The organism is Shewanella sp. SM101 (assembly GCF_025654465.1).
Taxonomy (GTDB): domain Bacteria; phylum Pseudomonadota; class Gammaproteobacteria; order Enterobacterales; family Shewanellaceae; genus Shewanella; species Shewanella oncorhynchi.
The window spans coordinates 1-52,166 of sequence record NZ_JAKKRH010000034.1; the positions used below are offsets into that span (position 1 = coordinate 1).

General features: G+C 44.8%; 45 protein-coding genes, 4 tRNA genes and 1 pseudogene. 39 read left to right on the forward strand and 11 right to left on the reverse strand.

What is annotated here, in order from left to right:
* Positions 1 to 235 (forward strand): annotated as a pseudogene (locus tag L5M38_RS17290) (IS4 family transposase); the annotation flags it as partial.
* Positions 236 to 272: 37 nt separating this feature from the next.
* Positions 273 to 1,286 carry a TonB-dependent receptor gene (locus L5M38_RS17295; protein WP_263179805.1) on the forward strand — a complete coding sequence of 338 codons (1,014 nt, stop codon included), beginning with the start codon at positions 273 to 275 and terminating at the stop codon, positions 1,284 to 1,286.
* 173 nt (positions 1,287 to 1,459) lie between these two features.
* Here L5M38_RS17295 and L5M38_RS17300 read toward each other — a convergent pair whose 3' ends face one another.
* Positions 1,460 to 2,383, reverse strand: a complete 924-nt coding sequence (locus L5M38_RS17300) for a hypothetical protein (RefSeq protein ID WP_263166811.1) — start codon at positions 2,381 to 2,383, stop codon at positions 1,460 to 1,462.
* Between the two features lie 452 nt (positions 2,384 to 2,835).
* Here L5M38_RS17300 and L5M38_RS17305 point away from each other — a divergent pair, with 452 nt between their 5' ends.
* From L5M38_RS17305 to L5M38_RS17320, 4 genes are all read left to right on the forward strand, one after another.
* Positions 2,836 to 3,243 (forward strand): DUF1398 domain-containing protein, encoded by a 408-nt coding sequence (locus L5M38_RS17305; RefSeq protein WP_263166812.1) that lies wholly within the window; start codon positions 2,836 to 2,838, stop codon positions 3,241 to 3,243.
* Between the two features lie 288 nt (positions 3,244 to 3,531).
* Entirely contained in the window at positions 3,532 to 4,401 is an 870-nt protein-coding gene (locus tag L5M38_RS17310; protein ID WP_263179808.1) for a hypothetical protein, read from the forward strand.
* Between the two features lie 41 nt (positions 4,402 to 4,442).
* On the forward strand, positions 4,443 to 5,258 hold the full coding sequence (gene rlmA / locus L5M38_RS17315; protein ID WP_168823743.1) for a 23S rRNA (guanine(745)-N(1))-methyltransferase: 816 nt from the start codon (positions 4,443 to 4,445) through the stop codon (positions 5,256 to 5,258).
* A gap of 307 nt (positions 5,259 to 5,565) precedes the next feature.
* Positions 5,566 to 5,775, forward strand: coding sequence for a cold-shock protein (locus L5M38_RS17320; RefSeq protein WP_011789734.1), 210 nt, complete (start codon positions 5,566 to 5,568; stop codon positions 5,773 to 5,775).
* Between the two features lie 1,065 nt (positions 5,776 to 6,840).
* Here L5M38_RS17320 and rne read toward each other — a convergent pair.
* Positions 6,841 to 10,281: a ribonuclease E gene (rne, locus tag L5M38_RS17325; protein WP_263179810.1), complete on the reverse strand. Its 3,441-nt coding sequence runs from the start codon at positions 10,279 to 10,281 to the stop codon at positions 6,841 to 6,843.
* Positions 10,282 to 10,823: 542 nt separating this feature from the next.
* Between rne and rluC the strand changes: the two genes are divergently transcribed.
* Entirely contained in the window at positions 10,824 to 11,783 is a 960-nt protein-coding gene (rluC, locus tag L5M38_RS17330; RefSeq protein WP_014620693.1) for a 23S rRNA pseudouridine(955/2504/2580) synthase RluC, read from the forward strand.
* Positions 11,784 to 11,805: 22 nt separating this feature from the next.
* A complete protein-coding gene (locus L5M38_RS17335) occupies positions 11,806 to 12,522 on the forward strand; it encodes an HAD family hydrolase (RefSeq protein WP_263179812.1) in 717 nt (238 codons plus the stop codon).
* Between the two features lie 194 nt (positions 12,523 to 12,716).
* On the opposite strand, the gene L5M38_RS17340 is transcribed toward L5M38_RS17335, so the two are convergent.
* Positions 12,717 to 13,301, reverse strand: a complete 585-nt coding sequence (locus L5M38_RS17340) for a Maf family protein (RefSeq protein ID WP_263179813.1) — start codon at positions 13,299 to 13,301, stop codon at positions 12,717 to 12,719.
* A gap of 262 nt (positions 13,302 to 13,563) precedes the next feature.
* On the opposite strand from L5M38_RS17340, the gene yceD reads away from it, so the two are divergent.
* The 11 genes from yceD (at position 13,564) to L5M38_RS17395 (ending at position 22,147) form a co-directional block, all read left to right on the forward strand.
* Positions 13,564 to 14,088 carry a 23S rRNA accumulation protein YceD gene (yceD, locus tag L5M38_RS17345; protein ID WP_028760371.1) on the forward strand — a complete coding sequence of 175 codons (525 nt, stop codon included), beginning with the start codon at positions 13,564 to 13,566 and terminating at the stop codon, positions 14,086 to 14,088.
* 16 nt (positions 14,089 to 14,104) lie between these two features.
* Complete coding sequence (gene rpmF / locus L5M38_RS17350) at positions 14,105 to 14,275, forward strand: 50S ribosomal protein L32 (RefSeq protein WP_006081226.1); 171 nt, start codon at positions 14,105 to 14,107, stop codon at positions 14,273 to 14,275.
* 15 nt (positions 14,276 to 14,290) lie between these two features.
* Complete coding sequence (gene plsX / locus L5M38_RS17355) at positions 14,291 to 15,319, forward strand: phosphate acyltransferase PlsX (protein ID WP_028760370.1); 1,029 nt, start codon at positions 14,291 to 14,293, stop codon at positions 15,317 to 15,319.
* A 9-nt stretch (positions 15,320 to 15,328) separates the two neighbouring features.
* On the forward strand, positions 15,329 to 16,288 hold the full coding sequence (locus tag L5M38_RS17360; protein ID WP_131523925.1) for a beta-ketoacyl-ACP synthase III: 960 nt from the start codon (positions 15,329 to 15,331) through the stop codon (positions 16,286 to 16,288).
* Between the two features lie 62 nt (positions 16,289 to 16,350).
* On the forward strand, positions 16,351 to 17,277 hold the full coding sequence (gene fabD, locus L5M38_RS17365; RefSeq protein ID WP_113938794.1) for an ACP S-malonyltransferase: 927 nt from the start codon (positions 16,351 to 16,353) through the stop codon (positions 17,275 to 17,277).
* Between the two features lie 9 nt (positions 17,278 to 17,286).
* Complete coding sequence (gene fabG / locus L5M38_RS17370; protein WP_006081230.1) at positions 17,287 to 18,033, forward strand: 3-oxoacyl-ACP reductase FabG; 747 nt, start codon at positions 17,287 to 17,289, stop codon at positions 18,031 to 18,033.
* Between the two features lie 164 nt (positions 18,034 to 18,197).
* Positions 18,198 to 18,431, forward strand: coding sequence for an acyl carrier protein (gene acpP / locus L5M38_RS17375; RefSeq protein ID WP_006081231.1), 234 nt, complete (start codon positions 18,198 to 18,200; stop codon positions 18,429 to 18,431).
* Between the two features lie 236 nt (positions 18,432 to 18,667).
* Complete coding sequence (gene fabF / locus L5M38_RS17380; protein WP_006087466.1) at positions 18,668 to 19,906, forward strand: beta-ketoacyl-ACP synthase II; 1,239 nt, start codon at positions 18,668 to 18,670, stop codon at positions 19,904 to 19,906.
* Positions 19,907 to 20,138: 232 nt separating this feature from the next.
* Entirely contained in the window at positions 20,139 to 20,507 is a 369-nt protein-coding gene (locus L5M38_RS17385; RefSeq protein WP_028760367.1) for a hypothetical protein, read from the forward strand.
* A gap of 117 nt (positions 20,508 to 20,624) precedes the next feature.
* Positions 20,625 to 21,104: an acyl-CoA thioesterase gene (locus tag L5M38_RS17390; RefSeq protein ID WP_105252855.1), complete on the forward strand. Its 480-nt coding sequence runs from the start codon at positions 20,625 to 20,627 to the stop codon at positions 21,102 to 21,104.
* Between the two features lie 167 nt (positions 21,105 to 21,271).
* The gene (locus L5M38_RS17395) at positions 21,272 to 22,147 is read left to right on the forward strand and encodes an NAD(P)-dependent oxidoreductase (protein WP_263179815.1); all 876 of its coding nucleotides are present in this window, start codon (positions 21,272 to 21,274) and stop codon (positions 22,145 to 22,147) included.
* Between the two features lie 182 nt (positions 22,148 to 22,329).
* Here L5M38_RS17395 and L5M38_RS17400 read toward each other — a convergent pair whose 3' ends face one another.
* On the reverse strand, positions 22,330 to 23,178 hold the full coding sequence (locus L5M38_RS17400) for a D-hexose-6-phosphate mutarotase (RefSeq protein ID WP_263179817.1): 849 nt from the start codon (positions 23,176 to 23,178) through the stop codon (positions 22,330 to 22,332).
* A gap of 247 nt (positions 23,179 to 23,425) precedes the next feature.
* Between L5M38_RS17400 and L5M38_RS17405 the strand changes: the two genes are divergently transcribed.
* The 3 genes from L5M38_RS17405 (at position 23,426) to L5M38_RS17415 (ending at position 29,226) form a co-directional block, all read left to right on the forward strand.
* A complete protein-coding gene (locus tag L5M38_RS17405; protein ID WP_263179819.1) occupies positions 23,426 to 25,216 on the forward strand; it encodes an acyl-CoA dehydrogenase C-terminal domain-containing protein in 1,791 nt (596 codons plus the stop codon).
* A gap of 386 nt (positions 25,217 to 25,602) precedes the next feature.
* Positions 25,603 to 27,849 carry a TonB-dependent siderophore receptor gene (locus L5M38_RS17410; protein ID WP_263179831.1) on the forward strand — a complete coding sequence of 749 codons (2,247 nt, stop codon included), beginning with the start codon at positions 25,603 to 25,605 and terminating at the stop codon, positions 27,847 to 27,849.
* Positions 27,850 to 28,092: 243 nt separating this feature from the next.
* Positions 28,093 to 29,226, forward strand: coding sequence for a patatin family protein (locus L5M38_RS17415; protein WP_263179820.1), 1,134 nt, complete (start codon positions 28,093 to 28,095; stop codon positions 29,224 to 29,226).
* 192 nt (positions 29,227 to 29,418) lie between these two features.
* Here the strand turns inward: L5M38_RS17415 and asnB are convergent, their stop codons facing one another.
* From asnB to purM, 5 genes are all read right to left on the reverse strand, one after another.
* On the reverse strand, positions 29,419 to 31,083 hold the full coding sequence (asnB, locus tag L5M38_RS17420) for an asparagine synthase B (protein WP_263163154.1): 1,665 nt from the start codon (positions 31,081 to 31,083) through the stop codon (positions 29,419 to 29,421).
* A gap of 583 nt (positions 31,084 to 31,666) precedes the next feature.
* Positions 31,667 to 33,343, reverse strand: coding sequence for a M28 family metallopeptidase (locus L5M38_RS17425; RefSeq protein WP_263179821.1), 1,677 nt, complete (start codon positions 33,341 to 33,343; stop codon positions 31,667 to 31,669).
* A gap of 241 nt (positions 33,344 to 33,584) precedes the next feature.
* Positions 33,585 to 34,331, reverse strand: a complete 747-nt coding sequence (locus L5M38_RS17430) for an HAD-IIA family hydrolase (protein WP_028760358.1) — start codon at positions 34,329 to 34,331, stop codon at positions 33,585 to 33,587.
* Positions 34,332 to 34,488: 157 nt separating this feature from the next.
* Entirely contained in the window at positions 34,489 to 35,133 is a 645-nt protein-coding gene (gene purN, locus L5M38_RS17435) for a phosphoribosylglycinamide formyltransferase (protein WP_263179823.1), read from the reverse strand.
* Positions 35,133 to 36,170 carry a phosphoribosylformylglycinamidine cyclo-ligase gene (gene purM, locus L5M38_RS17440; RefSeq protein ID WP_006081244.1) on the reverse strand — a complete coding sequence of 346 codons (1,038 nt, stop codon included), beginning with the start codon at positions 36,168 to 36,170 and terminating at the stop codon, positions 35,133 to 35,135. Before purM ends, purN begins: the two co-directional genes overlap by 1 nt.
* Positions 36,171 to 36,500: 330 nt before the next feature.
* On the opposite strand from purM, the gene upp reads away from it, so the two are divergent.
* The 3 genes from upp to L5M38_RS17455 all read left to right on the forward strand — a co-directional run bounded on the left by upp (position 36,501) and on the right by L5M38_RS17455 (position 38,785).
* Positions 36,501 to 37,127, forward strand: a complete 627-nt coding sequence (upp, locus tag L5M38_RS17445) for a uracil phosphoribosyltransferase (RefSeq protein WP_006081245.1) — start codon at positions 36,501 to 36,503, stop codon at positions 37,125 to 37,127.
* 253 nt (positions 37,128 to 37,380) lie between these two features.
* Positions 37,381 to 38,085 (forward strand): hypothetical protein, encoded by a 705-nt coding sequence (locus L5M38_RS17450; protein WP_263179826.1) that lies wholly within the window; start codon positions 37,381 to 37,383, stop codon positions 38,083 to 38,085.
* Positions 38,054 to 38,785, forward strand: coding sequence for a GGDEF domain-containing protein (locus L5M38_RS17455; protein ID WP_263179827.1), 732 nt, complete (start codon positions 38,054 to 38,056; stop codon positions 38,783 to 38,785). The genes L5M38_RS17450 and L5M38_RS17455 overlap by 32 nt, the downstream gene beginning before the upstream one ends.
* Positions 38,786 to 38,949: 164 nt before the next feature.
* Here the strand turns inward: L5M38_RS17455 and L5M38_RS17460 are convergent, their stop codons facing one another.
* Positions 38,950 to 40,269: a Na+/H+ antiporter family protein gene (locus L5M38_RS17460; RefSeq protein WP_168823896.1), complete on the reverse strand. Its 1,320-nt coding sequence runs from the start codon at positions 40,267 to 40,269 to the stop codon at positions 38,950 to 38,952.
* Positions 40,270 to 40,654: 385 nt separating this feature from the next.
* Between L5M38_RS17460 and L5M38_RS17465 the strand changes: the two genes are divergently transcribed.
* Positions 40,655 to 41,260, forward strand: coding sequence for a peroxiredoxin C (locus L5M38_RS17465; protein ID WP_006081247.1), 606 nt, complete (start codon positions 40,655 to 40,657; stop codon positions 41,258 to 41,260).
* Positions 41,261 to 41,361: 101 nt separating this feature from the next.
* On the opposite strand, the gene rnt is transcribed toward L5M38_RS17465, so the two are convergent.
* Complete coding sequence (gene rnt / locus L5M38_RS17470) at positions 41,362 to 42,033, reverse strand: ribonuclease T (RefSeq protein WP_105252848.1); 672 nt, start codon at positions 42,031 to 42,033, stop codon at positions 41,362 to 41,364.
* A gap of 141 nt (positions 42,034 to 42,174) precedes the next feature.
* Between rnt and motY the strand changes: the two genes are divergently transcribed.
* From motY to L5M38_RS17535, 13 genes are all read left to right on the forward strand, one after another.
* A complete protein-coding gene (motY, locus tag L5M38_RS17475; RefSeq protein ID WP_113938782.1) occupies positions 42,175 to 43,044 on the forward strand; it encodes a flagellar protein MotY in 870 nt (289 codons plus the stop codon).
* Between the two features lie 760 nt (positions 43,045 to 43,804).
* Positions 43,805 to 45,988 carry a prolyl oligopeptidase family serine peptidase gene (locus L5M38_RS17480; protein WP_168823900.1) on the forward strand — a complete coding sequence of 728 codons (2,184 nt, stop codon included), beginning with the start codon at positions 43,805 to 43,807 and terminating at the stop codon, positions 45,986 to 45,988.
* A gap of 171 nt (positions 45,989 to 46,159) precedes the next feature.
* Complete coding sequence (ybgC, locus tag L5M38_RS17485) at positions 46,160 to 46,561, forward strand: tol-pal system-associated acyl-CoA thioesterase (RefSeq protein WP_006081251.1); 402 nt, start codon at positions 46,160 to 46,162, stop codon at positions 46,559 to 46,561.
* Positions 46,551 to 47,237 (forward strand): protein TolQ, encoded by a 687-nt coding sequence (gene tolQ, locus L5M38_RS17490; protein ID WP_028760350.1) that lies wholly within the window; start codon positions 46,551 to 46,553, stop codon positions 47,235 to 47,237. The genes ybgC and tolQ overlap by 11 nt, the downstream gene beginning before the upstream one ends.
* Positions 47,237 to 47,671: a protein TolR gene (gene tolR, locus L5M38_RS17495; protein ID WP_113938780.1), complete on the forward strand. Its 435-nt coding sequence runs from the start codon at positions 47,237 to 47,239 to the stop codon at positions 47,669 to 47,671. The genes tolQ and tolR overlap by 1 nt, the downstream gene beginning before the upstream one ends.
* The gene (gene tolA / locus L5M38_RS17500; protein ID WP_263179829.1) at positions 47,672 to 48,787 is read left to right on the forward strand and encodes a cell envelope integrity protein TolA; all 1,116 of its coding nucleotides are present in this window, start codon (positions 47,672 to 47,674) and stop codon (positions 48,785 to 48,787) included.
* A gap of 9 nt (positions 48,788 to 48,796) precedes the next feature.
* Positions 48,797 to 50,125 (forward strand): Tol-Pal system beta propeller repeat protein TolB, encoded by a 1,329-nt coding sequence (gene tolB / locus L5M38_RS17505; protein WP_028760347.1) that lies wholly within the window; start codon positions 48,797 to 48,799, stop codon positions 50,123 to 50,125.
* A 46-nt stretch (positions 50,126 to 50,171) separates the two neighbouring features.
* Positions 50,172 to 50,705, forward strand: a complete 534-nt coding sequence (gene pal, locus L5M38_RS17510) for a peptidoglycan-associated lipoprotein Pal (protein ID WP_028760346.1) — start codon at positions 50,172 to 50,174, stop codon at positions 50,703 to 50,705.
* Between the two features lie 24 nt (positions 50,706 to 50,729).
* Positions 50,730 to 51,476: a tol-pal system protein YbgF gene (gene ybgF, locus L5M38_RS17515; RefSeq protein ID WP_028760345.1), complete on the forward strand. Its 747-nt coding sequence runs from the start codon at positions 50,730 to 50,732 to the stop codon at positions 51,474 to 51,476.
* Between the two features lie 142 nt (positions 51,477 to 51,618).
* A tRNA-Lys gene (locus L5M38_RS17520) sits at positions 51,619 to 51,694 on the forward strand.
* Between the two features lie 58 nt (positions 51,695 to 51,752).
* A tRNA-Lys gene (locus L5M38_RS17525) sits at positions 51,753 to 51,841 on the forward strand.
* Between the two features lie 37 nt (positions 51,842 to 51,878).
* Positions 51,879 to 51,954: transfer RNA gene (locus tag L5M38_RS17530), tRNA-Lys, on the forward strand.
* A gap of 59 nt (positions 51,955 to 52,013) precedes the next feature.
* Positions 52,014 to 52,089, forward strand: a tRNA-Lys gene (locus L5M38_RS17535).
* Positions 52,090 to 52,166 lie beyond the last annotated feature (77 nt).

Sequence of the window (52,166 nt, forward strand, 5' to 3'; positions counted from 1 at the left end):
CCTGTTAAGCCCATTGGCCTGGAAGTTGTTATGGCTAAAGACGGAAAAAAGCCAACCGCCCGAACAAGTCCCCAGTGTGCATTGGGCTTATCTAAGATTAGGAAAACTCGCGGGCTGGAATGACAGCAAACGAAGCGGAATTGTAGGCTGGGAAAGGTTATGGCAAGGATGGTTTAAACTGCAAACCATCCTTGAAGGTTACCAGCTAGCCTTGTCTCTTGAGCAAAAGATGTGATCAAGAGACAGATAAAGGGGAGGGCTATGACAATTACATGCCTGATGTCGATAGTCAAAACTATGCAGCCTATACGCTACAAACCCTGCACTTTGGTCCGGTTACTTTTGAGTTTGGAGGTCGTTATGATGCGATTAAGTACCAAGTAAACGCAGAGGGTTACAAGGTAGGTCGAGGCTCAGGAGCGAATGTTAAAGATAGAAATTTTTATCTCCAAAGCTACTCAGGATCACTGCAATGGGACATATTGCAAAATTGGTCAACACGAGTCAATTACGTTCATGCCGAGCGTGCTCCTGAAATGAGTGAGCTTTACGCCAGTAACCCACACTATGCTCTGTTAATTGAAGAACAGGGCAGCTCAAATCTTAAAAAGGAAATTAATCACTCCTTTGAAATAAATACCACCGCGAAAATCGCCGATTTACAGCTAATGGCAAGTTGGTATCAAAATCAATTCAATGATTTTATTTATCTTGGTAGTACAGGCCTTGAGCGTAATGGTACTTATGTTCGTGAATGGCGCCAAGCAGATACAAACAATCAAGGGTTAGAGGTACAAGCTATCTATACCTTCCCGTGGCAAAGGTGGGGAGTTTTTGAGCTTAGCACATTTACTGACAGAGTGAGAAATACTCCTAGATATCAATACGATGGTAGTTACGACATCTTTAGTACTCGTCCACCTCTCGCTGGTGAGCGGGACGAATACTTTCGCCGCAGGTTAGAAGGCACTTCAATGCCTCGAACACCACAATCCAAAACAGGCACTGTACTAAATTGGCAGTATGATGCGCTTACTGTGTCCATCGATTATGTTCGCTATCATTCACAAGGTGACGTTAGCAGATTTGAGAGGCCCTCTGAATCTTATGCTTTGCTCGGAGCCAATATCACTTTAGATCAAGTCATTTCGAAAGTGCCGACTCAATTCTACCTAAGCTTAGATAATCTTACCGATGTAGATGCGCGCCCACATAACAGTTTCCTAAGGCATTTATCTCCTATGCCAGGTCGCTCAGCGGCTATTGGTGTCAGAGTGCAATTCTAAAAAGTTTCCTTCAAGGCTAATGGCCTTGAAGGTTTTCATTTGATTTCTTGATACCCAAGGCCAAAAATCTAACCTCCTTCAATTCAAGCCGCGACTTGCTGTTTTTTATCCCATTTTCCGAGAGATGTTTTTAAGTCATGACGGACCCAAAGCGTTTATCTGATGAAGCCTATTCAATGATATTTCTTACATAATATGGAAAAGTCATCCATTGGATTGAGTAAGAAATCTTTACCGACAATGGAAGTCATTTCTGATTCAGATATAAAAGGATTGTCAATTTTAAAAACTAATCGTTGATTCAATTTACTTTTTATCAAAAAATCGCAATGGCGTTGATAAAATAACTGGTCAAATTGACCATTATCGATAATTCTCTGGAGGCCAATTTGTATTCGCTGAGCTAAGCAAGGTTTGTTAGGTGAAACATAATAATATGTCGCTAGCGGAATATGTAGCATGATGCTTTCATCAACAACGAGATCTGGATATTGTTGATTAAACTGCTTAACCTCTTGAAAGACTTCATTCACTCCGCGGCCAAATGTTATAAACCGTCCTTTTGATAACATATTAAATAAACTGTCATATTGATTGCTTTCTATAATCTTAAATCCTGCTTGTTGCATGGCAACTTTAGTTGACCATTGGCTACCTGAACCAGTATCAAGAGCAGTTAACTGCGCTAGAGAGGTGATTTGAGCTAACCTAGGTACATTTTCCTTTTTAATAATAAAAATTCTAAATCCTTGAATGCCTTTTCTAATGGGAATTTTTATTGGAATAAGCTGTTTATTCCACTGTAGGTTAGAGGCTTCTGCAATAACATTGATGGTTTCACCCTCTTGTAATGCTCTGAAGATACGATTTCGACTCATTATTAGATCTGAGACTTGTAGTGATGCTTCACCAAAATCGGCTTTGGTTACATCAATAACTAATTGTAAAAGGTCATAAGTATACTGATATCTGTGATCAAGCTTGGATTCTGACTGATTGATAATGAATTGATCATTAGCAGAAGTGACGGGTATGTTTGCCAAGACCCACTGGGAAAGAATACAAAAAATAATGCCCAGTCGCTGTAAATTATCCATCAATAAACTCATTGCTAGAGGTTGAAATTGATTCGGTGTGCTTATTTTAGCAGTAGCCTAGATGGCTTGCGGGATAAAGAAACAGATGATAAGCGTAAATGATATATTTTTTTAGTTTGGGTTTATGTGAGTTGTAAATCAATTTAGACAGCCCAACGGTGTTGGCACTGGGTGCGAGTGGCTCGCAGAATATTTTAAAGTCCTTATGTTGTTTAGCCATAGTGTTTTTAATATGGCTTTACGTTATATATGCATAAACGTGTTTGTAGTCTGGCAACGATTTTGGGGGAAGTTTGAAGGTCGTGTTTATTGCGTTAATCATTTATGAGAACGTGCTTTGAGCGTTTAACCAGCGCCGGCGCATGCTCCACGTTTTTACAGTGCTATCACTTTGGCTCTACTGCTGATGTTGAACATATAAATTGACCACTCAAGACCCAGAGAGGACATCAATGAACTCGGATAAAATTTTAGAATCTGCACAAGCAACCTTGTCTGGATTAATACCATTTCCTCAAATTGTCGGCAATCTTATTGCTGAAGGTGTCGAGTATTACTATGTAGACTATGCCTTGAAGTTATTTACTTTCTATAGCGCAGCAGGTTCTACAGTGCAATCACCTTTATCATTTGAGGGACTTCCATTAATTGCTGACAATTTTAATGTGATTGAACTCAGAGCCGCCATCTTGGATAGTCAGCAGCATGGGCAAAGATTTCGGCTTTTCTGCCAGCGCGCTATGAATGCAGGAGTTCAAGGTTATTTCGTGTTTTTGCGAGGTAAACGTGTAACCTATTTTGGCCGTCAAGGTGACCAGCATACCGAATGGTTTTCTGGCGCTAAGCCGAGCGATGTCTAACAATGCTGACTAGGCTCGCCACTTTCTGGGCAGGGTGCATCGTGAGTTTTACATTGGGTGAATGGTTACGTGAAGTTCATTGTATACGTCACTTACATCTTCCTGTGCTTAACGTTATAGATCACTGGAGGCATAAATATGCTACCACGCAATGTCACTACTATTTCTCGAATGCCGATTTACGGCATCATGAAGATTAAGTCATATCTTGCGATGGTAATGGTTTACGGGGTGATTTTAATTGGTATTGGACGGTACAATTGCGGTTAAATAGGAGAATAATGTCTTATGTACCATCAATTTCTAAATGAACCTATGGTGCTTGATGTTGCAAAGGCATCAATACTCACATTACGGCTACCCGACGATGTGAGTGATTTTATTGTGTCGCAGGCGATCAATGCTCCTTTACTAGAGATTATCGTCATAGCTGAAGCCGGAATTCAGCAAAATATAGTCATCCGCTTCCAGCCGTTTATGGGTCTTAAGGTCGAATCGTTACCGCAAAGCCCTCAGGCTTTCAATACACCAATAACCCGCAGCCTTGGGCAAGGTTTTAGGCTTTATACACGGATGGGAACTGCTGCGAAATTTTGTGCGGCTGAATTGAGGCGAGGTGTATCTTTTACCTTAGATACGACTCGTCATTTAGGTGCAGATAATGACTTAATAGGTGCAGATAATGACTTAATAGGTGCAGATAGTTACTTAACTTTTGCCTTACAAGCCAATTCAAAGTTTGAGTTAGTACCCTTAGAAGCGGATTTGCGGGTTTTGCATGAGCCCAAAGCGTTAATGGTTGCTAAAGCACTGTTAGCAAGGCACTACGACTATGCCGCATCATCTGAATCTCTTGCAATTTACATGACTGAAATCGAGCAGGTTAGATTAGAATTGCAGGCGTTTATGCGTGGGGAGCTTGGTCAATGTCATGCCAGCCTTGCTGATGAAGTATTAAGGATCGATCCCTTGCTACTGCAAAAACAACAATGGTTATTTAGAACCTATACCCATATGTTTGAGCGACCAAACTACAGCCGCGCTGCTAATGATGTCGATAACACTGATAAGCTATTAAGAAAATTAGAGTGTTATGAATTACTCGCTTCACCGGAATTGATCCTGATGGTAGACCGATTGATGGAAGACGAAACGTAAACTTTTTTTACCCAAATTTAGCTAAATGATAAGAGTCCATTATGCATTATTTATGTCCCCTGTGTGCCGCCCCACTGACGTTAACGGAGCGAACTTGGGGTTGTTCACAGCAACATAAGTTTGATATGGCCAAAGAAGGCTATGTCAACTTATTACCTGTACAGAAGAAAAACTCAAAAGATCCTGGTGATAATAAACAGATGATGTTTGCTCGGCGTGAATTTTTAAACGCGGGTTACTATCAAGGTTTGAGTGATAGAGTGAATGAGCTCGCACTTGAGTTTGGTGCCGAAGCAAAACAAATCCTCGATATAGGCTGTGGGGAAGGATACTACAGTCAACGTTTATTCCATGTGTTGAGCCAGCACCATGATTGCAATTTACAAGGTATAGATATTTCTAAGTCTGCAATTAAATATGCAGCTAAACGTTACCCTAATTTGCAATTTTGTGTCGCAAGTGCCTATGAAATGCCAATCGCATCCCAAAGTGTCGATCTTGCCATTCGTATTTATGCCCCTTCAAAAGTAGAAGAGTTACAACGGATTATGGCTGATGGAGGCTTACTGATAACGGTTTCTCCGGGACCTTTACACCATTTTGCGTTGAAACAACAAATTTATGCTGAGCCAAGATTACATCCCGTTTCCACAGCGCATATTGCTGGATTTGAGTGTCTTCATCAGGAGCGCTTAATCTCCCAGTTAGAACTGGCAAACAGTGAACATATTGCTCATTTTTTAGAAATGACGCCCTATGCTTGGAAGTTTACTCATGCCCAAAAGCAAGCATTTGCGTTGCAAGGATTGAACTGTGAATTGGATTTCCAAATTGAAGTGCATCGGATTTCAAAGTAAGCGATAAGATTAAGCTATTGAAATAAGTTATTTAAAATGCTTAACTGTGCCTGCTAAACAGCATGAACCTAGTGTTCTGCTAGCCGGTTGCAAAACCGTAAAGTAGATTTAGGCAAAATAAATAATCCAAAGTGTCGCAGTGTGTTGACTTATCTTTAGAATGGTTTATAGTCTTATCAGCTTGAAGGTTGGGCTTATATTTATGTGTTCAATACGACCAGTTCGTCCTGTAAACATAAGTAATACCGGCATTTTCCAGCTCCACCCGCCGTTAAGGCTTTAATTTTTTATTTACAGGATTTATATTATGTCTCAAGTTACTGGTGTTGTTAAGTGGTTCAACTCTGACAAAGGTTTCGGATTCATTGAGCAAGAATCTGGTCCAGATGTATTCGTACACTTCCGTGCGATCAACTCTGACGGTTTCAAAACTCTTGATGAAGGCCAAAAAGTGTCTTTCACTGTGACTCAGGGTCAAAAAGGTCCACAAGCTGAAAACGTAACTATCATTGGTTAATTTTCAGTGCTGTTAGCCTAGAGCTGATAGCAATGGATTAAAGGGCTATGGTTAATTCCGTGGCTCTTTTTATTTGTGCGAAAGATGAAATTTCATTTAGTTTAGATTGTTGAATCCAGTAAAGCGACGAGATCCACTTAACATGTCGCATTAATTTAATGCTTAAATCTGAAGTTAATCCTCTAATCTTTCTCTGTTAGAACCCAATTCTGATATCTCCAAGATTTTCAATAAAACCATTTGATACACTCTCCTTATTTTTACCCCTGTAACATTCAATTCCATTATATGTTAACGCTTAACGCTTAACGCTTAACGCTTAACGCTTAACGCTTAACGCTTAACGCTTAACGCTTAACGCTTAACGCTTAACGCTTACTCTTATCGAGTTTATTTTTTGCGTAATCTTATATTCAATGTCGAACGCGAATGTGTCTAATCATTCATTTGTTGTAAATCAGTGACTTCAGATATTGCCGAATATGATTGGTGCATTTACATTTCTTGCACTTAGTTATTCTACATATATAAGGCTGAAAGCCTTGTAGTAAAGAGTTGAGGCTGGCAAAGCATTTAGTGCTTGATATTAAAGAACACTAGCTTATTTATGATGTAGTTTGGATCCGACCAAAAAATGAATATTGCTATTGAGATGCCTTGCATTTCGTACATTTAAGTATTTCCGACAGAAGCTTTAGGCTGCTAATCCAACTTAATTATCGGCTACTTTATAGCGGAATAATGCTCTCCCTTGACTAGTTTTCCTAACTTATAAAGGAGGGGTCTACAGTTAGCAGTAAATGGATTAAGAGCCCTTTCTACTGGCGGGTATTGGCCTGATATTTTGTTAGCATGTTTATTGCTTCTAATGTGACGTTAGTGACAACACAAGAATATTTAAAGTTGATAACTATATACTGAGGATCTTTTGATGGGTTATGTTATTCAAGGGGGGCTACGATTAAGCCGAAAAATGGATTGAGCTAAATTTAAATATTGTGGAGTATTACAGTGTAAATAGAAAAGCCATGCAATTGCATGGCTTTTCTGGTTTAGCTTAAGTGATTATGGACGTGCCATATCAGACTCTGCACCATTAGCGAGTTTGATTTTGGCAGTAGACTCTTCGTTCGCAGTATTCTCATACTCTCGTCCTTTAGGGACTGCCACTTGTTCTCTCACTTCAACGACAGGCTTGGTCATATCCGAAGACACCATAGAGCCAAAGCGGCTGGCGGCTTTCGGCTTGCTGACAACAACTGCATCCGTGATTTGCGGTGTTGTTGGAGCCGTTTGTATTGTGGCTTGAGGCTTAGCGATAGCTGCCGGTCTGGCCATTGGCGCAGAGGCTGTTGCTTTCACGGCTTCTTTTACTTCAGCGCTCGGTGCAACACTTGGCTCGACAAGTGTTTCGGTTTTAGCTGCTTCAGCTTTGGGTACTGCTACTGATTTAGTCACTGAGCTTTCAACTGATGGGACTGCAACGACTACGGCTTCAGCAGTAACGCTGGTCACCTGAGTTTCAACGATTGACGCAAGGTCAACTTTTGCGTCAGCAGTCTTTGGCTCTTCCACTTTCGTTTCAGTGGTTTTAGTCACAACAGGTTTAGTTTCAACTTGCTGAGTTTCAACTGCTGCAACGTCATTTGCTTGAGGCTGAGGCTCAACTTTTGCTTCTACTTTAACAACAGCAGGAGCTTTAACAGTTGGAGTTGAACTTGTTTCAGCTATTTCGACGTCAGCAGTTTTAACGGCCGGTTCAGTTACCGCTGTTGTTTGAGTTGCAACAACAGGAGTTTCCACTCGAACACTGACGATTTCGCTTGGGTACTCTTGGTCAGCACCTAATTCGTCATTAGGAACGAATTGCGCTGGGGTTGATGTCCCTTGGTCATCTTCGTCGCGACGACGACGTTGACCCGCTGCACGAAGGTGACGAGGGCTACGACGGCTACGACGTTGACCATCTCTTTGCTCGCGTTTTGATTGATCATCAGCATTAGCATTTTCGTTGTCTGAATCAACTTCGCTATCTTGCGATACTGCATCCGCTGCTACAGTATGAGCTGCTGTGTCAACTAAGGTGTTTTCAGCTGTGTTAACAGCATCAACCGCAGGTGTTTCTACTACAGTAGAAATTACAGTTGTCTCTTCTAGCACAATATTTTCTTGCGCTTCTTGAGCGGGTGCGGCTTCTTTACGAGGCTGGCGACGTGTTCTTGGCGCTTTAGTTTCTGCTGGCGTTTGGGCAATGACTTCAGCTTTGGCATTAACACTGATAGTACTTGCCGCTGCGGCGTTAAGGGCTGCAATTTCCGCTAACACTTCTGCGGCATCTTCAGGTGCAATTGGGATCGCATTATCTGGCGTATTATGGCCATTATCGATACGCACCTTACGACGCATGTTACGGCGCTGACGACGCTCACGGGCGACTTCTTGCTTAGGGGCATCATCTGCTTCAATGTCGGCAACAACATCTTTTGGCGCTTGTACGCGTGGCTTCGGTTCAGCTTTAGCTGGACGTTTAGCCGCTTCTTCTTTTTCGCGTACTGGACGTTCTTGTGTGCTGACTACTGCATCAGTCGGTTTTTTTGGATTGCGGCTACGCGGCTCACGAGTGCCTTCTTTTGCTTTGTCGGCATCTTGGGCATTGCGTGGGCGGCGAGTGTCATTACGACGGTTACGGCGATTTGCGTTAGCCGCACTGGTATCAGTTGCTTTAGTTTCAACAACTTTTACGGGTTCAGCTTTTTCACTTGGCGCAAACATGGCACTGATTGTACTCACAAGCTTGCTGAAGAAGCCTGGTTGTGGCGCTTCAACTTTCACCGTTGGTGATGGGGCTTGTTCTACTTTCTGTGGCGCAGCAAAACCTTTTAATGCCGGAATAGGCGCCGCAGTACGTTCCAGTTTGCGTGGCTCATACAATTTGGCTTCAGGATGCTCTATACGCTTATAGCTTGATTCACTGATTTCATCATCACTACGGTGACGGATCACGCGGTAATCAGGCGTCATCATGTGTGCGTCAGGTATCACATACACTTCGACATCGTGACGCTGTTCTGTGATGCGAATGGCTTTGCGTTTCTCGTTTAACAAGAAAGCTGCAACATCCACAGGCACAATCGCTTCGATTTGTGAGGTGTTTTCTTTGATGGCTTCTTCTTCCATCAAACGTAAAATTGACAGTGCTAAAGACTCGGTACTGCGAATCGTGCCTTGGCCATGACAGCGAGGGCATATATGCGCTGCAGATTCTTCTAAAGAGGGGCGCAGACGTTGACGCGACATTTCCATCAAACCGAAACGAGAAATGCGACCTAATTGCACACGGGCGCGGTCGTGGTGAACAGCATCACGTAAGCGGTTTTCAACTTCACGCTGATGGCGCACAGGCGTCATATCAATAAAGTCGATAACCACTAAGCCACCTAAGTCGCGGAGGCGCAATTGGCGGGCAATTTCATCGGCGGCTTCGAGGTTAGTGTTCAGTGCTGTTTCTTCAATATCGCCGCCTTTAGTGGCACGGGCAGAGTTGATATCGATTGAGGTTAATGCTTCAGTTGGGTCGATAACAATTGAACCGCCAGATGGCAGACGCACTTCGCGTTGGAAGGCGGATTCAATTTGTGATTCGATTTGGAAGTGAGTGAATAATGGCACTTCAGCTTCGTACAGTTTTACGCGCTCAACGAAATCAGGGCGAACTAAGGCGATATGTTGCTTCGCTTCTTCAAAAATACGTGGATGATCGATGAGGATTTCGCCCACGTCACGGCGTAAATAGTCACGAATAGCGCGAACTATCACATTGCTTTCTTGGTGAATTAAGAAAGGTGCGCCTTTAACTTGTGAAGCTTCGGTGATCGCCGCCCAGTGGTGTTGTAGAACTTTTAAGTCCCACTTTAACTCGGCAGATTCTTTGCCTACACCCGCAGTACGCACGATAAGACCCATGCCCGCAGGCACTTCTAAGTCAGCCATCGCTTCTTTTAGCTCAGTGCGTTCATCACCTTCGATACGACGAGAAATCCCGCCAGCACGTGGGTTGTTTGGCATTAATACTAAGTAAGAGCCTGCAAGGCTGATGAAGGTCGTTAAGGCTGCACCTTTATTGCCGCGTTCTTCTTTGTCAATTTGGACAATAACTTCCTGTCCTTCACTGACCACTTCTTTGATGTTTGGGCGACCTTGGAACGAATATCCCTTCGGGAAATATTCTCTAGCGATTTCTTTCAGTGGTAAAAAGCCGTGACGATCGGCACCGTAGTCGACGAAAGCGGCTTCTAAAGACGGTTCTACGCGGGTAATTTTACCTTTGTAAATGTTTGATTTTTTTTGCTCATGACCTGGGCTTTCAATGTCTAGATCATACAGTTGTTGCCCATCAACAAGGGCAACACGCAACTCTTCTGATTGAGTTGCATTGATTAACATACGTTTCATGATGACGTCATTCTTCTTTAAATAGAGGTCATCAAACATCGCGCTTCGCTGCATTACGGGCCTAGCAGTAGATCAACTGAGCCTCACGGCTGGTGGCTAGGCAAGAGGTGCGCATTGCTGTTAGACGCAGTCGCTGCGTGTCGCATCCTATTTATGGCTTATTTTTTAATGATTACAAAAACAAGGAATTCGTTGTAAAACATCAACCAACCCCATAAATTCTTTAGTTTCTTTCCGGTAATGCCCAAGTCGAATCGGTTTGTCTGACGACAAGTTAAAATATCCTTCGAAATCGGGGAGGAAAACCTAGGGTAAACCTTATTAAAGTAAGGCGACTTTCTCGATTTAATCGTAAAAAACGCATTTATGGTATTTTTACTTATTATACGATTCGCAAATCAATGACTTGCTATCAAGAAAATGTTTTTTTATCCGTTAAATTTTCCGCTTGGGATCGGGGCGTTGTGAACACTTTATTCACGGCTTATCCCTAATCGCTGGTGAAATATAGCAATAATCAAAAAATTCAGCAATGGAAAGGCACAATTCTTCTCAGTTGTTGTACAATGGCGGCCGTTATAATTAGATGGCGCATCATGAATATAGAATCCACCCCACAACAGGTTCAGTTGATCACGATTGATGAAGATCACTTCGAACAGCGTATCGATAACTACTTAATGACCAAGCTGAAGGGCGTGCCGAAAAGCATGATCTATCGCATTGTCCGCAAGGGCGAGGTTCGAGTGAATAAGAAACGCATTAAACCCGAGTACAAGTTGCAGATTGGCGACATAGTGCGTATTCCGCCTGTCCGCGTGGCAGAGCCTGATAACCGTACCGCACCATCGCCTAACTTAAGCAAAGTCTCGCAACTCGAAGACCGTATTTTGCACGAAGACAATCATTTGATCGTGCTGAATAAACCTGCTGGCATTGCTGTGCATGGTGGTAGTGGAGTCGATTACGGTGTGATTGAAGCATTGCGTTCACTGCGTCCTCAACAAAAGTTTTTAGAGCTAGTACATCGTCTCGATAAAGATACTTCTGGTGTGTTGTTGGTGGCTAAAAAGCGTAGCGCGCTTAAACATCTGCATGATCAGCTTCGGTATAAAAAGATGCAGAAAGACTATTTGGCCTTAGTTAAAGGGGAATGGTCTGCTCAAGATAAAGCCGTTAAACAGCCTTTATTGAAAATCACCCTTAAATCGGGTGAGCGCATTGTGCGTGTTAATGCTGAGGGTAAACCTTCAGAAACGCGCTTTAAAATTATGCAGCGTTACCAAGGTTGTACTTTAGTGAAGGCAAGCCCTGTCACTGGACGTACTCACCAAATTCGGGTGCATTGCCAATTTGCGGGTCATCCTATCGCCTGTGATGATAAATACAGTGAGCAAGGGTTTGACGACAGCATGCGGTCATTAGGCTTAACTCGACTCTTTTTACATGCGGCTGAGTTGATGTTCATTCATCCTGAAAATGATGAAGTGATGCGGGTCTCTGCGCCTTTAGATGAAAACTTGTCGCAGTTATTGGATAAGTTAAAGCGTGTGTAATCGACGGGGATTGGTTTCACGGATGAAGACAAAGCAATACGATTTAGTGATTTTCGATTGGGATGGCACTCTGATGGACTCCATCGGTAAAATTATCACCTGTATTGAAAATATGGCTAAGGCATTGCGGTTACCTATCCCAACCGAAAGCGATATTCGCGATATCATCGGTCTTTCTATGACAGAAGCGCTGCGAGTCCTGTTTCCTCAGGGGCTCAATCCCAGCGCTTCCTCTACCTATTGTCAGCCTCTACATCCTAAAAATGCATTTAGCCAAGGCGAAGATGATCCATATCAGCAGATGCGCGCCGAGTTTAAAGCGCAATATTTGCATTTAGACACCACGCCAACGCCACTCTTTGCACAAGCACCAGTGTTAATCGATGAGTTACATACTCAAGGTTATCAATTAGCCGTTGCAACCGGTAAGGCCCGTGCGGGACTTGATCGCGTTTTTGCGCAAACGGGCTTAGGTCGATACTTTGTTGCATCACGCTGCGCCGATGAAGTGCATAGCAAACCCCATCCTGAAATGATCTCAAGTTTGCTGAAAGAATTGAATATTGCCCCGAACCGAGCCCTAATGGTGGGGGATTCTCTGCTGGATTTGACCATGGCGGCCAATGCTGGAATTGATAGTATTGGCGTGACCTATGGCGCCCACTGTGCCGACAAGTTACTGCAAGCAGGACCTATCGCTTTGATTGACTCTCCTGCGCAATTGCTGCAATACCTCTAGCACTGCTATTTAATGCTGAAGCGGCAATACATGCCGCTACGCATGAGTACTTGCTGGTTACCTTTATTTACGTCCCATCTTTCCGTCAATGAAACGAATCTGCTGCTCGGCATTTTTGGGGCGCTTAATCGATTTAATAAACAGAGCACGCTGAGCAAAACCTCAGTAAACGAATAAGCTAACGTGTAAGCCGGTTAAGCGAGAACGTCTACACCTTGGGCCAACAGCATTTCTGTCAGTAATATCAGTGGTAAGCCAACTAAGGTATTCGGATCGCGACCTTCAAGCTCGGTAAATAACGCTATGCCTAAGCCTTCACTCTTAAAACTGCCCGCGCAGTAGTAGGGCTCTTCTTTTTCTATGTAGGCGACAATCTGCGCATGGCTAAGATGCCTGAAATGAACCGTAAAGGGTTCAACCTCAGCGGCCATAGCGCCAGTTTTGGCATTATAGAGTGCAAGACCAGTATAAAAGGTGATGGCCTTGCCTGAGGCTTGAGTGAGCTGCGCGACGGCATTATTAAAATGATGGGGTTTACCGATAATCTTGTCATCAATGACGGCAACTTGATCGGAACCAATAATCAGACCATCGGGGAATTGTTCTGCTCCCGCGACGGCCTTTGCTTTGGCTAATCGCAGCACTAAAGTATGGGCCGATTCTTCGAGATACGCCGTTTCGTCAATATTAGGATTGCAGCATTCGAAGGGTAACCCGAGTTTTTGCAGTAAAGATTGTCGATATACAGACGTCGAAGCTAAGATTAATGGGGTTGGCATAATGAGATATCCGCAAAAGAGTGACTCATATTGTGACCAATCAATGCGAGAGAGTGCAAGAGTTTCGTCTTTTACGGTTTCTTTTCAATGAATGCGACTATTTTAGGCGGCTTGCGCTTGTATGCGGCCCCATGCTTGGGTACTATTTCGCATCCGTCAATTTCAATGTTGGGGCAGGGGAAAGGCTTAAGTCGCAAACTGGGACTTAAGTTAGCATTTTTTCTTTGACTCTAGCGTTTTCAAACTATAATATGCGCGCCTTATGCAAACAGTAAAGATACCGGTTTCAATTGATCCATTTCGCGCCGCCTCGAGTCGCCTAGTTTATCAGGGCGTTGTTCCTGGTGTGCAACTGAAAAGATTAACTGAGTTATGTGCCGGCGACTGTTCCGATGTGGCAGTGTCGCTTGAATGTGGCGTAGATTTACAGGGGATAGTCTACCTGAAAGGGAAGGCTGTGACGGAGCTCACTCTGATATGTCAACGTTGCATGACACTATTTACCACTGAGGTTACGGTCGAGTTTTGTTTTGGTCCATGTCGGACTAAAGCAGAAATCGATGAGCTCCCGGATGCGTATGACCCAATTGAGTGCAATGAAATTGGCGAAGTGCGTCTACATCAATTGATCGAAGATGAATTGATAGTCGCTATGCCGATAATCCCAATGCATCAAGAAATTGATTGCAGTGCGGGATCTAAAGACATGGTTGTAGGCGAGATAGAACCCGCTCAAGAGGAGCGTCCAAATCCGTTTGCAGTGTTAGAAAAACTGAAGAGCAAGTAATCGAGGAGACAGGCCAATGGCTGTACAACAGAACAAAAAATCACGTTCAAAGCGCGGAATGCGCCGTTCACATGACGCACTGAGCACTGCTCAGCTGTCTGTAGACGCTACCAGCGGTGAAATCCATATGCGTCACAATGTGACTGCAGATGGCTTCTATCGCGGTAAAAAGGTAATCAACAAGTAATTTGTTGGTTTCCTAATGACGAATCTGACGCTTGCGTTAGATGCAATGGGTGGTGATCATGGCCCCCACGTCACGGTGCCTGCAGCCTTGCGGGCACTACAATTACATTCTTTTCTTAAAATCATTTTAGTCGGTGACAAGACTGAAATTGATGTCTATCTACGTCAAGCCGAAGCGAGTTTACTTTCGCGCATAGAAATCATTCATACCGATGAAGTCGTTAGTATGTCCGATAGGCCTGTGCATGCCTTGCGTACACGTAAAAACAGTTCCATGCGATTGGCTATTGAGTTAGTGCGTGACGACCGCGCTCAAGCGTGTGTAAGTGCCGGTAACACAGGGGCGCTGATGGCAATGGCGAAAGTATTGCTGAAGACCTTGCCTGGTGTTGATCGACCTGCATTAGTCAGTTGTTTACCTGCGGTGACTCAAAAACCAGTTTATTTGTTGGATTTGGGTGCGAATATTTCCTGTGACTCGGAAACCTTATTTCAATTTGCCGTGATGGGCTCAGTCCTGTGCGAAGCGGTAGATAAGAAATCTCGGCCAAAAGTCGCCTTGCTCAATGTGGGCGTTGAAGAAATTAAAGGTAATGACCAAGTTCAGCAAGCTGCGCAGTTGCTGCAACACACAGAACAAATCAATTACACAGGTTTTATCGAAGGGGATGAAATCTATTCCGGTAATGTGGATGTGATTGTTTGTGATGGGTTTGTGGGTAACATCACGCTCAAGACCTCAGAAGGTATTGCCAAGTTATTAGTACATCAGTTAAAACGGGGACTAACCCAAGGTTTATTCGTTCGTTTTCTGGCTAAACTTATCGCCCCTCGTATCCAGGCGGTCCTTAGTCAGATGAACCCCGACCACTATAACGGTGCAAGTCTGATAGGATTGCGCGGAATAGTTGTAAAAAGCCATGGAAACGCGGATGAAACTGCCTATTTACAAGCAATTAGTTTGGCAGTAACGGAAGCTCAACGTCGACTCCCTGAAATGATAAAAGATCGTTTGGAGTCGATTCTTTTAGATATAAATAACTGATCCCTCCTTATGCATACAAAAATTCTCGGAACTGGTAGTTATCTACCGGTGCAGGTGCGTAGCAATCAAGATTTGGAAAAAATGGTGGAAACCACTGACCAATGGATTGTTGAACGTACAGGTATATCAGAACGTCGCATTGCGGCTTTCGATGAAACCGTTTCAACTATGGGCTACCAAGCGGCATTAAAAGCGCTAGAAATGGCTGGCATAGAAGCATCAGATTTAGACATGATCGTTTGCGGCACCACCAGTGCTCCCAATGCTTTTCCGGCTGCGGCCTGTGAAATTCAAGCCATGCTTGGCGTGCATACCATTCCAGCTTTTGATATCGCAGCGGCGTGTTCAGGCTTTGTTTATGCTTTATCTGTTGCCGATCAATTTGTAAAAACGGGCGCGGCTAAAAAAGTATTAGTGATTGGTGCCGATGTACTGTCTCGCTTATGTGAGCCAGAAGATCGTTCAACGATTATTTTATTTGGTGATGGTGCTGGCGCGGTTGTGATAGGCGCATCCGAAACACCAGGGATCATTTCGACCCACATTTATGCCGACGGTCGCCAAGGTGACTTATTGAAATGCGCTTTCCCACCACGTAAAGGCGAAACTTCTGAAGCGGTCGGTTTTATGACCATGAAAGGCAACGATGTCTTTAAAGTGGCTGTGACTCAATTGTCCCATGTGGTGACTGAGACGCTGCGCATTAACAATATCGATAAGTCAGAAATTGACTGGTTAGTGCCACATCAAGCCAACTTCCGAATTATCAATGCTACCGCTAAAAAGCTCGATATGAGTCTTGAGAAAGTCGTATTGACTTTAGCTAAACACGGTAATACTTCTGCCGCGTCAGTGCCCATTGCATTGGATGAAGCCGTACGTGATGGCCGTATTCAGCGCGGACAACTACTGCTGCTTGAGGCCTTTGGTGCTGGATTTGCGTGGGGCAGTGCGCTCATTCGTTTCTAAGTTCTACATGTGTGTTCCACATGATTTTTCAATAAATTAAGTTAGCCATAGGTAATTTGAATATGGAAAATGTTGCTTTTGTATTTCCGGGCCAAGGTTCACAAGCCCTAGGCATGTTAGCCGAGCTTGCCGAATCTCATGCTGTTGTTGGACAAACCTTTGCTGAGGCGAGTGACGTCTTAGGTTATGATCTGTGGGCATTGGTTCAGCAAGGTCCTGTTGAAAGCTTAAATGAAACCGATAAAACTCAACCAGCCCTATTAGCGGCGAGCGTGGCGATTTGGCGTACCTACGTGGCTTCAGGCAAACCTATGCCAGCTATACTCGCGGGTCACAGTTTAGGCGAGTATTCAGCTTTAGTTTGCGCGGGTGTGATGGATTTTAAAGACGCGATTAAGTTGGTGGAATTACGCGGTCAACTGATGCAGCAAGCGGTTCCAGCTGGCACGGGTGCTATGTATGCGATTATCGGTTTGGACAACGAGAGTATCGCTAATGCCTGCGCCGAAGTGGCTCAAGGTGATGTGGTGAGTCCAGTTAACTTTAACAGTCCTGGTCAAGTGGTCATTGCAGGTCAAAAAGACGCGGTTGAGCGCGCTGCAGCGGCTTGTAAAGCTGCGGGCGCTAAAATGGCGGTAGCTTTACCTGTCAGCGTGCCATCACACTGTGCATTAATGAAACCTGCGGCGGATAAACTGGCCGTGGCATTAAACGATGTACAGTTTAATACCCCAACAATTACAGTGATTAATAACGTTGATGTGGCATCACCCACCTCTGCTGATGACATTAAAGATGCGTTAGTGCGTCAGTTATATTGTCCTGTCCGCTGGAGCGAAACTGTTGAGCTAATGGCCCAAAAAGGCATTACCCAACTGGTGGAATGTGGTCCTGGTAAAGTATTGACAGGATTAGCAAAACGAATTAATAAATCACTATCAGCCCAAGCGGTTAATGATGTTGCTTCATTAGCAGCATTAACTGAGTAAGGAGTTTATATGAGTTTCAACCTGAATTTAACAGGCAAAGTGGCTTTGGTGACAGGTGCGAGCCGCGGTATTGGCCGTGCGATCGCTGAGACATTGGTCGAAGCGGGCGCCGTGGTTATTGGAACCGCAACCAGTGAGAAGGGCGCTGCGGCAATCCAAGAATATCTGGGTGACAAAGGTTTTGGTTTAGTGCTTAATGTCACAGATAGTGAATCTGTTACACATTTATTCGCCTCGATCAAAGAAAAAGCGGGTGATGTTGATATTCTAGTCAACAACGCGGGTATAACCCGTGATAATCTGCTGATGCGGATGAAAGATGATGAATGGCAGGATATTATCGACACCAACCTGACATCGTTATTTAGACTGTCAAAACCTGTGATGCGTACCATGATGAAAAAGCGCTTTGGCCGAATCATCAATATCGGTTCAGTGGTAGGCACCATGGGCAATGCAGGTCAAGTTAACTACTCGGCAGCAAAGGCGGGTTTGATTGGATTTACAAAATCTCTTGCAAGAGAGGTTGCATCTCGTCAAATTACAGTTAATGCTATCGCTCCTGGATTTATCCAGACCGATATGACAGATGAGCTGACCGAAGAGCAGCAAAAAGCTATCATGTCACAGGTTCCGATGGAACGATTAGGGCAAGCGCAAGAAATTGCCAATGCAGTGCTCTTTTTGGCCTCGGACTCAGCCGCTTACATCACAGGCGAAACTTTGCATGTGAATGGCGGCATGTACATGGTTTAAGGGCGAATGGCAGGGATTTCTGTCGCAACTGAGTAGTGATCTGTATCAATTGATAGTGAAATTTCGTGGTTAGACCACGAAAACTAAGCTTGCATTGTCAGCCAAATCTAATAAACTACTCGCAATCTTACGCAAGTGCGTAATTTGAATAGGAAAGAAAACTAATGAGCAACATCGAAGAACGTGTAAAGAAAATCATTGTAGAGCAACTGGGCGTTAAAGAAGAAGACGTTAAGCCAGCGGCATCTTTCGTTGACGATCTGGGTGCAGATTCTCTGGACACTGTTGAGTTGGTTATGGCTCTGGAAGAAGAGTTTGATACCGAGATCCCTGATGAAGAAGCTGAAAAGATCACTACTGTTCAAGCAGCGATCGACTACGTTTCTAAGAATCAGTAATTCTGAATTCTTGAAGACAGGCGGCATTTTTGCCGCCTGTTTTTGTTTCACCCCCGTCAAATTCTGCCTCCGTGCCATTCAATCGTCTCTGGATCGTGTTTTAATTGTTATCCACGAGATGCTCGCCGCAGATTGGCGAATTTTTCTAAATAAACGTTATTTAAGAAATTGTCTAATGATAGAAAACCCTGTGTCCTCTATCTGAATTAACAAATTAGCATTTAAAGGTGACTGCCGTGTCTAAACGTCGTGTAGTGGTAACCGGTTTGGGGTTAGTAACTCCAGTGGGCAATACTGTCGATACTACTTGGAAGGCTTTGCTTTCGGGTAAGAGTGGTATTGCACCGATAACCAAATTTGATGCCAGTGAATTTACCACTCGTTTCAGTGGTTCAGTAAAAGATTTCGATGTTGAGCAATACGTAACGAAAAAAGACGCCCGTAAGATGGACCTCTTTATTCAATACGGTATGGCGGCTGGCATCCAAGCTATCCAAGACTCAGGTCTGGACATGAGTAAAGAAAACCCAGGTCGTGTCGGTACTGCTATTGGTGCGGGTATGGGCGGTATGTGGTTGATTGAACAAGGTCACAGCGCATTGATGAATGGTGGCCCGCGTAAGGTTTCTCCTTTCTTCGTACCTAGTACCATTATCAATATGATTTCAGGCCACTTGTCGATCATGTTTGGCATGAAAGGGCCAAATTTCGCCGTGACGACCGCTTGTACTACGGGCGTGCATAATATCGGTTTCGCGGCGCGTACCATTGCCTATGGTGATGCAGACGTGATGGTTGCCGGCGGTGCAGAGGATGTCACTTCTCCTTTAGGCGTGGCAGGTTTTGGTGCAGCGAAAGCGTTATCGACACGCAATGACGATCCGACTGCGGCGAGCCGTCCATGGGATAAAGACCGTGATGGTTTTGTGATCGGTGATGGTGCTGGTGTGATGGTGATGGAAGAGTACGAACATGCAAAAGCGCGCGGTGCGACCATTTACGGCGAATTAGTCGGTTTTGGTATGAGCGGTGATGCGTTCCATATGACATCGCCTCCAAGTGACGGAGCAGGCGCTGCGGCGGCTATGGTCAATGCTATTAATGACGCTAAGTTATCACTGGAGCAAATTGGTTATATCAATGCCCACGGTACGTCGACACCAGCAGGTGATAAAGCGGAAGCGGCAGCGGTTAAGTCAGTATTTGGCGACCACGCTTATAAAGTACTGGTTAGCTCGACTAAATCGATGACGGGTCACCTGTTAGGTGCTGCGGGTGCGGTTGAAGCGATTTTCACTTTGCTAGCCCTGCGCGACCAAGCCGTACCGCCAACCATTAACTTGGATAATCCAGATGAAGGTTGTGACTTAGACTTTGTCGCCCACACAGCCCGTGACGTGAAGATGGATTACGCTCTGTGTAACTCCTTCGGTTTTGGTGGGACTAACGGTTCATTACTGTTCAAGAAAGTGTAAAACACGCATTTATGGTGTAAAAAACAGTGAAAAAATGCGCCTGAGGGCGCATTTTTTATGGGTCAAATTCATTGCTCATGTGAGTTGAACTCCGTTATCTTATGACTTTATTGTGATGGATGTCACTTTCTAACTGTATGATATCCATAGTGTTAACATTTGTTCATCAAGCTTGTTTAATTCTAGTGACCACAGATAATGACAGACATATTCAATCTTAATGGAGTGTGTCATGTTAAATCCCGCGGTGATCCCGCTTGTTCCCCTCATTGGCGCATTAACTGCCAATCTGACCGAATTGATCCGTGGTGAGTTTAAAGTGTGGCATCCAAACATGGACATTGGGATCAAGACTTTTACCTTAGCAATCGCTGCTTACGTGGTGGTTTGGTTTGCCTTATTGGTGACGGCGATTAACGTCGGTGGCGATAGCAATATGTCTTCGGGCCTCGAAGTGCTGGGTTTCTTTATGTTTGGCTTAGGCGTTTACACTTTTGCTAAGGGTACGCGTTTCGTCAGTAGTGAATTTCAGCTATGGATTTATCGTTTAGCGTTGCCGAGTTTATTGCTTTGCTGCGTGCTTATTAGCCACTTTGGTTAAATCGAATTTTTTGACGAGGTCAATCGTAATTATTTTTACGCTAATGGGGCTTTCTATCGTAAACTCAGCCTATTGCACGAAACATTGAGCCACAGTGGCTGAATAAGTTGAGGTTATATGGCTGGTATAGATAGACAAAGTACCCTGAGATTTTTGTCAGAGCCTGCGGATGTGAATTTTGGTGGTAAAGTTCACGGCGGCGCTGTGATGAAGTGGATCGATCTCGCGGCCTATGCCTGTGCAGCGGGCTGGAGCGGTAAATATTGTATTACTGCTTATGCGGGCGGTATTCGTTTTGTGCAACCCATTTTGGTGGGCAATATCGTTGAAGTCAGCGCAAAAGTGATTTATACGGGTAAAACTTCTATGCATATCGGTATCGATGTGCGAGCGGGCGATCCTAAAGTTTCTGAGCGTCATCTCACCACCCATTGTATTGTGATCATGGTCGCAGTTGATGAAGATGGCCTACCTACGCCTGTGCCTGAGTGGATACCACAGACGGAACATGATATTCATTTACGGGATTCTGCACTGCGCTTGATGGAAATGCGTAAAAAGATTGGCGCCGAAATGGAAGCCCATGTGGTGAAATAGCCCCATAAATTAAATCAGCAAAGGCGCTTAAGGCGCCTTTGTTGTTTCTAGCGAAAAGTGCGTTTATTACTCGCTCCGATTTCACTCTGACGTTACCGTTGATGAATGTTAAACTGCGGCCACTATTTTGAATCGATTCACTTGTTTATCTATTTAAGGATCAGCTCATGGCAAAAGTCGCATTTATTGGTTTAGGCGTAATGGGATATCCCATGGCGAGGCATTTACTGAACAAAGGCCATGAGGTCACTGTTTATAATCGCACTTTTGCCAAGGCACAAACTTGGGTCGACACCTATGGTGGTCGCTGCTGTCCAACACCAAAGGAAGCGGCAGAGGGGCAAGATATTGTGTTTACTTGCGTGGGCAATGACAACGACCTGCGTGAAGTGGTATTAGGCTGTGATGGCGTTATTCATGGGATGGAAAAGGGCACTGTGCTGGTTGACCATACTACGGCTTCGGCCGATGTTGCCCGTGAGCTTCATCAAGTGTTAGCGGAAAAGGGCATTGATTTCCTCGATGCGCCTGTGTCTGGCGGTCAAGCGGGCGCTGAAAATGGCGCCTTGACTGTGATGGTCGGCGGCGATGAAGCGGTATTTGAGCGTGTTAAACCCGTGATTGAAGCCTTTGCCCGCTGCGCCGAACGTTTAGGTGAGGTTGGTGCAGGTCAGTTAACTAAGATGGTGAACCAAATTTGTATCGCGGGTGTGGTGCAAGGTTTGGCGGAAGCACTGCAATTTGCCCGTAAAGCGGGACTCGATGGCGAGAAAGTCATTGAAGTGATCAGCAAAGGCGCGGCGCAAAGCTGGCAGATGGAAAATCGCTACAAGACGATGTGGGGCCAAAGCTATGATTTTGGTTTTGCCGTCGATTGGATGCGTAAAGACTTAGGCATCGCCTTAGAAGAAGCCCGCCGCAATGGTTCACACTTGCCATTGACCGCTTTGGTGGATCAATTCTATTCAGAAGTTCAGGGCATGGGCGGTAACCGTTGGGATACGTCTAGCTTGCTGGCGCGCTTAGAGAAATCGGCGAAATAAGTTTTACCTTAAGTTTCATCGTTATAAAAACTTAGGTTTCGTAGTGATAAAACTCTGGTTTCGCAGTGATAGGTTTTGCAATGATAAAAATGCCCAGTCCCGATTGCGTTGGCAAATAGGACTGGGCATTTTTGTGTGTATCGTTTTTTGACTAGGACATTAAGAGCTAGGATATTTAATCGTTAGTCTTTCCAGCGAATATGGGTCACTAAACTGTGGGTTTCACCTGGTGCGAGCACGACTTTATCTTCTAATACATTGGCCGCTTCTAGGCAGACCATGGTCAGATAATCCTCCGGATTAAATCGGCCCAGGCGTTGTGACTTTTCAATCCATGGATTCCATAATACCGCTGATTGGCTGTTTTCACGGCTGACTTCGATTGTCCCCTGCGGCGTATGCAGTAACTGCACTGGGCCGAGATCGGTATAGACACGATCTGTCTCGCGATCAAACAGCACTTCATCCGTGTTTTGCGGATAAGGCCCTTGTGCAAATTCGATGTATTTTGACCCACTAAAACCGCTGGCTTTGAGTTGGTGGATATCCTCAATCGGGAAATAGCTGTGCAGCGCTTGGGTAAGCGTGACGGTTTCATCGCCTACGTTGGTATTCACAAGGCTAATGCTTAGAGTGTCGCCTAGGGTAAATAACACGCTGACCTCAGTGTTATGCGGCCAATAGATTTTATCTTGCTCACTGATTTTTAAGCTAAAACGTAAATCCACTAACTGATTACGCATTTCTACCGATTCCAGCGCCCAAATACGGGTACGGGCGAAACCGTGTTGGGGAAAGTTCGCTTCACTACTCATGCCAAACCAAGGCCAGCATACGGGTACACCACCACGGATCCCATTACCGGGTTGATAATCGTCAGCCGATGAAACCCACAGCAAAGGTGGTTTGCCTACGGGTTGAAAATAGTCTATTTGCGCGCCCTGCAAAAAAATTCTTGCCTGACATAACGCCGTATTCACTTCGACATAATCGAGCCCGTTGGCGTGCTTTTTAGTAGTGACAGAACCCATAGTAACAATATCCTTAACTCTGCTGACATATCAGAAAAACAGGCAGTTAGCTTACAAAGTTTTCCGCGATAACATAAGGCTTTGTTGCGATCAATTTACGGTTTCGCTGTTCGTTTGTGTAAACAAAAGTCACTGTCCTTAGGTTCTAGTGCTTCCTTTTTCAACAGATTTAGCTAAAGTGGTCAGAGCACCAAAGTGGTCAGATCACTTAGTTGAGTTGCAGTCTAACAAGAAAAGGGAAGCGATTATGCCAGTTTATCAAGCGCCGCTGCGCGACTATCAATTTATCCTCGATGAAATGTTACATATTTATCAGCAAGATGCACTTAAGGGGTTCGATGAAATCGATCCAGATCTTGTCGATGCGATCCTGCAAGGTATGGCCGACTTTAGTACTGAAGTGATGTTACCGCTCAATAGTGTCGGCGATCTGCAAGGCTGTAAGTTGGTCGATGGTAAGGTGATTACGCCGGAAGGATTTGATAATGCCTATCGGCAGTTTGTTGATAATGGCTGGCCTACGCTAACCTGCGATCCTGAATATGGCGGCCAAGGCTTACCCGAAGTGGTGGGGATTTTTGCCACTGAGATACAAACGGCAACTAACATGGCCTTTGCCATGTATCCTGGTTTGACCCATGGCGCCTATGCCGCCATCCATGCCCACGGCAGTGATGCGCTCAAGCAAAAATATTTGAGTAAACTGGTTAGCGGTGAATGGACAGGAACCATGAACTTGACCGAGTCCCACGCCGGTACTGATTTAGCCTTATTACGCACCAAAGCCGTGCCAGTATCTGAAGGCGTTTTTGCTATTACCGGCGAAAAAATTTTTATCTCCTCAGGCGATCATCAACTCACCGACAACATAGTGCACCTCGTATTAGCCCGTTTGCCCGATGCACCTGAAGGCGTGAAGGGTATATCTTTGTTCGCCGTGCCTAAAGTATTAGTGAATAACGATGGTAGTTTAGGCGCACCGAACACTTTATATGCCAGTGGCCTTGAACATAAGATGGGCATTCACGGTAACTCAACTTGTGTGATGGTATTTGAAGCTGCGCTGGGCGAGCTTGTTGGCGAGCCGCACCAAGGACTGCGCGCCATGTTTACTATGATGAACCAAGCGCGTTTAGGCGTGGGCGTGCAAGGGCTGGGTGTCTCTGAGATTGCCTATCAAAATGCGCTGGCCTATGCCAAAGACAGATTACAGAGCCGCGCCTTAAGCGGTGCCAAAGCACCCGAAAAAGCCGCCGATCCGATTTTGGTTCACGGCGATGTGCGCCGCATGTTGCTGTCGCAAAAAGCCTTCAATGAAGGCGCAAGAGCCTTAGTTGGACAACAAGCTTTATGGCTCGATGAAGCTGAGCGTCATAGCGATCCCGCAAAAGCCAAAGTTGCCTCCCAATTAGCGGCACTGTTCACGCCAGTGGTGAAAGGTTTTATCACTAACCGTGGTTTTAATGCCTGTGTCGATGCACAGCAAGTGTTTGGCGGACATGGTTATATTCATGAGTGGGGTATGGAGCAATTTGTGCGTGATAGCCGTATTGCACTGATTTATGAAGGCACTAACGGTATTCAGGCATTGGATTTAGTGGGACGTAAGTTGCTTAGCGACCGCGGCGCGGCGATGCAGCAATGGTCGGCGTTAGTGACAGAGTTTATTAAGTCACATAGCACGAATGCGGCGATGCAACCTTACGTGAGTGGTTTAATGGATTGTGCGGGTGATTTGCAAAAGGCCAGTGGTTATTTAGCGACCCATGCGGCGACCAATCCAGACATTATCGGCGCAGCGTCTATGGCTTATCTGGAGTTGTTCGGCGTGACTGCACTGGCGTGGATGTGGGCCAGAAGTGCCGCGGTGGCATTAGCGGCGCTGGAGCAGGGCACTGAAGAAACCGCATTTTACCAAGCTAAATTGAAAACTGCTGATTTCTACATGGCTTACTGGGCGGTACAAGGTCGCAGTCTGCGTAAGCAAATCGAGCAGGCGAGTGAAATGCTAACGCAATTGGATGAAGCAATCTTTTAAGCATTCACCTTATAGGCTGAGTGAAGCCTTTGCTTAAGAACAGCTCAAAAACCAGCGCATTGTCACTGGTTTTTATTTTTGTATAGTTTAAATCTTTAACTTGTTTTCATTCTTAGGTTCCACGCCAGTATTGAGCTCGATACTGTGAGTCTCTTGCTTGTCCCACATTAAAACTTCTATCTAAGGTCCGTGCTACTGACGCTCTTTTCGTTTTAGTCATAACCAAACACAACAAGGGTTTTGTGAGCTGACGCTAGCTATTTACCTAACAGATTTCACATTTATGTAAATTCAAATGATAATCGTTGTTATTCGTAAATCATTCTTTATAATGACGGCCAATTCGTTTGAATACATTTGTAAACCCTTTGGTTTATGCCATTTTTATGCGCTCGCGCTGGGGACATTCTGTGAAGACTCGTTTCGCCTACTCATTAATCGCACTTGCACTCGCTCAACATCAGTCGGCATTTGCCGCTGAAACCGTACTCGATAAAGAGGCTCCACAGCAGACCTTGTCTACGAGCTCACCAGTCCCCAGTCCTGCATCGACTCAATCCGCAGCCGATGGGGAGATAACACTCGCAGCACCTGAGCGTATTGCTGTCCATGGCCGTGCAATGCAAATGTACGTCGATAAAGAAACGACAGTTGGCACTAAGACGGCGATTAATGTGATGGAATTGCCGCAGTCGGTGCAAGTGCTGACCGAGCAGTTAATCGTCGACCAAGCGGCGCGCAATATTACCGATTTATACCGCTCTATCGCGGGCGTGAGTGAGTTTAGTTATTCGGGCGTGACCTTTCGCGGTTTCCGCGACGATGCCAACGTTTTTTATGATGGGGTAAGGGGCGATCCCTATTCGGGATTTTCTGTGCCGCAACTCTTTAATGTGCAGCGGGTTGAAGTGTTAAAAGGTCCTGCATCCGCACTTTATGGCGGCGGTGAACCCGGCGGCATGATCAACTATGTCACTAAAAAACCAACCTTTGTCGAGAGTAAAGAGCTGACCTTAAGTACGGGCAGCGAGGATATGATGGGCGGCTCGCTGGATTTCACCGGTGGCTTAACCCAAAATCTTGCCTATCGCTTTGGCGCCTATTATCAGCAGGAAGATAGCTTTCGAAATAATGCCGATAGCCAAAATGCCGAAGTGGCGGGTGGGTTACTCTACGAAATCAGTGATGATACTAAGCTCACTACCACTTTCGATATTATTAAGCAGGATTTAGGTGGAAATCGACTGCGCGGCGTTCCTGTCGATAATGACGGTAACTTCCTGGTTGCGCCATCCTATAATGCCAATGAGAAGAGTGACTTCCAGAAGATGGATGCACTGGTGCTGCAATCGATTCTCGATCATCAATTTACCGATAATTTCTCGGTCAAGACTCAGATCCGTTATCTGAATAATGATTCCACGCAGCAATATCATGAATCGAGAGGTTGGGCGACCTTAGATGCCAATAAAAAGCCCATTATGGGTGATGGCACCATTAAGCGTGAATACCGAGTTCAAGCACGGGCTAATGATGAAATTAGTTTAACCAATGATTTTGTCTATGCATTCGATGTTTTAGGTTTTGAACATGAATTCCTGTTCGGCGGCGACTATCACTATGTCGAAACCGAATATCAGTACAAATTGGCGACTGATAAGGATGGTGTTGGTAACCTGAATATTTTTGACCTTAACTATGGTGAAACCAACCCTAATAGTTACAACTTGAAGGATAAAAATACCGATGGTACCCGCGCTAACCGTTACGGCATTTATGTACAGGAACATCTGCACTTTAATGAACAGTGGTCATTAATTGCTGGTCTGCGTTTTAGCCAGTTTGATGATTATGATAAAAATACTGGTTTCTCCTTCAGCGATAACGCGATAACGCCAAGAGCAGGGCTTAATTATCGCCCAATTGATTCAATGTCCTTTTATTTGAATTACTCAGAGAGCTTTAATCCAGCATCTTTAACCAATCAAGCGGAAGATATTGGTGATGGTTTCCTCGATCCAGAAACGGGCAATCAAATTGAACTTGGGATGAAAAATGAATGGCTTGATGGCCAGTTTATGACCACGCTTGCTGTGTATCGCATTGAAAAACAAAATGTCGCCCAAGCTAACCCTTTAGATACTGGCGATGACGATGGTATTCCCGCTTTACTTAATTTGGGTGAAGTACACAGTCAAGGCCTTGAATGGACGCTGGTGGGGGATTTAACCGATAACCTGACCGTCACGGCAAACTATGCCTATAACGAGACCGAAGTGGTTAAAGGGGTAACAAACGATAGTTTAACCAATACTTTTGATAGTAAGCACTTTGCCAATGCGCCGCGCCATCAAGCAGGGATATGGACCCGTTACGATATCAATGCACTCGATTCGGCGATTGCTTTTGGTATGGACTATGTGGGCGAGCAGTTCAGCCTCGATGGCCAAACGGTGAAGCCCCATACGATTTTTGACATGAGCTGGACGACCCAGTGGGATCAAACTCAAGTTCGCTTAAATCTTAAAAATATCTTCGATAAAGAATATGCCGTCAGTGGTTTTAGTGAGCGTAATGGCCATTTCCCCGGTGAGCCGCGTAATATCACGCTTGAACTGAGTCATAAGTTTTAATGCATTGATGTAAAAATAGCTTGTTCGTTAAGGATGATGAGCAAGCTGGAGCGAATGGGTTAATCTTGCGCGAATAACCGCCGTAGCTCTCTGTCTGTATTCGTGCATTTAGCATGGATTAACCTTGTGTGACTTATCATCTTAATAGTGTTTACCTATTAAGATGATAGTTTCTATCCGTTATCCTTTCTGATTCAGCTTGTTTAGACTCGCCTTATATGAATTATTCGATAAGGTTTTCCTATGCACGCCGTCAGCCACTTAGCCTCCAAAGACCCTCAATCTAACGCTAGCCCACAGGTGGCCCTGATTGCAGAAGGTGGTGGTCAGCGCGGTATATTCACCGCAGGCGTGCTTGATGCTTGGCTTGATGGCGGATTCGATCCCTTTGATTTGTTTATCGGTACCTCAGCAGGTTCACAGAATCTCAGCAGTTTTTTGGCCCGCCAAAAGGGTTATGCCAAACGCTTAATCCGCGGTTTATCGCGCCATAAACGCTTCTATCGACTCGGTCGCGGGTTAGTCGGCGGCAATGTAGTCGATTTAGATTGGTATTTTGAGCAGACTCGTCAAGGGATGTTTAAATTAGATCTTAACGCGGCGACAGCCTCACTTGGTCATCGGCAGTTACTGATCACCACCACCAATGCCAGTGATCGCAAAGGTTATTTTTTAAGTCCAAGCAGTAAAAGCCAGTGGCGCGAATTGCTAAAAGCTTCTAGCGCATTACCATTTTTGTATAAACAAGGGGTGAAACTCACGCCTTGGCTGAGTGACCGCGCCTGTAATAGCGACAAGGCTTCTAATAACGGCGCGGCTAATCATAACGCTTCTGATAACAGCGCCTCTGGTCACGGCACAGCATTAAGCGAAGGTATTGATAGTGATTTTTATCTCGACGGCGGCTTAGCTGCGCCTTTACCTGTGCGTGAGGCCTATCGTCGTGGCGCCCGCAAAATTGTGGTGATCCGCACTGTGAGTGAGGATTTTCAGGCGCAATCGGCTTGGGTTCACAAATTAAAATCTTGGCTTTGTGTTTCTAGCTTTTGCCCGAAAACCATAGATTACTTAGTGCAGCACGAACAAGCCTATCAGGATGAATTGGACTTTATCGCTAATCCGCCAGAGGATGTGGAGATAGTGCAGATTTTTGCAGCTGAAAATTTGCAAAGTAAATTGCTGGGTAGTACCGATGCGGATTTACGCCATGATTATCATGCGGGGCTGAGTGCTGGAAAGCAGTTTTTAAGCTTAGATCCGATGGCGTTGACGCAGGGTAATGCTTATTTTCAAACTCAAGTGCAAACCAATGCTCACACTCGAACCCACATTCAAGCTCACTCTCAAATCAAGCCATTCAGTGCGCTGTCGGCCTAGTTTGGTATTTTAGCTAAGTCACCATTTTGTACGTGAGTAAGCAATAAAAGTAAAAAGCATTAAAATACAAGCGCCACCCTAGGGTGGCGCTTGTGGTTTGCAGTTTTAACCAGTTTATCAATCTAATTAATTTATATGATTAATCTAGCTCATCAGCTCAGTTTACTAACCTAGTTCTTCAACGTTAGGCTATTAATAACTTGAGGTGTGTACAGAGCGCACTGCTCGGCCTGATGGGTCGATAATGCCGCGTAAGCTTTCGTCCCAAGCCAATGCTTCTGGCGTTGAACAGGCGACGGATTTACCGCCTGGAACCGTTTCTGCAGCGCCGCTCAGTGGATAATGTTCCTCAAAGAAGCAGCGATAGAAATAGGCTTCTTTGGTTTCTGGCGTGTTGTATGGGAAACGGAATTTCGCGTTCGCCAATTGTAAATCATCCACACGCGCCGCAGCTTGTTCTTTCAAACCGTCAATCCAAGAGTAGCCAACGCCGTCACTGAATTGTTCCTTTTGACGCCACGCCACTTCTTTTGGCAATTTATGCTCAAAGGCTTTACGCAGAATGTGTTTCTCAATACGGCCATCCTTAGACATTTTCGCTTCAGGGTTGATGCGCATCGCCACATCCATAAACTCTTTATCGAGGAAGGGCACGCGAGCTTCTAATCCCCAAGCGGCCATGGCTTTGTTGGCTCGCAGACAATCGAACAGATGCAGCTTGTCGAGTTTGCGGACTAATTCCTCGTGGAATGCCTGTGCGTTTGGCGCTTTATGGAAGTATAAATAGCCGCCAAATAGCTCGTCAGCACCTTCACCCGATAACACCATCTTAATGCCCATCGCTTTGATTTTACGCGCCATTAAATACATTGGCGTGGCAGCACGTATGGTGGTGACATCGTAGGTTTCTAAGTGATAGATCACTTCTTTAATCGCATCTAAGCCTTCTTGGAAGGTGAAATGGATCTCATGGTGAATCGTACCAATCGCTTCGGCGACCTTTTTGGCGGCGATTAAATCTGGCGCACCTTCAAGGCCGACGGCAAAGGAATGTAACTGTGGCCACCAAGCGTTGGTTTCGCCATCGTCTTCAATACGGCGTTTAGCAAAGGTTTGCGTCACGGCGGAAATGATCGATGAATCTAAGCCGCCCGACAGCAACACACCATAGGGCACGTCTGACATTAATTGACGTTTGACCGCCGCTTCTAATGCGTCACGCAATTCTTCTTGGCTGGCTGGGTTATCTTTAACCGCATCATAGCTTTGCCAATCGCGGCTATAGTATTTAACGGCTTCACCATCTTTTGAATACAGATAGCGGCCCGGTAAGAACTCTTCTACCGTTTTACACACTGGCATCAAGGCTTTCATTTCGGAGGCAACATAGAAGTTACCCGCAGCGTCACGGCCTGTGTATAGCGGGATAATACCCATGTGATCGCGGCCGATAAGGTATCTATCTTGGGCTTTGTCATATAACACAAAGGCGAAGATACCGTTTAATTTATCAAGAAATTCAGTGCCATATTCTTGATACAGCGCCAAGATCACTTCGCAGTCAGAGTTGGTTTGATAGCTGTACTTATCGCCTAACTGGGCTTTCAATTCTTTGTGGTTATAGATTTCGCCGTTGACCGCAAGGATCAAGCTGCCATCTTCGGTCAGCAGTGGCTGAGCACCGTGTTCAATGTCAACAATCGCTAAACGTTCGTGGGCAAGAATCGCCTTATCACTGGCATAAATACCTGACCAGTCAGGGCCACGGTGGCGCATGAGCTTAGACATTTCTAGCGCGACTTGGCGCAGTTCTTTGGCATCAGATTGGATATCTAAAATCGAAAAGATTGAACACATAGTACAACTCCCACACTGTCTGTCATTTGAGGATGTCTCAATTGAGGTTTAATGTGCCAGCAATTTAGGCATTTGCCAAACACTATTTTTGATGTTTTATCTGTTTATTGACGTTTTTGTTGATTTAGACGTTTATGTTTTATGGTTTTATTTGAGAATAATTCATTTAATTTGCGTTATTTTTGATGATTTGTTTTTATTGTTTGATTTGGCATGGAGAGTTTTGGGGAATTCACAATGTGTTTTGAAAAAGTGTCGATGATAGAAAAACCGCTAAAAAAGCCCTTAAACAAGGAGTTGGCTCGTTTAAGTGTTTTATTTTTAATCAATTAATGAGCCGAGTTTGACATTAACCAATGGCATAAGACTATTCTGAATGGTGTGGCAGGATGGATATTTCGCGATAACGGCATTGTTTGTGAGCTGAAAACAAAAAAGCACGTGAATGGTTCACGTGCTTGTAGGTCTTGTTTGGCGCTTTGGCTGGCGGAGGAGGCGCTTTATTTCGCAGGTGCGACTAGCAGGCGTCAATAAGAGACGACTAACCCAACGGTCTCTCGCAAGAAGCCACAGACTTAGCCTGTTACTTTGCGTCCGTTTCCAGCGTTGTTTTGGCTGGGCGCAGGCTATTGAATTCTGTGCCTTGATAATATCCCGGCCAATCTTGGCTGTTGCCCAATGTGCGTGTGACTTGGTAGTAGATTTGCAAGTCTTGCAGCGCGCCGCTTAAATCCCAATCTTCACGATATTCATCGCAGACATTGTGATAACAGCCCTTCATTGTGGCTTGCATCTGGGTTTTATAAGCAGCCGTGGCTTCGTCAACGGGGTTGCTACCGCCGCCAGCAAATACCGCTGGCACGCCAAGTTTGGCAAAGCTGAAATGATCTGAACGGAAGAAACCGCCCGAAGCGGGATTTTTCTCACCCATGGCGATGCGGTTTTGTTGTTTCGCCGCATCGATAAGATAAGTTTCTAACTCGGATTTACCTTTGCCGACAATGGTAAAGTCATTGGTTTTGCCATAGATATTCGTGCTGTCGAGGTTTAACACTGCCACGGTTTTGTCGATAGGGTAAAGTGGATTGGCGGCGTAATAGCGCGAACCGAGTAAGCCCTGTTCTTCACCTGTGGTGGCAATAAAGGTGACCGAGCGCGCTAAACCATGGCCTTGTTTGGCATTGTCGGCTAATTGTCTGGCGATTTCGAGAATGCCGGCAGTGCCCGAGGCATTATCCATGGCGCCGTTATAAATCTGATCGCCTTCTTTCCTCTCGTCTTTACCTATGTGATCCCAATGGGCGGTGTAGAGGATTTGCTCGTCGGCTTGTGTGCTGCCGGGGAGTGTGGCGACCACATTGTAGCTATTCGCGTATTCGGCTTTATTTTTAAAGGCGATGTTGGCCGTTTGCTCAAGGGGTAAATTGATTGAACTGTCGGCGGCACGCGCCATCAAGCTCGGCAGTGATAAACCGGCTTTATCGAACAGTTGCGTAGCCGCGTCCAGTGTAAGCCAGCCTTCGACTTGGATACGGCTATCTTGTTCTGCTTTACTGAGGACCAGATCTTGCTGTGGTCCAGTCCAACTATTTTCTATCACGGACCAAGGGTAAGAGGCGGGCTCGGTATCATGGATAATCAGTGCGCCGAGTGCACCTTGACGACTGGCCTCTTCAAATTTGTAGCTCCAACGGCCGTAATAGGTCATGGCTTTGCCGTTGAATTTACCCGAGTCTGGGCGAGCAAAGCCGGGATCGTTCACTAAGATCACCGCGATTTTGCCTTTCATGTCGAGATCTTGGTAATCATTCCAACCATATTCAGGGGCATTCACCCCATAGCCGACGAAGACTAATGGTGCGTTCTCAATACTAATACCACCGTTATCGTGGCGACTGCTGAGCACTAGATCTTTTCGGTATTTAAAGGGTAATCCTGCCAGCGTGACTTGCTGCGCTTCATCTGCGGTATAGCTCACCATAGGCACAGGTTGTAAAAAGCTGCCTTGGTACGCGCCCTTGAGTCCCATCTCTGTAAAGGCTTTGGTCAAATAATCCAAGGTGAGTTTTTCACCGTGAGTGGTGGGCGCACGGCCTTCAAATTCATCGGATGATAGGGCTTTAATATCATTTCTAAAGCGCGCTTCATTAAACTGCACTGGTTTGAGTTCAGCCAAAGTGCTGTTGCCATCAGGCTCTGATACATTTGGACTACAGGCATTGAGCATGGCCAACGCACAGAGTGGATACAGACGTCGCATAGGTTAATCCTACTGTTGTTTTAATTAAGGTATTTTAGATTTATGTTAATCAATCAGAAGCGAGACTTATCATGAAGCAAGCCGCGGTGAGCCACAAGGTTGAGAAGAAGGTGAATATGTTACTTAATGTTGCTTTACCCTATGCAATACGCCTTTGGGTAAGGCGTATTGCATGGGTAATGTTGGAATGACTTGTAGAATGACTGGCTACGCAGGGTTAGACAAAGGTTTAGATAATTGTTTAAACAACATCGATGTCGCCCGCGCAGGCAAACACATGGTTCGGGCGGAAGGGTTCTTTGTCAATATCTTCAAGCTTACTCACGCCACTGGTGACCAGAATGGTTTCAAGCCCTGCTTGGAAGCCCGCCAAAATATCGGTACGCATATTGTCACCTATGATGACAGTGTCTTCCGAGTGTCCATCAATATGATTAAGTGCAGAGCGAATAATCCAAGCACTCGGTTTGCCCACGTAGAAAGGTTTCTTACCGGTAATACGTTCGATGGGTGAGCAGAGTGCACCACAAGCAGGGCTGTAGGCTGGACCGTGAGTATCGGGGTTAGTGGCAATAAAGCGCGCGCCGCGTGCGATGAAGCCTGCCGCTTTATGGATCATTTCCCAGTTGTAGGAGCGGGTTTCACCGACAATCACAAAATCGGGGTTAATATCGGTAATGGTAAAGCCTGCTTTGTAGAGTTCGTGGGTGAGGGCGCCTTCGCCAATGACATAGGCCTTGCTGCCTTCTTGGTGTTTTAAAAAGTCGGCGGTGGCCATGGCGGAGGTGTAAAAGCATTCTTCAGGAATATCAATACCGGCGGCACTTAAACGGTTTTGCAGATCCTTACCCGTTTGTACGGGATAGTTAGTCAATATCACTAACGGATTGCCTTGCTCTAAAATGCGCTGGATAAATTTGTCGCTGCCGGGGATCAGTTTATTGTCGTGCAGTAGTACACCATCGATATCGCAGATAATATTTTTCATCTAATAGTCTCTTGTCATGCCGAGCAAAAATCACTTTTCGTTAAGTTATCTAATGCCACATTGCCCCAGAAAACAATGCTTTTGTGGAAAATAGTTAAAAAAATAGAGACCCTAAGGTCTCCATTTGTGATCTCGCTACCATTGCTTTAAAGCGAAACTAATCAGGCGCGTAACCGCTTGGGCCGATAAGAGTGCCATCAAGATAGGCTTGGCTATTTTGCATGTTAAGACGTTGCTGACTAAACCATTTCACCACGAGTGGATAAATGGCATGTTCTTGCTCATGTACACGGGCGGCGAGCATGTCAGCGGTATCTTCTTCATAAACAGGCACTTTTGCCTGTAAAATCACCGGACCTGCATCCAGCTCTGGCGTGACAAAATGCACGCTGGCACCATGTTCGCTGTCGTTAGCGTCAATGGCACGTTGATGGGTGTTTAAGCCAGTGTATTTCGGTAACAGTGAAGGATGGATATTGATCATGCGACCTAGGTAATGATTCACGAAATCATCGGTTAAGATCCGCATAAATCCTGCCAACACGATTAAATCGGGTTGGTACTGTTCAATCACTGTCATTAAACGCGCATCGTATTCAGAGCGAGATTCACCTTGGTGAGCTATCACGCAGCTGGTATCAATTTCGCCATGATGGGCGCGCACTAGGCCATAGGCATCGGGTTTATTACTGATGACTCCGACAACTTCGGCCTGCAGATTATCGTCGCAACCGTCGATAATCGCTTGCAGGTTACTGCCATTTCCGGAAATTAATACAACTACACGACAGCTCTGGGGCATTACAGGATCTCCACTTGCTCTTCATTGCCTTCACGATCTGCGATAGCACCGATCAGCCAAGCTTGTTCGCCTTCTGCAGCCAGTAATGCAAGTGCTGCATCCACTTTATCGGCTGGCAGCGCGACTAACATGCCGACGCCACAGTTGAAGGTGCGATACATTTCATATTCTGCAATGTTGCCATTTTCCATTAACCAACTGAAAACAGCAGGCCATTGCCATGAATCGCCTTGGATAACCGCTTTTAAATTATCTGGCAGTACGCGCGGGATGTTTTCCCAGAAGCCGCCGCCAGTAATGTGTGCCATTGCATGTACATCTGATGCTGCGATCAGTTTCAGCAATGATTTCACGTAAATTTTAGTTGGCTCAAGTAGATGTTCAATTAGCGGTTTGCCATTGAGATCTTGTTGAGGGTCTGCTTGGCTCACTTCTAATACTTTACGTACTAAAGAGTAACCATTTGAATGAGGGCCGCTCGAGGCTAATGCGATAAGCGCATCACCCGCTGCAACTTTGCTACCGTCAATGATGTCGGCTTTTTCAACTACGCCCACGCAGAAACCTGCTAGGTCGTAATCTTCACCTTCGTACATGCCTGGCATTTCAGCGGTTTCACCGCCGATTAACGCACAACCAGATTGGAAACAACCTTCGCCGATACCGTTGACAACAGACGTCGCGGTTTCAACATCCAGCTTGCCTGTCGCATAGTAATCGAGGAAAAACAGTGGCTCAGCACCTTGAACGATTAAATCGTTCACACACATAGCAACTAAGTCTATGCCGACAGTGTCGTGTTTTTTATAGTCGATGGCTAAACGCAATTTAGTTCCAACACCGTCGGTGCCAGACACTAAAACCGGTTGCTTGTATTTAGTGGGGATTTCACACAGGGCGCCAAAACCACCTAAGTTGCCCATAACTTCTGGACGACGGGTACGTTTAACGGCTGCTTTAATGTTACTTACCAGTGCATTACCTGCATCAATATCAACGCCGGCATCTTTATAGCTCAGTGGGGTAGGTGTGCTCACGGAGGGATCCTCTCGGGTACATCGTTATTGGATTTTATGCGGCGGTATTCTACCAGCTTGTGCTAGGGGTCGAAAGTCATGATTTGGATTTATGCCCCTCGGCGGAGTTTTTTTGGTCTGAATGCGAGATATTCTATTTTTAGAGGTCTTGAGTTTGGTCACAAAATAGTAAATCACAGTAGGTATCTTAGACGATTGGGGATTATTCTTGGGAGATAGCTCACGATTAGACCGAATGGCAAAACTTTCTGTTTTACCTAGTAAACAAATCAACTAGAATCTGAAAAATTTGCCTAAAATAATACGCCGAAAAATAAGCAGGAGAGAAAAATGAAAGTTGTCGAGGTTAAACATCCTTTAGTGCGTCACAAAATCGGTTTAATGCGCGAAGGTGACATTAGCACTAAACGTTTCCGTGAACTAGCCGCCGAAGTGGGTAGTTTATTAACCTATGAAGCTACCGCAGATTTCGAAACTGAAACGGTGACGATTGAAGGCTGGAATGGTCCGGTTGAGGTCGATCAAATCAAAGGTAAAAAAGTCACTGTCGTGCCAATTTTACGTGCGGGTTTGGGTATGATGGACGGCGTACTCGAGCACATTCCAAGTGCGCGTATCTCAGTTGTCGGTATTTACCGTGATGAAGAGACCCTTGAGCCAGTGCCTTATTTTGAGAAGCTGGCCAGCGACATGAACGAGCGTATCGCTTTAGTTGTCGACCCTATGTTGGCGACAGGTGGTTCTATGATTGCGACCGTCGATTTATTGAAAAAGCGCGGTTGCACTTCAATTAAGGCCTTAGTGCTAGTGGCTGCGCCTGAAGGCATTAAAGCCTTAGAAGCGGCGCATCCTGATATCGAGTTATATACCGCTGCTATCGACAAGTGCCTCAATGAGAAGGGCTATATCCTGCCTGGTCTTGGTGATGCGGGCGATAAAATCTTTGGTACTAAATAGCCAAAGTTGCTAAATAATCTGAGTTGCTGATGCTCAATTGAGCGGATGTGGTCAGTAAGGGAGCCTAGGCTCCCTTTTTGTTTTTGTTCAATACAGAAATAACAACTTTATCTTAAGCTGCTAAAGTTTAGAATAAGCTAAATAATAATTATCTATTGAAGTTGTTTTTATTGGCTTATTTTGCAATGTTATTGATCGCAGTTTACGTTTTGTGCAAGGTACATTGTCGGTAGAACAGGGATTAAGAGGAATTATGGGAAATTCGGCTCTCAACTGGTTATTATTGCGTCGATCATTTGAATTTGCGACCCTCTTGTTTGTCGTACTCCTACTTATTCTATTACCGATTAAAATCGATAGAGAGCATAAATCCTTTGTGTCTTTTGTAAAAAATGAGCAACTTACACCGAGTTATATTGAACTGCTCGGTAAAAGCTTATCTCTGCACGATATTATTGATTTCAATAAATCCTCTTTAGCGCTTTTTCAACTTGACCCTTCCAGATTAATGCTGCCGCAAGGGGGAGTGCTTTCCGCAGAAGAAGAACAAGTCTTACGCTACTTTGATTATCTCTATTCCAGTAAAAAGACCAATGCCGAAGATATATTCCTGTATGTGGGACTTTATCGCAGTGATGCCATGTATTTTGCCACCCCAATTCCTGAGGACGTAAAAGCGCGGCTGATTAAAGACCGTACTTCAACGAATGAGTTTTGTCAGAGTCTGCACTATTGCGCGAAAGACGCGACCCCAGAGTCCTTAGCCGATGGAATCGTATTATCCATTCCTTATCAAGATGAAGTCAGTGGGAAAGTCATTTTATCGATGGCATCACCGATTTCATCATCTAATGATCCTAATCATTTCATCGGTGATGTTATTGCCGACACGGCCTTAATGACGTCGGTTTTTATGCGTAATAAACATGTTGAATTGCAGAACGGATTATGGTACTGAGTTGGTGATCACGACAGATAGCCTTTGGGCTGAACTGACGCCGGAGTTCTTGTTTTATTCGATGACAAATCATTTAGATAACATGACTTCACTGACATATAAAATCAGTATATTTCGTTTCATTGTGTGGAATTTACCCCTGTGGTTTTTGTTATCTATCGTAATCTTCTTCGTTCAAATTAATATCAATCGTTTTAGGAAACTTCGTACTGAGCGTCAACGGTTTAGTGAAGCGATGTTATTGGATGCTTTTACTCGAACCTATAATAAGAAAGTCTATGAGACCACACTGTTTGATGTCGCGACTAAGGGGCATTATGCGGTGATCTGCGTGGATGGCGACAAAATCAAAACCATTAATGATACCTATGGGCATAAACTCGGGGATATGGCGATCATGCAAATTGTTGATGCGATGCGCAGTGTATTTCGAGAAAATGATTTGTTAATCAGAACCGGCGGTGATGAGTTTGTCGTCATCTTGGCTAATTGTACTTTTGAACGGGCCTTATTGTTGGCTGAACATTTACGTCAGGCGGTCGCAGAGCGGCAGTTTTTAAATGTGCTGACAGTCTCCTGCGGTGTGGCTGATTCGCAAGATTATGCTTCCTTTGAGGCAGTGCTACAAGCGGCGGATAAAGCGTTATATGAGGATAAAAAGAATAAGCAAGGAAGTCGCAAGCTTGACCTGACACCTTAATTATCACGTTCATTATTACGTGAGTTATTACGTGAGTTATCGAGTGAATCAGTGAGTTAACCAGCTGCCCGCAATAAAGTGAATACCCGAGATAAAAAACAGCGCGGAGAATGCCACGCTGTTGTTACTTTCTAATACGGTAATGTAAACATCTGCGATAACACTTATAACACCATTGCTGCAATCCAACCAAACACTAATAGTGGAATATTGTAGTGGATAAATGTTGGTATCACGCTGTCACGAATGTGATCATGTTGACCATCGGCATTCAAACCTGCAGTGGGACCTAAGGTGGAATCTGATGCTGGCGAGCCCGCATCACCCAGCGCGGCTGCAGTGCCAACTAACGCGATTGTGGCCGCTACTGAAAAACCAAAACTCAATGCCAATGGTACATATATCGTCGCGATAATTGGAATGGTGGAGAAAGACGACCCAATTCCCATAGTGATCAGTAGCCCAACCAGTAGCATCAAAAAGGCTGCGAGGGCTTTATTATCCCCAATGATGTCGCTAAGCGAGGCCACAAGCGTACCCACTTCACCGGTTTCTTTCACTACAGCGGCAAAGCCTGCGGCTGAAATCATGATAAAGCCGATATTGGCCATCATTCGCACACCTTGGTTGAAGATATCTTGGTCGGCGACATGCTTCAAGGCACCCGAAAAACTGAAAATCATGAAGCCGACTAAGGCACCAAAAATCATAGAGTCAGTTTCAAGTTGTACGATGAGAGTGGCTAATATCGCCAGTGCAGCAATGATGATATTGCGTTTGTTGAGATTTTCTTCAGGTTCAGCGACCAACACTTTTGCCTCGTCGTAAGTCCGAGGTTTACGGTAACTGATGAATACTGCAGTGAGTAACCCTACGACCATACCCGCGGCAGGGATTAACATGGCTGGCGGAATTTGCTCGCGAGCAGCGGCTAAGCCATTGCTGGTTAAGTTGGAAAGCAGAATATCATTTAAGAAAATGCCACCAAAACCAATCGGTAAAATCATATAGGTGGTGACTAGGCCGAAGGTTAGAACACAAGCCACAAGGCGGCGGTCGATGTTCAGTTTGGTCATCACATGTAAGAGTGGTGGCACTAAAATCGGAATGAAGGCGATATGGATCGGTAAAATATTCTGTGAAGCCATCGACATAACGAGTAGCGATAACAGCAGTAACCAGCGTACCCAGTTAGTGTTTGTGGGATTAGGATCTTGTCCAAGGCTACTAATGATGCTTCTAGAAATCAGCGTCGTTAAGCCTGAATGCGATAGTGCGACAGCGAAAGCACCTAATAATGCATAACTGAGCGCAATTTGTGCGCCGCCACCTAAGCCTGTATTAAAGGCATCTATAGTTTGGTGCAGATCCATTCCGCCTACCAATCCCGCCACGAGGGCGCTCACGGTCAGGGCAATAACCACATTCACCCTAGCTAAACTGAGTGCTAACATTAAGCACACTGCAATTACGACTGCATTCATTATCAATTTTCTTAATTCTTTAAGCCAAAGGAGCTATTTTCGACTGCAAAGGCAGTGGATGTCCAGTTTGCCGAGGGCTTATCTGAAAAATATCTGAAAATGTGATCATGCTGGGTTTTGTCTGTTAGCCGAATGTGGATTGCTCCGCACACTCGGTACGCAGAATGCTCTATCCTTAGTCAGGCAAAACGGAAATACCCTTGAAAAATGTGATATTGGTCTTAAATAGGTTGTAAGGCACAGCACACGACTTATAATGCCTAAGGATTTGATTGGTAAGAACACCTTTTAATCAGTAAGGATTTAACTTGACCTAGGTTGAGAACATACTGGCTAGAAGGCATCTTGCCTTACACTTAGTTCAACTCATAGATGGAGATATAAAATGAGCGTATTAGTAGGCCGTCAGGCTCCTGATTTTACTGCTGCAGCTGTATTAGGTTCTGGCGAAATCGTTGATAGCTTTAACTTGACTGCAGCCATCAAAGGCAAACCAGCCGTCGTATTCTTCTATCCACTTGACTTCACTTTCGTTTGCCCATCAGAGTTGATCGCTTTTGATCACCGTATGGAAGAGTTCACTAAGCGTGGCGTAGAAGTGATTGGTGTGTCTATCGATTCTCAGTTTACCCACAATGCATGGCGTAACACCCCAGTTGAAAAAGGCGGTATTGGCCAAGTTAAATATACGCTAGTGGCTGATGTTAAACATGAAATCTGTAAAGCATACGATGTTGAGCATCCAGAAGCGGGTGTGGCTTTCCGTGGTTCATTCTTGATCGACAAAGAAGGCATGGTTCGTCACCAAGTCGTTAACGATCTACCATTAGGCCGTAACGTTGATGAAATGCTACGTATGATCGATGCACTGCAATTCCATGAAGAGCACGGTGATGTTTGTCCTGCTGGCTGGGAAAAAGGCGATAAAGGTATGAATGCAAGCACTGAAGGTGTTGCTGCTTACCTGTCTGAAAATGCAAGCTCACTGTAATTAGTACTTTTCTAATCACAGTCGCCTGTTAAATGAAAAAAGCTGCCAATGGCAGCTTTTTTGTTTTTTCATTGCTGAAGATCTCGTGTTAACTGTTCAATTTATTCCACAGTACCGCTTTCTGCATCCTGCGCATCCACGGCCAGTAACGGCCAGCCACCTAATGATTTCCAACGATTCACTATGTGACAAAAAAGCTCCGCGGTACGTTCGGTATCATATAGCGCCGAATGGGCTTCTTTATTATCGAAGGGAATACCCGCCATAATGCATGCCTTGGCAAGTACGGTATGACCAATGGCGAGTCCGGCGAGCGTTGCTGTGTCAAAGGTGGCAAAAGGATGAAACGGCGAGCGTTTTAAGTCGCAACGTTCTATCGCCTTACTCACAAAACCATGATCGAATGCCGCATTGTGCGCCACTATGATACTGCGATGGCAGTCGGAGGCTTTTTGGGCTTTCTTCACGGCTTTAAAGATTTCTAAAAAGGCTTCTTTCTCGCTCACCGCTCCCCGTAACGGATTAGTGGGATCAATACCGTTGAATGCTAACGCTTCGGGTTCTAAATTTGCACCTTCAAAGGGCTCAATGTGGAAGTGTAGGGTTTTATCGATTCCTATCACACCTTCATTGTCCATTTTTAGTAGGGTGACGGCAATTTCTAGCAACGCATCGGTTTGAGAGTTGAAGCCCGCAGTTTCGACATCAATGACTACGGGAAAGTAGCCTCGAAATCGGTATTTCAATTTGTTCGCGTCGCAAATGTCACTCATAAAGTACTCAAGAAAATTCACAGGGCGCTATTATGCTAAATGTGTTGGGGTGTGTCATGCTTGATTGGTGGTTTTATGAGCTAAAGGAACTAAATAGTTTGCCGATAAAGCCATGTAACCGATTAAACATGAGTAAAGGCTATGTGGCGAAAACTGATATTAGTATCAATTTTATGCGTTCCAGCAACTGCAATGGCAGAGTTGCGCCATTATGTCGCCTCTTTAAGTGATTCCCAGTGGCGAGTGAGTGAAAATACTCCCATCGTCTGTCGCCTTGAGCATGATATTCCTTCTTACGGTAAAGCGATTTTTACCAGTGAAGCAGGTAAACAGCAGAATATGACTTTTACCTTAGATATGTGGGTAAAACCTGATCAAGTGACGCAGGCGAAATTAATTAGCCGCGCGCCGCAGTGGCGTCCTGGTGTGGTATCAAAAGAGATCACTTCATTACATTATCAAAAGTACTTTAACGGTGAAGTGCCTAAGCGTGCAGCTTGGTCTATGTTGGCAGAGTTGAGTCGCGGTATGGAACCAACGTTTTACTATGCTGATTGGTATAACGAGTCGAATAAGATAGCTGTGGGTTTGTCTTCAGCTAATTTTGGCCGTAAATATACTGAGTTTAAAGCTTGTCTAGCGCATTTATTGCCCTATAGCTTTGAAGATATCGCTTTTACTGTATTAAATTACGATGAAGGCGGAACCGATTTAACTCGTTTCTCCCAGCAACAACTGTCTCGGGTGCAAGAATATTTAGCCTATGATCCCTTGGTAGAGTTAGTGCTGGTGGATGCATATACCGACAGCTATGGTGGCCGTTCAGTAAACCAGAAAGTGTCGGATACACGAGCAGCGTCGGTAAAAGAGTTCTTTGTTGCCAGTGGTATTCCTCAAGATCGTATTGTCACATTTGGGCATGGTGAGCGTCGTCACGTGGCTTCCAATGATGATATGGATGAAAGGGCGCGTAACCGTCGTGTTGTTATACGGATCAGTAAACCTTTGTAGTGTTTGTTTTACCTAGGTTTTAAGTGTTTTCCAATGCCAAGTTTATGACTTGGCATTGTCGTTTTTAAAAGAAGGAGAGTTCAGGCAGTATGCCACTTTAATCGAATGATTCGCTCAATTTGCGCGTATGGGTAAAAATAATGAGATTTTTTAATTTGTAGTGATGACATATCCACCTCAACAAGTACTGCAGAAAGCGAGAGTGGGATAAGTACGAGTAATATAGATGAAGTATAAAACTTGGCCGTTGCAATAATCAGGATTGTGTTTGAAATGCTAAAAAAAAGCCCGCTTAAACTAAGCGGGCCGCAAAAATAATGCATTTGCAATCAACAAATTGAAGGAAGGAAGTCAAGCATAAGAACCAGAAAAGAAACTGAAGTGTTGGGAACACACCAGTTTAAAAGTTCTTTGTTTTCGATATCTGCAAGCAGTTATCTCCTGAAAACAAGCACATTCTATTGGGAAACCCGTTGTAAAACAAACGAGAAAAATTGCCCATAAACATTAGTAATTCTAATGGCTACAAAGGTGATTTATATCACTTAAGTCACTATTTACCTTGATTAATAACTTATAACTCACTATTAATGCATAATAATACACTTCAATAAGTTTATCCTTGCTGCTATTTTGTTAAATTCACGATACAGCTTAAAAAACTTCATATTAAGTTACGCCATTGCCATGATTTTTTTTGCTTGTATAGTACTTGCTGAAAAGGCCTTAAGCCCGAAACCATAAGAAGGACGACAACACGATGGCATTAAGATTTCGCCTTGCAAAGCAAGGTTTGTTAGTGGCCACATTGGGGATGGCACTCGGTGCCTGCCAAAGTGGCAATGCACCTGAGCAAAATTCGACTGAGCAGGCAAGCGCAACTAAACTCGTTTACCCTGTCACTGAAAAAGATGACCTCGTCGAAACCATTCATGGTGTTGCGGTGGCCGACCCTTATCGTCATCTGGAGGCCAATACACCTGAAACTGAAGAGTGGGTAAAAGAACAACAAGACTTTGGTCAAGCCTACCTCGCTAAGATCCCCAATAAACAAGCTGTGGTCGAACGTATTACAGAACTTTGGAATTACGAAAAAGTCTCTGCTCCGTTTGAAAACGGCGACAATCAATTTTACTACCGCAATGATGGCCTACAGGCGCAATCGGTTTTGTACGTTAAAGGTTTAGATGGTGTTGAAAAGCCTGTTCTTGACCCAAATAAACTGTCTGCGGATGGTACTGTTGCCTTATCCGGCGTTGCTGTGAGTAATGACGGTAAAATTTTAGCCTATGGCGTTTCAAATTCTGGCTCAGATTGGCAGCAATGGCAGTTCGTTGATATTGCAACCGGTAAGAAACTGGCCGATGAACTGAAATGGATTAAATTTTCTAGCGCAGTGTGGGATAAAGAAAATCAAGGTGTGTTCTACGCCCGTTATGATGCCCCTGCAGGGGGGGATGTCTTAGCTGACGTTAATTTTAACCAAAAAGTGTATTACCACAAATTAGGCACAGACCAACATCAAGATCTATTGATTTATGAGCGTCCACAGAATAAAGATTGGGGCTTTGGCATTGATGTCTCTGAGAAAGGTGAATACTTATTACTGTCGATTTCTCAAGGTACGGATAAGCGTAATCGTTTCTTCTATAAATCGTTATTTGAGCCTAAATCCCAAGTGGTGGAATTGATCCTCAAATTAGAAGCTGAATATGAGTTTCTCGGTAATGATGGTTCAGTGTTTTATTTCAAAACCGACTTAGAGGCGCCTAATGGTAAAGTGATTGCGATTGACACCCGCAATAGTGATAAATCGCAATGGCAAACGATTATTCCTGAGTCTAAAGATCCGATTAATAATGTCGCCATTATTAATGACCATTTAGTGGTGAGTTATTTACATGATGTGTTAGGTCAATTATCGATTTACAGTATGGGTGGTCAGAAGCGTCAAGATGTGGCATTGCCTGGTCTTGGCAATGTGGCAGGGCCTTTTGGTAAAGCCAGCAAAGATTATTTCTATTATGTGTTTAATAGTTATATTCAGCCTGAAACCACCTATAAGTTTGATTTTAAAACTGGTGGTTCAACTGTCATTGCTAAACCCAAAGTCTCGTTTAATCCCGATGACTATGTTTCTGAACAGGTTTTCTATAGCAGCAAAGACGGTACGCGTGTGCCTATGATGCTCTCCTATAAAAAGGGCTTAGTGAAAAACGGCCAAAATCCGACATTACTTTATGCCTATGGTGGTTTTGCCATTTCGATGACACCACGTTTTAGCCCTGCCAATATCGCTTGGTTAGACATGGGTGGCATTTATGCCGTGCCGAGTTTACGTGGCGGTGCTGAGTATGGCGAAAGCTGGCATCAAGCGGGGATGTTCGACAAAAAGCAAAATGTGTTTGATGACTATTTTGCTGCTGCTGAATATCTGGTAAGCGAAAAATATACCAACAGCTCTAAACTCGGTGCCTATGGCCGCAGTAATGGTGGTCTGTTGATGGGCGCTGCTGTGACTCAACGTCCTGAACTTTTTGCTGCCGTATTACCTGCCGTGGGCGTGTTGGATATGCTGCGTTTTCACAAGTTCACTATTGGTTGGGCTTGGACGAGTGAATACGGTAGTGCCGATAAAGCAGAGCAATTCCCTGCGCTATTGGCTTATTCGCCCTATCACAATGTAAAAGCGCAAGCTTATCCTGCGACTATGGTAATGACAGCGGATCATGATGATCGTGTTGTGCCATTACACAGTTTCAAGTTTGCGGCCATGCTGCAGGAGAAACAGCAGGGCAATAAACCAGTCATTATGCGTATCGAGTCAAATGCTGGTCATGGAGCGGGTAAGCCCACGGCGATGAAGATCGACGAATTTGCCGACATCTACAGTTTCTTGTGGCAGAGTTTTGGCTTAACCTTGCCACAAGCTATCGCAAAATAACTAACTATGTTAATAAAATGGGGTCGTTTGACCCCATTCTCTTTTACAATTGCCCCTATTCATCTGAAACCCGCGCTATTCCTATCTATATCTTCATCGGGTCATTCACAAGTCTTGTTTCCCTAGGTATAGTAAGCGTCAATTTTTCAACCAAAATTTGCTTATTTTCAAATGATGTTTCATTGGCCAATTTCAGTCTATTACGAAGACACCGACGCTGGTGGCGTTGTCTATCATTCGAACTACCTCAACTTTTTTGAGCGCGCGCGAACCGAGTGGCTAAAAGCCCTTGGCGTGAGTCAGACTGCGTTATTAGCCGACGACACTGCTTTTGTCGTAAAGCGTGCGGAACTCGATTTTCGCAAAGCAGCACGTTTTGAACAGAACCTTATTGTTGAAACTAAGGTCATAGAGTTGAAAAAGGCCTCGTTGATCTTTCATCAACGCTTGGTCGATAAACAGGGAGACTGTTATTGTGAAGGCACAGTGCTGGTTGTTTGTGTTGCGCTATCACGTATGCGTCCCCGAGCTATTCCCTTAAATATTGTGCAGGAGTTTGACAGTGCAAGCTGATATGTCGATTGTTGGGTTATTTTTACAAGCCAGTTTATTAGTGAAATTTGTTATGTTCACTTTACTTTGCTTGTCGGTGATGTCTTGGACGGTGATTTTACAACGCCGTAGCTTACTGACATCCGCAAAAAGTAAATCGGCGAAGTTTGAAGACAAATTTTGGTCAGGTGTTGATTTAAACCGTTTGTATAAAGAATTATCATCCCGTCCAGATAATAGCGGTTTAGAGTCATTATTTGTGACTGGCTTTAAGGAATATTCACGCCTGAATAAATTAAATAGCAAAGTGCCCGATGCCGTCATGGATGGTACATCGCGAGCTATGCGTGTGACCTTGTCTCGCGAAATGGAAAAGTTAGAAGCTAACTTACCGTTATTAGCAACGATTGGTTCGACTAGCCCTTATATCGGTTTATTTGGTACGGTATGGGGGATCATGAATTCTTTTATCGCTATTGGTTCGATGGAAAATGCCACCTTAGCTATGGTTGCACCCGGTATTGCTGAAGCTTTGATTGCAACGGCTATGGGTTTATTTGCTGCAATTCCAGCGGTAATTGCGTACAACCGTTTCTCGACCCAAGTCGATAAATTAGAAATGGCTTACGCAAACTTTATGGAAGAGTTCTCCAGCATTTTGCATCGCCAAGCATACAGTGAGAAGGAAGGGGCATAATGCAACCAGCTTATCAGCGCAAACGTCGTCGCCCCGTTGCTGAAATCAACGTGGTGCCTTATATCGACGTCATGCTCGTGCTGTTAATTATTTTTATGGTAACAGCACCCATAGTGACCCAAGGGGTCAAAGTGGAGCTGCCTCAAGGGGCGGCAGAAGTGTTACCCAATGACAGTAAGCCGCCCATTGTTGCTTCTATCGATGGTGACGGTGATTACTTCCTCAATAAAGGCGGTTCAACGAATGTGCCTATGGATTTGGAAGAATTGGCAACGGAAGTGGCTGCACTTATCGTGACTGAACCTGAGCGTCCTGTTGTGGTTAAAGCCGATAGAAATATTCCTTACGATAAAGTGATTCAGTTGATGGTGACACTGCAGCAAGCTGGTGTGCCATCAGTCGGTTTGATGACGGATTCACCCAAGGAGAAATAGGTGGCAGATAAGTCAGATGTAACATTACCTCTGTCAATTTCAGCGGGTATTCATATTGGCGTGATAATTATTCTGGCATTAGGAATAGATTTTTCTCACAAACCTGAGCCTATGCAACAAGTTAGCGCACCAGCAATCAAAGCTGTTATGGTTGATCAGCAAAAAGTGGCTAATCAAGTTGAGAAACTTAAGCAAGAAAAGCGTGATGCCGAACGCCGTGAGCAAGAACGTCAAGCCGAGCTTGAACGCAAAGCTCAAGAAGCGAAACAGGCACGCGAGCGCGAACAAGCTCAGATTAAACAGCTAGAGCAAGAACGTAAGCAGCAGGAAATTGAGATTCAAAAAGCCAATGAAGCGACCAAATTAGCCCAGGTGAAACAGCAGCAGGAAAAGGAAAAGGCGGTCAAAGCCGAAGCTGACCGTAAGCTGAAAGAGCAGGAGCGTAAGATTGCTGAAGACGCCGCACAAAAAGCCGCTGAAAAACGCAAGGTTGAAGAAGCTGCTGCAGTGAAAGCTGAAACTGACCGTAAGCAAAAAGCAGATGCGGAAGCTAAAGCGGAGGCTGATGCCAAAGCTAAAGCAGATGCCAAAGCTAAAGCTGATGCCAAAGCTAAAGCTGATGCCAAAGCTAAAGCAGATGCCAAAGCTAAAGCTGATGCCAAAGCTAAAGCTGATGCCAAAGCTAAAGCGGATGCTAAAGCTAAAGCGGATGCTAAAGCTAAAGCGGATGCTAAAGCTAAAGCGGATGCTAAAGCCCTTGCCGATCAAGAGCAGGAAATGGCTGATGCATTAGCGGCTGAGCAAGCGGCGCTGTCGCAAACCATGAATAAGCAGATGCAGAGTGAAGTCGGTAAGTATCAGGCAATGATAAAATCAACTATTCAACGTAATTTGGTAGTGGATGAATCTATGCGTGGAAAGACTTGTACTGTCTCTGTGCGTTTAGCGAATGATGGGTTTGTGATCAGCAGCCAAACAAAAGGTGGTGATCCCAACGTTTGTCGTGCAGCAAAAGCGGCGATTTTGAAAGCGGGCAAACTGCCTGTGTCTCCGGATCCTGCGGTTTATAACTTGATGAAAGAAATTAACTTAATCGTTGAACCAACGTTTAATTAAAGGAGCACCATGAAAATATTGGCAAAATGGTTAGCACTGGCAGTTCTGCTGTGCACCACCCCCGCGAAAGCGGCATTGGATATTGTGATCACAGAAGGTGTTGACGCAGCGCGTCCCATCGCTGTGATGCCTTTTGTATGGCAAGGTCCTGGCGCACCGCCACAAGCGATTGCTGATGTGGTGATGTCTGACTTAGCTCGTAGCGGTACCTTTAAACCTTTAGACGAGCTCGGACTACCTCAGCGCAATATTGGTGCTTTGGCTCAGTTTCAACCTAGTTCATGGTCTAGCGTTGGCGCAGAAGCTGTGGTGTTAGGTACTGTGAAACCTTACGGAACCGATCAGTATTTGGTGAGCTTTGATTTAATCGATTTAGTTAAAGCACAAAACCAAGCATTGAAAGGCTCAGTCAGCGCTACAGAATTTTTGATGGATAGTCGCCAAACTGTGATTTCAGCAGCGCAATTTCGTCAATATGGTCATAGAATTAGCGATATCGTCTATGAAAAGTTAACCGGTATTCGCGGTGCATTCTTAACGCGGATCTCCTATGTCGTGGTCAATCATACTCAAAAAGCACCTTATCAGTTGATGGTTGCGGACTATGATGGTTTTAACGAGCAAATGTTACTGCGCTCACCTGAGCCATTAATGTCACCCACTTGGTCGCCTGATGGGCGTCGTTTGGCGTATGTTAGCTTTGAAAATAAAAAAGCAGAGATTTTCGTGCAAGACCTTTATACCCAAGTGCGCACTAAAGTGAGCTCTTTCCCTGGTATTAACGGTGCGCCGGCTTTCTCTCCTGATGGCAAATCTTTGGCTGTGACGCTGTCTAAGGATGGTCAGCCTGAGATCTATGTTATCGATATTGCGACAAAAGCGATTAAGCGTATTACTAATCACTATGCTATCGATACTGAACCATCATGGTATCCTGATGGGAAGTCGTTGATTTTCACATCTGAACGTGGTGGTAGACCGCAAATTTATCGCGTAGAGTTAAGCTCAGGTAAAGTGAGTCGTGAAACATTTGAAGGTGAATGGAACCTTGGTGGTTCAATTACGCCAGATGGACGTAGTATGATTTTTGTTAACCGTACTAACGGTAAGTTTAATATTGCGCGTATGGATTTAAATACGCGTTTTATGCAGGTGCTAACCTCTACACGCTTGGATGAATCCCCAAGTGTGGCGCCTAATGGTACTATGGTCATATATGGCACTACACACCAAGGTAAGCAAGTATTAGCAGCTGTTTCTACGGATGGACGCTTTAAAGCGAGATTACCCGTGGGTCAAGGCGAGGTGAAATCACCTTCTTGGTCTCCGTTTCTCTAATGTTATACCTTGATTTAATCACATTTAATTTTATAAGGAACACGTAATGGATCTGAATAAGTTGTTAAAAGCTATGTTGGTAGCACTTCCAATTATGGCTATTAGTGCATGTAGCTCAACTTCAGAATCAGAAACTGATGCAATGGGCTCAACAAACGGTTCAGGTAGCGAACTGAATGGTGGCATTCAAACTGGTGGTGTGGGTGCTATGTTGTCATCTGAAGAGCAGCAACGTCAGCAGTTAGAAGAGTTGAGAAAAGAACACATCATTTACTTCGATTTCGACCGCAGTGAAGTTCAAACTGAATTCGCCGCTGTATTAGAAGCTCATGGTACTTACTTAGTTGAGCACCCAAGTGTGCGCGTACTGATTGAAGGTCATGCGGACGAGCGTGGCACTCCTGAGTACAACATTGCTCTGGGCGAACGTCGCGCTAAAGCCGTTGCTAAATACCTACAAGGTATGGGCGTACAGCCAAGCCAAATGAGCGTAGTCAGCTATGGCGAAGAAAAACCACTTGATTTTTCTCGCACTGATGAAGGTTTTGGCAAAAACCGTCGTGCAGTTTTAGTTTACTAAGATTGAATCTCGGAGAGTAACACAATGAAACGTGCCGTCTTAATTACGGCAATGTTCCTTGGTGCGGGCGCTGCAGTTGCAGCGCCTGCTCCTGTGGAAGATATTGCTGGTGGTTCGGGTGATGACAGACTTGCTCGTATCGAACGTATTGTAAAATCGAGACAACAAAGTGAGCTCGAGATGCAACGTCGTCTTGATACACTACAGCAGGAAGTTCTCGATTTACGCGGTTTAACCGAACAACAGAATTATCAGATTGAGCAGATGCAAGAGCGTCAGCGTCAGTTATATGATGAGCTTGCTAATTTATCCTCAAAGGCATCTGCCGCACCTGCAGCTGCAGCCACATCAATCCCCTCTGTGGTATCGACCAATGCTGCCGCAAGTAGTTTAAGTGAAACTGCAAGTTATGAAAATGCCGTTAACTTAGTCTTAAAAGAGCGAAAGTATGACGATGCCATTCCTGCCTTCCGTGCTTTTATCAAACAATACCCAGACTCTGTGTATGCCGCGAATGCGAACTATTGGTTAGGACAGCTATTATTTAATAAGAGCGAATTTGCAGAAGCCAAACAAGCCTTCAAAACTGTGGTTGATCGTTTTAGTGATTCTAATAAACGTGGCGATAGTTTAGTGAAGCTTGGCATGATCGCCGAGAAAACCGGTGATAAAGCTGGTGCGATGCAATACTACCAACAAGTTGTCAAAGATTACGCAAACAGCGCCGCAGCACGCATTGCACAGCAGCAACTGGCTGCAATTAAAGCGTAATTAACTAAAAAACATACTCTTAGTCTGTTTTTCATGCAAACGACAAAAAATTGGGAATTTGCGCTTGCATGAGAAGATGAAAAAGGTATTATAGGCGCCCTCAGAGCGGCGAGGTCGTTCGGGGCGTGAAATACCAGTAAATGGGTCGTTAGCTCAGTCGGTAGAGCAGTTGGCTTTTAACCAATTGGTCGAAGGTTCGAATCCTTCACGACCCACCACTTACTCTAATGAATAGAATAAGTTAGTGGTATTTAATGAGATAGTCAGTAGTACAATGGGTCGTTAGCTCAGTCGCTTTTTATGCAGCTAGGGCAGTTGGCTTTTAACCAATCAGTCGAATGGTTCTAATCCTTAATGACACACCACTTTACTGAAAGTGTGTAAATCAGCGCAACACCAGATGGGTCGTTAGCTCAGTCGGTAGAGCAGTTGGCTTTTAACCAATTGGTCGAAGGTTCGAATCCTTCACGACCCACCACTTATTATTCGCATTGCTGATGCCAAAATAAGTGAACATTTTTATCGTAATGCCTAGATGGGTCGTTAGCTCAGTCGGTAGAGCAGTTGGCTTTTAACCAATTGGTCGAAGGTTCGAATCCTTCACGACCCACCACTTTACTGAAAGTGTATAAATCAGCGTAACAGTTTTAATAGACAATAGATGGGTCGTTAGCTCAGTCGGTAGAGCAG

Bases quoted from the DNA above. Each gene is read 5' to 3' on its own strand.
- L5M38_RS17400 (WP_263179817.1), bottom strand. From the start codon at position 23,178: ATGGGTTCTGTCACTACTAAAAAGCACGCCAACGGGCTCGATTATGTC.
- L5M38_RS17450 (WP_263179826.1), top strand. From the start codon at position 37,381: ATGGGAAATTCGGCTCTCAACTGGTTATTATTGCGTCGATCATTTGAA.
- asnB (WP_263163154.1), bottom strand. From the start codon at position 31,083: ATGTGTTCAATCTTTTCGATTTTAGATATCCAATCTGATGCCAAAGAA.
- L5M38_RS17295 (WP_263179805.1), top strand. From the start codon at position 273: ATGCCTGATGTCGATAGTCAAAACTATGCAGCCTATACGCTACAAACC.
- tolB (WP_028760347.1), top strand. From the start codon at position 48,797: ATGAAAATATTGGCAAAATGGTTAGCACTGGCAGTTCTGCTGTGCACC.
- L5M38_RS17320 (WP_011789734.1), top strand. From the start codon at position 5,566: ATGTCTCAAGTTACTGGTGTTGTTAAGTGGTTCAACTCTGACAAAGGT.
- tolR (WP_113938780.1), top strand. From the start codon at position 47,237: ATGCAACCAGCTTATCAGCGCAAACGTCGTCGCCCCGTTGCTGAAATC.
- acpP (WP_006081231.1), top strand. From the start codon at position 18,198: ATGAGCAACATCGAAGAACGTGTAAAGAAAATCATTGTAGAGCAACTG.
- L5M38_RS17415 (WP_263179820.1), top strand. From the start codon at position 28,093: ATGCACGCCGTCAGCCACTTAGCCTCCAAAGACCCTCAATCTAACGCT.
- L5M38_RS17340 (WP_263179813.1), bottom strand. From the start codon at position 13,301: ATGCCAACCCCATTAATCTTAGCTTCGACGTCTGTATATCGACAATCT.
- rlmA (WP_168823743.1), top strand. From the start codon at position 4,443: ATGCATTATTTATGTCCCCTGTGTGCCGCCCCACTGACGTTAACGGAG.
- L5M38_RS17305 (WP_263166812.1), top strand. From the start codon at position 2,836: ATGAACTCGGATAAAATTTTAGAATCTGCACAAGCAACCTTGTCTGGA.
- L5M38_RS17405 (WP_263179819.1), top strand. From the start codon at position 23,426: ATGCCAGTTTATCAAGCGCCGCTGCGCGACTATCAATTTATCCTCGAT.
- L5M38_RS17425 (WP_263179821.1), bottom strand. From the start codon at position 33,343: ATGCGACGTCTGTATCCACTCTGTGCGTTGGCCATGCTCAATGCCTGT.
- pal (WP_028760346.1), top strand. From the start codon at position 50,172: ATGGATCTGAATAAGTTGTTAAAAGCTATGTTGGTAGCACTTCCAATT.
- motY (WP_113938782.1), top strand. From the start codon at position 42,175: ATGTGGCGAAAACTGATATTAGTATCAATTTTATGCGTTCCAGCAACT.
- L5M38_RS17455 (WP_263179827.1), top strand. From the start codon at position 38,054: ATGTTGAATTGCAGAACGGATTATGGTACTGAGTTGGTGATCACGACA.
- ybgF (WP_028760345.1), top strand. From the start codon at position 50,730: ATGAAACGTGCCGTCTTAATTACGGCAATGTTCCTTGGTGCGGGCGCT.
- L5M38_RS17310 (WP_263179808.1), top strand. From the start codon at position 3,532: ATGTACCATCAATTTCTAAATGAACCTATGGTGCTTGATGTTGCAAAG.
- L5M38_RS17335 (WP_263179812.1), top strand. From the start codon at position 11,806: ATGAAGACAAAGCAATACGATTTAGTGATTTTCGATTGGGATGGCACT.
- yceD (WP_028760371.1), top strand. From the start codon at position 13,564: ATGCAAACAGTAAAGATACCGGTTTCAATTGATCCATTTCGCGCCGCC.
- L5M38_RS17385 (WP_028760367.1), top strand. From the start codon at position 20,139: ATGTTAAATCCCGCGGTGATCCCGCTTGTTCCCCTCATTGGCGCATTA.
- L5M38_RS17390 (WP_105252855.1), top strand. From the start codon at position 20,625: ATGGCTGGTATAGATAGACAAAGTACCCTGAGATTTTTGTCAGAGCCT.
- L5M38_RS17360 (WP_131523925.1), top strand. From the start codon at position 15,329: ATGCATACAAAAATTCTCGGAACTGGTAGTTATCTACCGGTGCAGGTG.
- rne (WP_263179810.1), bottom strand. From the start codon at position 10,281: ATGCAGCGAAGCGCGATGTTTGATGACCTCTATTTAAAGAAGAATGAC.
- ybgC (WP_006081251.1), top strand. From the start codon at position 46,160: ATGATGTTTCATTGGCCAATTTCAGTCTATTACGAAGACACCGACGCT.
- rnt (WP_105252848.1), bottom strand. From the start codon at position 42,033: ATGAGTGACATTTGCGACGCGAACAAATTGAAATACCGATTTCGAGGC.
- rluC (WP_014620693.1), top strand. From the start codon at position 10,824: ATGAATATAGAATCCACCCCACAACAGGTTCAGTTGATCACGATTGAT.
- fabG (WP_006081230.1), top strand. From the start codon at position 17,287: ATGAGTTTCAACCTGAATTTAACAGGCAAAGTGGCTTTGGTGACAGGT.
- fabD (WP_113938794.1), top strand. From the start codon at position 16,351: ATGGAAAATGTTGCTTTTGTATTTCCGGGCCAAGGTTCACAAGCCCTA.
- L5M38_RS17410 (WP_263179831.1), top strand. From the start codon at position 25,603: ATGCGCTCGCGCTGGGGACATTCTGTGAAGACTCGTTTCGCCTACTCA.
- purN (WP_263179823.1), bottom strand. From the start codon at position 35,133: ATGCCCCAGAGCTGTCGTGTAGTTGTATTAATTTCCGGAAATGGCAGT.
- L5M38_RS17480 (WP_168823900.1), top strand. From the start codon at position 43,805: ATGGCATTAAGATTTCGCCTTGCAAAGCAAGGTTTGTTAGTGGCCACA.
- L5M38_RS17300 (WP_263166811.1), bottom strand. From the start codon at position 2,383: ATGGATAATTTACAGCGACTGGGCATTATTTTTTGTATTCTTTCCCAG.
- plsX (WP_028760370.1), top strand. From the start codon at position 14,291: ATGACGAATCTGACGCTTGCGTTAGATGCAATGGGTGGTGATCATGGC.
- L5M38_RS17430 (WP_028760358.1), bottom strand. From the start codon at position 34,331: ATGAAAAATATTATCTGCGATATCGATGGTGTACTACTGCACGACAAT.
- L5M38_RS17395 (WP_263179815.1), top strand. From the start codon at position 21,272: ATGGCAAAAGTCGCATTTATTGGTTTAGGCGTAATGGGATATCCCATG.
- rpmF (WP_006081226.1), top strand. From the start codon at position 14,105: ATGGCTGTACAACAGAACAAAAAATCACGTTCAAAGCGCGGAATGCGC.
- L5M38_RS17460 (WP_168823896.1), bottom strand. From the start codon at position 40,269: ATGAATGCAGTCGTAATTGCAGTGTGCTTAATGTTAGCACTCAGTTTA.
- upp (WP_006081245.1), top strand. From the start codon at position 36,501: ATGAAAGTTGTCGAGGTTAAACATCCTTTAGTGCGTCACAAAATCGGT.
- L5M38_RS17465 (WP_006081247.1), top strand. From the start codon at position 40,655: ATGAGCGTATTAGTAGGCCGTCAGGCTCCTGATTTTACTGCTGCAGCT.